General features: G+C 70.5%; 58 protein-coding genes (2 of these 58 running past the window's edge). 29 read left to right on the top strand and 29 right to left on the bottom strand.

Annotation, left to right across the window (positions count from 1 at the left end; translation table 11 throughout):
• The 5 genes from ORI60_RS18215 to ORI60_RS18195 form a co-directional block, all read right to left on the bottom strand.
• Positions 1-387 carry the 5' portion of a hypothetical protein gene (locus ORI60_RS18215; protein WP_266038653.1) on the bottom strand. Its footprint begins 312 nt before the window's first position, so 387 of the gene's 699 nt are visible here — the first part of the coding sequence; it begins with the start codon at positions 385-387; its stop codon lies beyond the left edge, outside the window.
• Between the two features lie 66 nt (positions 388-453).
• Positions 454-963: a general stress protein gene (locus tag ORI60_RS18210; protein ID WP_266038651.1), complete on the bottom strand. Its 510-nt coding sequence runs from the start codon at positions 961-963 to the stop codon at positions 454-456.
• A gap of 148 nt (positions 964-1111) precedes the next feature.
• On the bottom strand, positions 1112-1594 hold the full coding sequence (locus ORI60_RS18205) for a GNAT family N-acetyltransferase (protein WP_266038649.1): 483 nt from the start codon (positions 1592-1594) through the stop codon (positions 1112-1114).
• Positions 1595-1634: 40 nt separating this feature from the next.
• Entirely contained in the window at positions 1635-2891 is a 1257-nt protein-coding gene (locus ORI60_RS18200; protein WP_266038647.1) for a hypothetical protein, read from the bottom strand.
• Positions 2888-3466: an RNA polymerase sigma factor gene (locus tag ORI60_RS18195; RefSeq protein ID WP_266038645.1), complete on the bottom strand. Its 579-nt coding sequence runs from the start codon at positions 3464-3466 to the stop codon at positions 2888-2890. Before ORI60_RS18195 ends, ORI60_RS18200 begins: the two co-directional genes overlap by 4 nt.
• 85 nt (positions 3467-3551) lie before the next feature.
• Here ORI60_RS18195 and ORI60_RS18190 point away from each other — a divergent pair, with 85 nt between their 5' ends.
• Together ORI60_RS18190 and ORI60_RS18185 are read left to right on the top strand one after the other, a co-directional pair.
• On the top strand, positions 3552-3839 hold the full coding sequence (locus ORI60_RS18190) for a hypothetical protein (protein WP_266038643.1): 288 nt from the start codon (positions 3552-3554) through the stop codon (positions 3837-3839).
• Positions 3840-4164: 325 nt separating this feature from the next.
• The gene (locus ORI60_RS18185; protein WP_323055922.1) at positions 4165-4725 is read left to right on the top strand and encodes an SDR family NAD(P)-dependent oxidoreductase; all 561 of its coding nucleotides are present in this window, start codon (positions 4165-4167) and stop codon (positions 4723-4725) included.
• A 205-nt stretch (positions 4726-4930) separates the two neighbouring features.
• Here ORI60_RS18185 and ORI60_RS18180 read toward each other — a convergent pair whose 3' ends face one another.
• Positions 4931-5434, bottom strand: coding sequence for a DUF2087 domain-containing protein (locus ORI60_RS18180; RefSeq protein ID WP_266038639.1), 504 nt, complete (start codon positions 5432-5434; stop codon positions 4931-4933).
• A gap of 65 nt (positions 5435-5499) precedes the next feature.
• On the bottom strand, positions 5500-5976 hold the full coding sequence (locus tag ORI60_RS18175; RefSeq protein ID WP_266038637.1) for a hypothetical protein: 477 nt from the start codon (positions 5974-5976) through the stop codon (positions 5500-5502).
• 49 nt (positions 5977-6025) lie between these two features.
• Between ORI60_RS18175 and ORI60_RS18170 the strand changes: the two genes are divergently transcribed.
• A complete protein-coding gene (locus tag ORI60_RS18170; RefSeq protein WP_266038636.1) occupies positions 6026-6991 on the top strand; it encodes a helix-turn-helix transcriptional regulator in 966 nt (321 codons plus the stop codon).
• A gap of 8 nt (positions 6992-6999) precedes the next feature.
• Here the strand turns inward: ORI60_RS18170 and ORI60_RS18165 are convergent, their stop codons facing one another.
• On the bottom strand, positions 7000-8292 hold the full coding sequence (locus ORI60_RS18165) for an FAD-dependent oxidoreductase (RefSeq protein WP_266038635.1): 1293 nt from the start codon (positions 8290-8292) through the stop codon (positions 7000-7002).
• A gap of 101 nt (positions 8293-8393) precedes the next feature.
• Here ORI60_RS18165 and ORI60_RS18160 point away from each other — a divergent pair, with 101 nt between their 5' ends.
• Entirely contained in the window at positions 8394-9392 is a 999-nt protein-coding gene (locus ORI60_RS18160) for a helix-turn-helix transcriptional regulator (protein ID WP_266038634.1), read from the top strand.
• Here the strand turns inward: ORI60_RS18160 and ORI60_RS18155 are convergent.
• From ORI60_RS18155 to ORI60_RS18135, 5 genes are read right to left on the bottom strand one after another with little or no spacing between them, the layout of a single operon-like run.
• The gene (locus ORI60_RS18155) at positions 9370-10146 is read right to left on the bottom strand and encodes a DUF3626 domain-containing protein (protein WP_266038633.1); all 777 of its coding nucleotides are present in this window, start codon (positions 10144-10146) and stop codon (positions 9370-9372) included. The two genes, ORI60_RS18160 and ORI60_RS18155, sit on opposite strands and share 23 nt — an antisense overlap.
• Positions 10139-10756, bottom strand: coding sequence for a DUF2238 domain-containing protein (locus ORI60_RS18150; protein ID WP_266038631.1), 618 nt, complete (start codon positions 10754-10756; stop codon positions 10139-10141). The genes ORI60_RS18155 and ORI60_RS18150 overlap by 8 nt, the downstream gene beginning before the upstream one ends.
• Positions 10746-11285 carry a sugar O-acetyltransferase gene (locus tag ORI60_RS18145; RefSeq protein WP_266038630.1) on the bottom strand — a complete coding sequence of 180 codons (540 nt, stop codon included), beginning with the start codon at positions 11283-11285 and terminating at the stop codon, positions 10746-10748. Before ORI60_RS18145 ends, ORI60_RS18150 begins: the two co-directional genes overlap by 11 nt.
• The gene (locus ORI60_RS18140) at positions 11282-12040 is read right to left on the bottom strand and encodes an SWIM zinc finger family protein (RefSeq protein WP_266038628.1); all 759 of its coding nucleotides are present in this window, start codon (positions 12038-12040) and stop codon (positions 11282-11284) included. Before ORI60_RS18140 ends, ORI60_RS18145 begins: the two co-directional genes overlap by 4 nt.
• Positions 12037-14358, bottom strand: coding sequence for a DEAD/DEAH box helicase (locus tag ORI60_RS18135; protein ID WP_266038626.1), 2322 nt, complete (start codon positions 14356-14358; stop codon positions 12037-12039). The genes ORI60_RS18140 and ORI60_RS18135 overlap by 4 nt, the downstream gene beginning before the upstream one ends.
• A gap of 41 nt (positions 14359-14399) precedes the next feature.
• On the opposite strand from ORI60_RS18135, the gene ORI60_RS18130 reads away from it, so the two are divergent.
• The 6 genes from ORI60_RS18130 to ORI60_RS18105 all read left to right on the top strand — a co-directional run bounded on the left by ORI60_RS18130 (position 14400) and on the right by ORI60_RS18105 (position 21427).
• Positions 14400-15155 (top strand): TetR/AcrR family transcriptional regulator, encoded by a 756-nt coding sequence (locus tag ORI60_RS18130; RefSeq protein WP_266038625.1) that lies wholly within the window; start codon positions 14400-14402, stop codon positions 15153-15155.
• 106 nt (positions 15156-15261) lie between these two features.
• A complete protein-coding gene (locus ORI60_RS18125; RefSeq protein ID WP_266038624.1) occupies positions 15262-16503 on the top strand; it encodes a hypothetical protein in 1242 nt (413 codons plus the stop codon).
• A complete protein-coding gene (locus ORI60_RS18120) occupies positions 16500-17456 on the top strand; it encodes a glutamate ABC transporter substrate-binding protein (protein WP_266038623.1) in 957 nt (318 codons plus the stop codon). Before ORI60_RS18125 ends, ORI60_RS18120 begins: the two co-directional genes overlap by 4 nt.
• 13 nt (positions 17457-17469) lie before the next feature.
• Positions 17470-19602 carry a serine/threonine-protein kinase gene (locus ORI60_RS18115; protein WP_266038622.1) on the top strand — a complete coding sequence of 711 codons (2133 nt, stop codon included), beginning with the start codon at positions 17470-17472 and terminating at the stop codon, positions 19600-19602.
• Positions 19602-20570 carry a PP2C family serine/threonine-protein phosphatase gene (locus ORI60_RS18110; protein ID WP_266038621.1) on the top strand — a complete coding sequence of 323 codons (969 nt, stop codon included), beginning with the start codon at positions 19602-19604 and terminating at the stop codon, positions 20568-20570. The genes ORI60_RS18115 and ORI60_RS18110 overlap by 1 nt, the downstream gene beginning before the upstream one ends.
• A gap of 89 nt (positions 20571-20659) precedes the next feature.
• Positions 20660-21427, top strand: coding sequence for an alpha/beta hydrolase (locus tag ORI60_RS18105; protein ID WP_266038620.1), 768 nt, complete (start codon positions 20660-20662; stop codon positions 21425-21427).
• On the opposite strand, the gene ORI60_RS18100 is transcribed toward ORI60_RS18105, so the two are convergent.
• Positions 21420-22451, bottom strand: coding sequence for a LacI family DNA-binding transcriptional regulator (locus ORI60_RS18100; RefSeq protein ID WP_266038619.1), 1032 nt, complete (start codon positions 22449-22451; stop codon positions 21420-21422). The genes ORI60_RS18105 and ORI60_RS18100 overlap by 8 nt on opposite strands.
• Before the next feature lie 145 nt (positions 22452-22596).
• Here ORI60_RS18100 and ORI60_RS18095 point away from each other — a divergent pair, with 145 nt between their 5' ends.
• The 3 genes from ORI60_RS18095 to ORI60_RS18085 are packed head-to-tail and all read left to right on the top strand — an operon-like array spanning position 22597 to position 25379.
• Positions 22597-23613 carry a substrate-binding domain-containing protein gene (locus tag ORI60_RS18095; protein WP_266038618.1) on the top strand — a complete coding sequence of 339 codons (1017 nt, stop codon included), beginning with the start codon at positions 22597-22599 and terminating at the stop codon, positions 23611-23613.
• A 3-nt stretch (positions 23614-23616) separates the two neighbouring features.
• Entirely contained in the window at positions 23617-24618 is a 1002-nt protein-coding gene (locus tag ORI60_RS18090; RefSeq protein WP_266038616.1) for an ABC transporter permease, read from the top strand.
• Positions 24615-25379, top strand: coding sequence for an ATP-binding cassette domain-containing protein (locus tag ORI60_RS18085; protein WP_266038615.1), 765 nt, complete (start codon positions 24615-24617; stop codon positions 25377-25379). The genes ORI60_RS18090 and ORI60_RS18085 overlap by 4 nt, the downstream gene beginning before the upstream one ends.
• Here the strand turns inward: ORI60_RS18085 and ORI60_RS18080 are convergent.
• Positions 25348-25713, bottom strand: a complete 366-nt coding sequence (locus ORI60_RS18080) for a YybH family protein (protein ID WP_266038613.1) — start codon at positions 25711-25713, stop codon at positions 25348-25350. The genes ORI60_RS18085 and ORI60_RS18080 overlap by 32 nt on opposite strands.
• Positions 25714-25716: 3 nt before the next feature.
• Between ORI60_RS18080 and ORI60_RS18075 the strand changes: the two genes are divergently transcribed.
• The gene (locus ORI60_RS18075; RefSeq protein ID WP_266038611.1) at positions 25717-26085 is read left to right on the top strand and encodes a winged helix-turn-helix transcriptional regulator; all 369 of its coding nucleotides are present in this window, start codon (positions 25717-25719) and stop codon (positions 26083-26085) included.
• On the opposite strand, the gene ORI60_RS18070 is transcribed toward ORI60_RS18075, so the two are convergent.
• Both ORI60_RS18070 and hrpA read right to left on the bottom strand, forming a co-directional pair.
• The gene (locus ORI60_RS18070) at positions 26059-26349 is read right to left on the bottom strand and encodes a hypothetical protein (protein ID WP_266038609.1); all 291 of its coding nucleotides are present in this window, start codon (positions 26347-26349) and stop codon (positions 26059-26061) included. The two genes, ORI60_RS18075 and ORI60_RS18070, sit on opposite strands and share 27 nt — an antisense overlap.
• 38 nt (positions 26350-26387) lie before the next feature.
• A complete protein-coding gene (gene hrpA, locus ORI60_RS18065; RefSeq protein WP_266038607.1) occupies positions 26388-30254 on the bottom strand; it encodes an ATP-dependent RNA helicase HrpA in 3867 nt (1288 codons plus the stop codon).
• Positions 30255-30330: 76 nt separating this feature from the next.
• Between hrpA and ORI60_RS18060 the strand changes: the two genes are divergently transcribed.
• The 3 genes from ORI60_RS18060 to ORI60_RS18050 all read left to right on the top strand — a co-directional run bounded on the left by ORI60_RS18060 (position 30331) and on the right by ORI60_RS18050 (position 31299).
• Complete coding sequence (locus ORI60_RS18060) at positions 30331-30570, top strand: hypothetical protein (RefSeq protein WP_266038605.1); 240 nt, start codon at positions 30331-30333, stop codon at positions 30568-30570.
• A 160-nt stretch (positions 30571-30730) separates the two neighbouring features.
• A complete protein-coding gene (locus ORI60_RS18055) occupies positions 30731-30937 on the top strand; it encodes a hypothetical protein (RefSeq protein WP_266038603.1) in 207 nt (68 codons plus the stop codon).
• The gene (locus ORI60_RS18050; RefSeq protein WP_266038602.1) at positions 30937-31299 is read left to right on the top strand and encodes a hypothetical protein; all 363 of its coding nucleotides are present in this window, start codon (positions 30937-30939) and stop codon (positions 31297-31299) included. The genes ORI60_RS18055 and ORI60_RS18050 overlap by 1 nt, the downstream gene beginning before the upstream one ends.
• Here ORI60_RS18050 and add read toward each other — a convergent pair.
• Positions 31215-32243, bottom strand: a complete 1029-nt coding sequence (gene add, locus ORI60_RS18045) for an adenosine deaminase (protein WP_266038600.1) — start codon at positions 32241-32243, stop codon at positions 31215-31217. The genes ORI60_RS18050 and add overlap by 85 nt on opposite strands.
• Positions 32244-32540: 297 nt before the next feature.
• On the opposite strand from add, the gene ORI60_RS18040 reads away from it, so the two are divergent.
• The 4 genes from ORI60_RS18040 to ORI60_RS18025 all read left to right on the top strand — a co-directional run bounded on the left by ORI60_RS18040 (position 32541) and on the right by ORI60_RS18025 (position 37008).
• Entirely contained in the window at positions 32541-32912 is a 372-nt protein-coding gene (locus ORI60_RS18040; RefSeq protein WP_266038598.1) for a DUF4180 domain-containing protein, read from the top strand.
• A gap of 52 nt (positions 32913-32964) precedes the next feature.
• Positions 32965-34011 (top strand): threonine aldolase family protein, encoded by a 1047-nt coding sequence (locus tag ORI60_RS18035; protein ID WP_266038596.1) that lies wholly within the window; start codon positions 32965-32967, stop codon positions 34009-34011.
• Entirely contained in the window at positions 34008-35126 is a 1119-nt protein-coding gene (locus ORI60_RS18030) for a site-specific integrase (protein ID WP_266038594.1), read from the top strand. The genes ORI60_RS18035 and ORI60_RS18030 overlap by 4 nt, the downstream gene beginning before the upstream one ends.
• Positions 35127-35490: 364 nt before the next feature.
• Positions 35491-37008 (top strand): M4 family metallopeptidase, encoded by a 1518-nt coding sequence (locus ORI60_RS18025; RefSeq protein ID WP_266038591.1) that lies wholly within the window; start codon positions 35491-35493, stop codon positions 37006-37008.
• A gap of 77 nt (positions 37009-37085) precedes the next feature.
• Here ORI60_RS18025 and ORI60_RS18020 read toward each other — a convergent pair whose 3' ends face one another.
• Positions 37086-37535: a YybH family protein gene (locus ORI60_RS18020; RefSeq protein ID WP_266038589.1), complete on the bottom strand. Its 450-nt coding sequence runs from the start codon at positions 37533-37535 to the stop codon at positions 37086-37088.
• 110 nt (positions 37536-37645) lie between these two features.
• On the opposite strand from ORI60_RS18020, the gene ORI60_RS18015 reads away from it, so the two are divergent.
• Entirely contained in the window at positions 37646-38020 is a 375-nt protein-coding gene (locus ORI60_RS18015; protein ID WP_266038587.1) for a YciI family protein, read from the top strand.
• Positions 38017-39195 carry an RNA polymerase sigma factor gene (locus ORI60_RS18010; protein ID WP_266038585.1) on the top strand — a complete coding sequence of 393 codons (1179 nt, stop codon included), beginning with the start codon at positions 38017-38019 and terminating at the stop codon, positions 39193-39195. Before ORI60_RS18015 ends, ORI60_RS18010 begins: the two co-directional genes overlap by 4 nt.
• Here ORI60_RS18010 and ORI60_RS18005 read toward each other — a convergent pair.
• The 3 genes from ORI60_RS18005 to ORI60_RS17995 are packed head-to-tail and all read right to left on the bottom strand — an operon-like array spanning position 39167 to position 41742.
• A complete protein-coding gene (locus ORI60_RS18005; RefSeq protein ID WP_266038583.1) occupies positions 39167-39859 on the bottom strand; it encodes a histidine phosphatase family protein in 693 nt (230 codons plus the stop codon). The two genes, ORI60_RS18010 and ORI60_RS18005, sit on opposite strands and share 29 nt — an antisense overlap.
• Positions 39860-39868: 9 nt before the next feature.
• On the bottom strand, positions 39869-40696 hold the full coding sequence (locus ORI60_RS18000; protein WP_266038582.1) for an undecaprenyl-diphosphate phosphatase: 828 nt from the start codon (positions 40694-40696) through the stop codon (positions 39869-39871).
• Positions 40693-41742, bottom strand: a complete 1050-nt coding sequence (locus ORI60_RS17995; RefSeq protein WP_266038580.1) for an LLM class F420-dependent oxidoreductase — start codon at positions 41740-41742, stop codon at positions 40693-40695. The genes ORI60_RS18000 and ORI60_RS17995 overlap by 4 nt, the downstream gene beginning before the upstream one ends.
• A gap of 72 nt (positions 41743-41814) precedes the next feature.
• Between ORI60_RS17995 and ORI60_RS17990 the strand changes: the two genes are divergently transcribed.
• The 3 genes from ORI60_RS17990 to ORI60_RS17980 all read left to right on the top strand — a co-directional run bounded on the left by ORI60_RS17990 (position 41815) and on the right by ORI60_RS17980 (position 43845).
• Positions 41815-42780, top strand: a complete 966-nt coding sequence (locus ORI60_RS17990; RefSeq protein ID WP_266038579.1) for an aldo/keto reductase — start codon at positions 41815-41817, stop codon at positions 42778-42780.
• Between the two features lie 223 nt (positions 42781-43003).
• The gene (locus ORI60_RS17985; RefSeq protein WP_266038578.1) at positions 43004-43636 is read left to right on the top strand and encodes a YncE family protein; all 633 of its coding nucleotides are present in this window, start codon (positions 43004-43006) and stop codon (positions 43634-43636) included.
• Entirely contained in the window at positions 43633-43845 is a 213-nt protein-coding gene (locus tag ORI60_RS17980; RefSeq protein ID WP_166053823.1) for a DUF5703 family protein, read from the top strand. Before ORI60_RS17985 ends, ORI60_RS17980 begins: the two co-directional genes overlap by 4 nt.
• On the opposite strand, the gene ORI60_RS17975 is transcribed toward ORI60_RS17980, so the two are convergent.
• Positions 43838-44770, bottom strand: a complete 933-nt coding sequence (locus ORI60_RS17975) for an aldo/keto reductase (RefSeq protein ID WP_266038575.1) — start codon at positions 44768-44770, stop codon at positions 43838-43840. The two genes, ORI60_RS17980 and ORI60_RS17975, sit on opposite strands and share 8 nt — an antisense overlap.
• 69 nt (positions 44771-44839) lie before the next feature.
• On the opposite strand from ORI60_RS17975, the gene ORI60_RS17970 reads away from it, so the two are divergent.
• The 3 genes from ORI60_RS17970 to ORI60_RS17960 all read left to right on the top strand — a co-directional run bounded on the left by ORI60_RS17970 (position 44840) and on the right by ORI60_RS17960 (position 49881).
• Positions 44840-45562: a helix-turn-helix domain-containing protein gene (locus ORI60_RS17970; RefSeq protein WP_266038574.1), complete on the top strand. Its 723-nt coding sequence runs from the start codon at positions 44840-44842 to the stop codon at positions 45560-45562.
• Between the two features lie 46 nt (positions 45563-45608).
• Positions 45609-49250, top strand: coding sequence for a helix-turn-helix domain-containing protein (locus tag ORI60_RS17965; RefSeq protein WP_266038573.1), 3642 nt, complete (start codon positions 45609-45611; stop codon positions 49248-49250).
• A gap of 187 nt (positions 49251-49437) precedes the next feature.
• A complete protein-coding gene (locus ORI60_RS17960) occupies positions 49438-49881 on the top strand; it encodes a hypothetical protein (protein WP_266038572.1) in 444 nt (147 codons plus the stop codon).
• Between the two features lie 118 nt (positions 49882-49999).
• Here ORI60_RS17960 and ORI60_RS17955 read toward each other — a convergent pair whose 3' ends face one another.
• The 6 genes from ORI60_RS17955 to ORI60_RS17930 all read right to left on the bottom strand — a co-directional run.
• On the bottom strand, positions 50000-51091 hold the full coding sequence (locus ORI60_RS17955) for a hypothetical protein (RefSeq protein WP_266038571.1): 1092 nt from the start codon (positions 51089-51091) through the stop codon (positions 50000-50002).
• Between the two features lie 11 nt (positions 51092-51102).
• Positions 51103-51936 (bottom strand): alpha/beta fold hydrolase, encoded by an 834-nt coding sequence (locus tag ORI60_RS17950; RefSeq protein WP_266038570.1) that lies wholly within the window; start codon positions 51934-51936, stop codon positions 51103-51105.
• A 64-nt stretch (positions 51937-52000) separates the two neighbouring features.
• On the bottom strand, positions 52001-52786 hold the full coding sequence (locus tag ORI60_RS17945) for an SDR family oxidoreductase (RefSeq protein WP_266038569.1): 786 nt from the start codon (positions 52784-52786) through the stop codon (positions 52001-52003).
• Between the two features lie 9 nt (positions 52787-52795).
• Positions 52796-54121 carry a M20/M25/M40 family metallo-hydrolase gene (locus ORI60_RS17940; RefSeq protein ID WP_266038568.1) on the bottom strand — a complete coding sequence of 442 codons (1326 nt, stop codon included), beginning with the start codon at positions 54119-54121 and terminating at the stop codon, positions 52796-52798.
• A gap of 19 nt (positions 54122-54140) precedes the next feature.
• Entirely contained in the window at positions 54141-55031 is an 891-nt protein-coding gene (locus tag ORI60_RS17935) for a glutaminase (RefSeq protein ID WP_266038567.1), read from the bottom strand.
• Positions 55032-55057: 26 nt separating this feature from the next.
• A protein-coding gene (locus ORI60_RS17930; RefSeq protein WP_266038565.1) for a DUF6801 domain-containing protein crosses the window boundary here: on the bottom strand, positions 55058-55176 show its end. Its footprint extends 475 nt past the window's final position; the window shows 119 of its 594 coding nt (coding positions 476-594); the start codon falls outside the window, past its right edge; it ends in the stop codon at positions 55058-55060.

Below are 55176 nucleotides of genomic sequence, written 5' to 3'. Positions count from 1 at the left end.
CGCTTCGATGTCCAGGAACACGGCGATCGCCATCCCTGCAACGATCATGGCGGGCAGCCAGAGGACGCCGATGAGCAGGCGCCGTTCGACGAGCAGACCGACGGCGATCACGATCGCCGCGATCATCGGGTGAAGCCAGTAGAGCTCCAACGCCGAGGGCACCCACCGGCCGGGCAGTTCCATCGCACGCGGCAGCACGAACCACGCCAACAGGGTCACCAGGAGCAGGCCGACCACGAGCCCAGTCCGCCACGAACAGGCGACAATGATCCACAGGACGATCGGCACCAGTCCGAACAGGCCGGTGTCCACGGACAGCACGTTCACGATGAATCCTGCCGCCAGCAGCACGGCGCGCCACCAGAGCGACTCCCCCAAGTTCTCCACGCGACCAGTAAAGCGGAAACGCCGCCCCGAAGATCGGGACGGCGTTTCCTCGTGGTGGGAGCTGGTTCAGGAGCGCCAGGCGAGCGCGGTCAGCATCTCCTTGCCGCGTTCGGCGTTGCGCGGGTGGCTGAGCACGTCGTAGCGGCCGGCCACGAGCTGGGTGACCGAGGCGAAGTCGCGGCGGCCGCGCGTGGCGGCGTACCGGGTGGCGGCGCTGGCCAGGCCGAAGACCGTACCGACGACGAGGCCCGTGACGATCGGGGCGAGCGCGCCGCCGGTCGAGAACAGGCCCAGCAGCAGACCGACGAACAGACCGAACCATGCACCGGACGCGGCTCCCGCGCCGAGGACGCGGCCCCAGGTCAGACGACCCGTGACGCGTTCGACGATCATCGGCTCGACGCCCACAATGGTGACGTCCGCGACCGGGAAGTCGTTGTCGGCCAGGTGGTCCACGGCCCGCTGGGCCTCTTCGTAGGTCCCGTAGGAACCGATGGGCCAGCCGGTGGGCGGAGTGGGCAGTGCGTTGACGCCCGTGGAATTCGTTCCCGTGGCGAACGGAGTCGCTGTGGTCATTTCCAACACCTCCGAATTGCGATCCCTACACCTGGTATTACGAACGTGGCACCGCCTTTGTTCCCGGAGTTGAGCTGGTGTGACTCAGCTCCCTCCTGGTAAGCGTGATGACCTGCGATTCCCCGTTTCCTGAGAATTCTCAGGTTTCTCATCGGCGCGTCCGCTGCCATTCCTCCTTTGTCAGCGCGTACTCGACCTCGCCGTGTTCCGCGCCGGGCAGCGGATCGGGGAAGTCGACGTGGAAGGTGCGGACGTGCCGCAGCCCGCACTTCTCCATCACACGCCGCGATCCGCCGTTGACGAACATCGTCGTGGCGACGACCCGCTGGACACCGCCCGCGGTGAAGCCTCGCTCGATCAGCGCCCTCCCGCCCTCGGTGGCGTAGCCGAGGCCCCAGAACGCGCGGTGCAGCCGGTAGCCGAGCTCGGCCTCGGTCGTGCCCTGGAACTCGAACCAGCCGATGAACCGGCCGGTCGCCTTCTCGACGGCCGCGTGGAAGCCGTCGCCGAGGTAGTTCTCGACCGGTGCAGGGTCGAGGTACCGCATGACCTCGGGGTCGGCGTGCAGCGCGCGCACTGCGTCCACGTCGGATCGGCCGAGGGGTCGCAACGTCAGGCGTTCGGTGTCCACAAGGAGATCCTGACGCGGCCGTCCACCGCTTTCGACCTGTCTACGAGGGGGTCTGCGGCGTGATCGTCTCCAGGACGTTCCCGGCGGCGTCCCGCACGACGACGCGGGCGTCGGGGTGCCGGTCGAGCAGGCGTGCCGCCAGCACGAACGTGCCGTTGCCCATCGTCGCGGGCACGTCCGCGGCACCGGGGCTGGTGTAGGTGATCGACGCCGCGCGCGGGTCGAGGATCAAGCCGACCGCCGCGGCGCTGGTGCTGCCGCCGTCGTAGTACTCGCCCTGCTCGTTGACCTTGTACGGCTTGAAGTCGTAGAACGCCGACATCGCCGCGACGGTCCTGCCGCGGATCTCCGTCAGGTCGTCGAGGTCGAACACCGTGCCGGGCGTCGGGTCGTGGTCCGCCTCGCGGCAGTAGAGCAGCAGGTCGCCGAAGCGGCCGGTGATGATCGTGTCGGTGGCGCTGACCTTCGCGGTGAGGCCGTGAGCGAACTGGTCGGGGTCCGGGACGGCCCGGTTCTTCAGGCAGGCGCCGAACCGCGCGGCTTCCGGCGTGTCCCGGGCGGCGGGCGGCTGCGGCCGGTCGACGACGGACGCGGTGGGCTTCGGCACGCCCCGCACGGCCGACTCCTCGCCGTTGACCAGTGCTTTCGTGCCGTTTTCCGCCTTGGGGAACCCGCTGGGCTCCAGGAACAGGCCGTCCACCAGCGCGGGCATCGCGCTGCTCTGGCCGGCGTCGGCGATCTGGGACAGGCTCAGGAACCTGACGTCCGGCGAGACCAGGCCCGCCATCGTGCCGCTCGGCGTGGTGAACAGGATCTCCACCTGACGCCGGCCCTCGACCACGGCCGGGTTCGGCACGGAGATCGTCGTGGTGGTGGCGGTGTTCGCGCAGAAGAACACGCCGGCCGGAACGCGGAACGCGGTGAGGACCGTGCCGTTCTTGGCGCTGGTCGCCATCGGCTGCCACTGCTCTGCGGGCGGGTGTTCCTTCGCGGCGGCGGCGCAACGGGCCAGCGCGTCCGGGGCGACCTTGCCGGTCTCGACGTGGTTGACGAGCTTGCGGTCCTTGCCGACGAACTCGCCGTTGTACTGCATCGGCGGGGCCGCCGGATCGGCCGAACCGCCGAGGAGGGCCTGGCTCGCGAAGACCGCTCCGGCGGCGAGCACGCCGACGCCGGCGGCGATCAGGACCGGCCTGCCGGTGCGGGCGGCCGGACTCATGCCCTCCGACAGCCTCCGGCGGGCCCGCAGGCGGACGTCGTCGGGCATGGGGCGGTGTTCGGGCAGCTGGTCGATCATCCGTTGTCCTCGGGGGTCAGGTCGCGCAGCCGGGCGCGGGTGCGGGAGACGCGGGCGCGCACGCTCGACTCGGCGATGCCGAGGAGCGCGGCGGCGTCGGCGGTGGACACGTCGCCGAGCAGGCAGAGCTGGGCGATCTCGCGTTCGGAGGCGGGCAGCTTCGCGATGGCGGCCACCACCTGGACCAGCCGGCGCTGGGCGTCGGTGCGGGCGGCGACCTCGTCGGCGTGGTCGCGTTCGTCCTGCGGGGTCAGCTTCGTGACCAGCCGCAGGGCTCTGCGCGAGGCCCGCCATTCGGTGCGGGCGCGGTTCGCGGTCACCGCGTAGAGCCACGGCAGCGCCGAGTCGCGCACCAGCTGGGCGTCGCCGCGCTTGCGCCACGCCGTCAGGAACGTCGCGGAGAGCAGGTCCTCGGCCTGTGACCAGGACGCGGTCAGGCGGTAGGCGTAGTTCCAGACCGCTTCGGCGTGGCGTTCGAACAGCTCGGTGAACGCGGCGTGGTCGCCTTTCGCGATCTGTTCCCAGAGCCGCGTGTCGGGCGGCCCGACGTTCGCGCGCTCGGTCGTCTCAGTCATCACACTCCGCCTGGGGCCGTCACAGGGCAGTGTGCTGCGTGACGCGCGTCACCCGGCCGGGAGGGAGCCGCCCCTCATTCGAGGCGTGAATGGCGCCGATGGCAAGATCTTCGCCGTGCCGATCGAGCAGAAGCAGCCCGGCAATGTCGAGGCGGAGACCCAGGTGTTCGCGAAGATCACGATCCCGGAGCAGGACGCGGCGACGATTCCGGGGGTGTCCCCGGTGACGCCCGCACCCGCGGTGGCCACTCCACCAGCACCTGCTCCGGCGGCTGCGCCCGCGGCCACTCCCGCGGCGGCGGCCAAGCCCAAGTCGCTGACCCGGCGGTTGGCCCGCCGGATCCTCGGCCCGACCTTGATGACGAAGAAATAGGCCCTGCGACAGCTATCGGTCCGGAACCTGCCCCAGGCCTCCGCAGACCCGGCAGGCGGACCGGTCCTCGTTGAGCCCGGAACCAAGGCAACGGCTGCACTCCTTCACAGAAGAACAGTGTCCGCTTCTACTCCAAGTGGCCGCATCCGCCAAGCAGGGACCCTCCTGGCAATAATGGGTGATCCCCATCGTTCACGCTCGGTGATCAGGCCTGGGAGGGCGGTCCGGCCGGAATCTCGTTGGCGCGTGCGACATTGCCTGCGACGATGCCTCTGCTTTCCCCGTGCGGGAGCTTCCACCAGCCGGAGCACCCGCGCGGGCACGGATGCGACATCTCGTGCAGCACAAGGCCTTGCGGACCGGGAACGGGTTGCTGCCACGACATGGTTCCGGACCCCGCGCACAGCAGGCAGGTGTCCTCTTCGCACTCCACACCTGTAGGTACTCCACACGGGACACTTCAGGCAATCGCTGGATCGAGGGGAGATCACCGATGGCAGTCGCGGTCGTGACGGGAGCGGGTTCCGGGGTGGGGCGCGCGGCGGCGCGAACCCTGCTGGCGGCGGGGTTCCAGGTGGCGCTGGCGGGCCGGCGCGAGGACGCGCGGCCCGCCCCCGCAGCGGGAGTCCCGGACTGGGCGCTCGGGGGGCCGGCCGATGTGTCGCGTGAGGACTCGGTCGTCGCGCGACACATCGGCCGTGTCGACGTGTTGTTCAACAACGCCGGGTTGACCTCTCTCCCAGCTCAAGCGGGAAGATTCTTCCCTCGCGGGTCGAGTTTTCTGCTTCGCAGCCCGATGCCGCCTGGATTACCAGCAAGGGACGGTGCACCGCCCACGGTCCTACACGAGCTCCACAGACCTGACATCCCACCAGCCCGGCGGTAGGCCCGGCCAACTTGACTGTCGCCGACCAGACGCGACAACTCTACAAGCCGCTCCACCAACTGCCCAACCTGGGAATCAGACGACGGTCTTTCGCCCTGGAGGCGAAACCGTCCTCGTCCTGCTCCGCAGGGTCCGTTGCTCCCCGGCCTGGAGGCCGGGGTATCCACAGAGGAATCCCGATGACCGTGATGGCGACGGCGATGCCTTACATCGGCAGGGGTTGAGCCTGGTACAGGCCGCCGCCTCGCTCGAGCAGGCCGAGGTCGACGAGGTAACGGCGGATGGTGACGTGGTCGACCTCTCCCCCGTCGCACCACGCCGCGAGCCGCTCGTTGATCTCCTTCTCCTCGTAGTAGGTGCGCGCGGTGAAGGCGTGCGCGGCGACGTGTTCGAGGATCTTGCGGCGGCGTTCGTGGGCGACCGGCAGCGAGATGAGCTTGTCGCTGCGGACGAACGGGGCGAGCCCGTCGGCGGGCATCGCCTCGGTGAGCGTCGCCGCGAGCGGTTTGAGGTCGGCGGGCCGGGCCGGTTCACCTTCGACCAGCCCGGCCTCGCGGAGCTTGCGCAGCGCGGTGCCGGCGTCCTTGACCTTCAGCCCGGAGGCGGCGGCGACGTCGGCCAGGGTGCCCGCGCCGAGGACGACGGCGGCGAACGCCCGCAGTCTCGTGGGTTCGGCCAGCGCGCGCACGACGGATTCCGGAGTGGTCATGCCTGCGAACCTAACGCCGCCGTCCACCTGTTTTCAGCGGGAAGCAGCCCCCTGCCACTCCTCGCTCATCGGCCCACGAGCCCTTCGGCCATGACGTCGCCGAGGTAGCCCTCGAAGTCCGGCGTGTCCGGTTCCAGCACGTGTCGCACCCATGCCGTGCGTTCGTGGGCCAGCGGCGGGAGCTCCCAGACGCAGCCGATGAGGTCCTTCGGGATGACGGTGAAGTGCGTGAGGTCGGGGTCGGTCGAGCCGAGGAACGGCTGGTCGCCGGACACGGCGGTGCGGCAGTGCAGGACGTTGTCCCAGACCCAGTTGTAGGCGTTGAGGTACATGCCGGCCGCGCTGCGGTGCAGGACCGTGACGGTGGCGGGCGGGGTCGGGTCCTCGAAGTCCGGGTAGATCCGCGGCAGGAACGCGTAGGCGGCGTCGCGGATGTCGTCGTTGATCTCCAAGCCCGGGGTGACCACCTCGTAGCGCTTGACGTGTCTGCCGGCGACGACCAGCGGTTCCCTGACCGCCAGCTGCTTCTCGTAGAAAGCCATGGGTCGAACGTATGAGCTAACCCTGACAGGGTGTGTCAGTGTGTGCCGCGTGCGCGCGAGTCGATTGGTGTCGTTGCTGCTCCTGCTGCAGAGCAAGGGGCGCATGACGGCGCAGGCGCTGGCCGACGAGCTGGAGGTGTCGGTCCGCACGATCTACCGGGACGTGGAGTCGCTGCACGCGGCCGGGGTGCCGCTGTACGGCGACGCGGGCCCGTCCGGGGGCTACCAGCTGCTCGACGGCTACCGCACCCGGCTGACCGGCCTGACCGAGCAGGAAGCGGAGTCGCTGTTCCTGGCCGGGCTGCCGGGGCCGGCGGCGGAGCTGGGCCTCGGGGACGCCGTCGCGGCGACGCAGCTCAAGCTGATGGCGGCGTTGCCGTCGCCGATGCGCGACCGGGCCTCGCGGATGGCCACGCGGTTCCACCTCGACGCGCCCGCCTGGTACTACGACGCGGAGCGCTCGCCGTTCCTGGGGGTCGTGGCCGACGCGGTGTGGCGGGAGCGGCTGCTGGAGGTCAGCTACCGGCGGTGGCGCGCGCCCGAGGACGTGACGCGTGTGCTGCGTCCGTTGGGCCTCGTGCTGAAGGCGGGGCGCTGGTACCTGGTCGCGCAGGGCTCGACGCGGATCTCCACGTACCGGGTCTCGCAGATCCAGGCGGCCTCCGTGTCGGAGGAGTCGTTCGTGCGGCCGGAGGGGTTCGACCTCGCGGCTCACTGGGCGGCGTCGCTGGAGGACTTCCAGGCACGGCAGTACACGGGGTCGGCGGTGATCAGGCTGTCGCCCGCCGGCTGGGAGGCGTTCGCGTCGCACGTGCTGCCGGTCGTGGCGCGGGCGGCGGAGGAGTCCGTCGTGCAGGACGACGGCTGCTTCGTGGTGACGATCCCGATCGAGTCGATCGCGCACGCGACCGGGATGTTGCTGCGGCTGGGCGGTGAGGTCGAGGTGCTGGAGCCCGGGGAGCTGCGGGAGCAGGTGACGGCGGCGGTGCGCCGGTTGGCGTCGATCTACCTCTGAACTGAGGTTCACGGGGTTGCGTCCGGTCCGCTGACGGACATCGCGCGGACAGGACGAGAGGGTGGGCGTCGAAGCCGGGTGGCCGCGGCCACGACCGGGCAGAGCGCGGCGGTGGCCAGGGCGCCGAGGGGGGTGTTGGTGGCCAGGATCAGCCGGACGGTGCTCATTGCGGCGGAGAGGACCTCCCCGCCGCGCCGGCGCATCTGCGCTTCGTAGCGGCCGATCGCGTCGGTGACGGTGGCGCCGCCGTCGGGGACGGTGTCGAGCTGGGCGAGCAGGTCGGCGGCGTCCTGGATGGCCGCGCCGGCGCCCATGCCCGCGGTGGGTGGCGTGGCGTGCACGGCGTCGCCGAGCGCGGTGATGCGGCCCGCGGCCCAGGGTGCGAGGTCGGCGGCTCGGGTCGACGCGGCGTTGAACCGGAACGCGGCGACGCTGCCGGGATCGGTGCGCGCGATGACCTCCAGGGTGTGGCCGGCCCACCTGTGGTCCCGGAACCGGTCGAGCAGCGCGGTTCGCAGCGCGGTGCCGTGCAGGTCCCGCAGGAAGTCGGTCCGGGCGGACTCGGGGAACATCGCTCCCCAGATGTAGGTCGGGCCGGTGGTGATGGACGCGCTCAGCTCGGGGGCGTCGAGCGCGGCGTTGCCGACCGGGTCGAGGAACCCGACGTACAGGGCGGCGCCCCGCGGGCCGATCGCCATGGACGAGCGTGTTCCCAGCCGGTGCTGCTCGGCGGCGGTGAGGTCGGCCCGCGAGGTGCGGCCGGAGAAGCCGATGATGCCGGCCGGGCGGTTGGTCGGGCCTGCCGCCAGGTGGCGCGCCACGACCGAGTGGGTTCCGTCGGCGCCGACCACCAGGTCTGCGGTGACCGGCGGGGCGTCGGCGAACAGGACCCGCGGCATGCCGCGGTCGTCGACGCCGACGCCCGACACGGCCCGTCCGAGGTGGAGGTCCGCGCCGACGGCCTCCGCCAGCAGCGTGCGCAGCGTGATGCGGTCGACGTCGATGCTCGCGCTGCCGGACAGGTCCAGGCCGTGTCCGAGCACGCGGCCGCGGTAGTCCCAGAACAGGTCGCGGTCCCGCAGGCGCAGCGCCGAGCCCGAAGCCAGCAACCGGCGCACGACCTCCGGAGCCACCAACCGCCGCAGCGCCGACTGTGCCCGCTCGTCGAGGGTGATGTGGTAGCCGCCGGTCGCGGCGACGTCGGTGTCCCGGTCGAACACCACCACCTCGTGACCACTGCGGCGCAGCCCCGCCCCCAGAGCGAGTCCACCGATCCCTCCTCCTACCACGACAACGCGCATGCTCAACTGCCTTCCGCCGTTCAACGACCCTTGACTGCCGACGCGGACGGTGCCAGCAGTGGTGGACACCGGATGGCCAGTACTGCTGGGACGATGACGAGATGGCAAGCACGTCACACCGGGCACTGCAAGTGCTGTCCCTGCTCGGCTCGCGCCGGACGTGGCGGCTGCGGGATCTCTCCGCCCGCCTCGCGGTCAGCGAACGCACCGTGCGCCGTGACCTGGACACCTTGCGCGACCTCGGATACCCGGTCGTGACCGTCCGCGGCCCGGACGGCGGTTACCGGCTCGGCACCGGTCACGCCCTGCCGCCCCTGCTGTTCGACCACGACCAGGCACTCGCGATCGCCATCGCGCTGCAGACCGCGCCCAGCTCCGTGTTCGGCCTGCAGGACGACACCGCCAGAGCCCTGGCCACCCTGCAGCAGGCCATGCCCGACACGCTCCGCGCCGCCATGGAGTCCCTGCGCCTGACCAGTCTGCGCAACTACTGGGAGTTCCCCGCACCGCCGATCGACACCGCCACGCTCACCACCGTCGGCCACAGCGTGCGTCTGCGCCGCGTTCTCGTCACCGAGGTCCTGCGCCCCGACGGGACGCGCGCCGCCCCCGGCGAAGCGGACTTCGCGGCGGCTCGCCGGCTCGAGCCGCACCATCTCGTGGTGTGGGCGGGACGGTGGTACCTCGTCGCCTACGACCTCGACGACCAGCACTGGCGGGTACATCGGGTGGACCGGCTGCACCCGCGGCACACCACCCGCGCCTTCGCGCCCCGCCGGCTCCCTGGTGAGGACGTCGCGCACTTCGTCATGAGCAGCCACGACCGCGGCGACACCCCCGCGGCCTGGCAGTGCACCGGCAGCGCCCGCCTCGACCTGCCCGCGCACGTCGTGGCCCGCTGGGCGCCCGGCGGCTCCGTCGTCGAACACCTGGACGCCGGCCACTGCCGTCTCACCCTCGGCGCCTGGTCCTGGGCGGGCATCGCTGGAATCCTCGCCACCTTCGACACCGACCTCAGCGACCTGCACCCGCCAGAACTCGTCCAGGCCTGCCGTCGCCTCGCTCGCCGTTACGCCGTCAACGCGGTCCAGGACAGCTGATCCCGAAGCGCGCGAGGTGGTGCCACAGGTGTTTGAGCACCTGCGGTGGCGCTTCGGCGTTCTCCAGGACGTGCGGGTCGAGGTGGCCGTCCCGCGCTATCGCGAGTCCCAACGCGACCGACTCGGGTGTGCGGTAACCGGCGTGGCGCAGCAGGTCCTGTGTGGACAGCCGGAACCCGGGGTGCCGTTCGACCGCGCACGGCAGGTCGACGTCGGGGAAGCTCGGGTCCAGGACGACGGCCTCGACGTCGTCGAGCGTGACGGGACCGTGGACGTGGGCCTCGACGTAGTTGTCGAGGGGGTCGCGGGAGTCGGCGTCGGCGAGCTCGATCAGGGCGAAGTGCCGCGCGGTGCCGAAGTCGACGGGGTCGAAGACGCTGTCGGGGTAGCAGAACGTCGTGCGGTCGAGCACCGCTTCGGTGAGGCGCAGGTGTGCGGAGCCGAACCTGGGCGCGCCGCCGTGCGGGAGCCTGCGGTGGTTGAGCGCCCCGTACTTCGGACGGTCGGCGGGATCCGCGTGGTCGTAGGCCCCGCCGAACAGGCGGCTCTCCCACTCCCAGCGTGCACCGCCCGGATGGGCGGTGAGGCCGCCGTTGCTGGTGCCGGTCTCGAACTGGGAGCGGTAGACGCCGTCGCGGACGAGGGCATCGAGGACGCCGCGGCCGGGGTGGAAGTTGAGCGTGACGCGCAGGTCCCGCGGCAGGGGTCCACCGGTCGACAGGGCGTCGACGTGAGCGATGGCCTTTTCAGACACCGCGCGCGAGCTCCCGGTCGTGCACCCGCCCCAGCGCCAGCTGTGCGGCCAGCGCCCCGAGCAGCGCCATGAACATGTCCCACTGGGTGTCCCAGACGTCGCCCTGGGTGCCGAGGAACTCGTCCGCGCCGGAGCCCGCGACCACGGCCGCCAGCCACTCGCCCAGTTCGTAGGTCGCGCTGAAGGCCAGGCAGACGCAGACGACGAGGAAGAACAGCCACCCGCCCGGCCGCAGCGGGGTCCGGCGCAGCAGGATCTCGCGGGCGAGCACGGCCGGCACGAACCCCTGCACGAAGTGGGCGAAGCGGTCGTAGTGGTTGCGCGCGAGGTCGAACCAGTCCTGCACCCAGAACCCCGCCGGCACGCGCGCGTAGGTGTAGTGGCCGCCCAGGACCAGCACCAGCGCGTGCAGGAAGATCAGCCGGTACAGCAGCGGGGTGAGGCGGAACCGCCGGTAGGTGGCCACCAGCAGCACCCCGCCGATGACGACGGGGGCCACTTCGAGGTACCAGGTGGCGCGGTCGTGCGGGCCGATGCCCGACGCGACCAGGGCCACGACCGTCAGTCCCAGCAGGACCAGCGGTTCCAGAAGACGTTCGTCACAGCTCACGGATCACCTTGCAGGGATTGCCGACGGCCAGAACGCGCGGCGGGATGTCGCGCGTGACGACGCTACCGGCTCCGATGACCGCGTTGTCGCCGATGGTGACGCCGGCGCAGACGATGACGCCGCCGCCGAGCCACACGTTGTTCCCGATGGTGATGGGCGCGGCGGACTCGAAGCGCTGACGGCGGGCCTCGTGGTCCTCGATCGGGTGCAGAGCGGTGAGCAGCTGGGCCCGCGGACCGATGGAGACGTCGTCGCCGATGGTGATGGTGGCGCAGTCCATGAGGATGGCGTCGTAGTTGAGGAAGCTGTTGGAGCCCATGTGGATCTGGTAGCCGTAGTCGCACTGGAACCGCGGCATGACCCAGGAGCCCTCGCCGAGGGAGCCGAAGAGCTTCTTGACGACCTCGCTGGAGCGGGTGGCGTTGAACTCGTCCACGAGCCGCTGGGCGGCCTGGCGTTCCGCGACGAGCTCGGGGTCGGAGTCCTTGTAGAGCTCGCCGGTCATCATCTTCTGCTTCTCGGTGATCATTGTTCGAGAGTGCCCGAACGCAGCAGTGCGCGTGCGCGGGTTGCGGCGATCTCCATCAGTGCCACGATGTCCGCGGCCTCGAAACCGGGTGGCGGTTCGACCGCGAGCACCACAGGTGTGGTGGTCGGCAGTGCGGGCCGAGGGGGCATCTGACCTGCTGGTTCGGCGGAAACCACCACAGGTGTTCTGGTTCCGACGGGCCCGGCGACGCGCTGGCGCAGGGCGTCGAGGAGTTCCTGTTCCGGTTTTCCCCTGAGCAGCAGCAGGACGAACGGGTCGGCGTCGAGCAGCCAGCCGACCTGCAGGGCGAGGGCGGCGGCGTGGCGGCACGGCAGTTCCCAGCCGTCGCAGTCGCAGTCGGGTTCGAGGTCGCCGATGCCGGGCAGCAGGTCCACTCCGGACTCTTCGGCGGCGAGGACGAGGTCGCGCGGCATGTCGTTGTCCAGCAGGGCGGCGATGTGGCCCGCGTGTTCGGCGACGCGGTCGAGGAACCGTCCCCATTGGACCTCGGAGAGCACCGGCAGGCTGACGGTGGTGCTGTGGACGGTGTCGTCGTCGTGGACCTGGGCGTGCAGGCGGCCGGGGCTAACGGTGATCGGGCCGACGACGCCGGCGTGGGCGTAGCGGCGGCCCAGGCGGACCAGGCCGGTGTCGAGAGCGGTGTCCGACAACGCCTTCACCCAGGCCTTGCCCCACCAGGTGCCGGCGACGCGGCGCGTCACCTTGGGGAACGCGGCGAATCCGCGTGCGGTCACTGTTCGCTCCTCAGCTGGACGAGTTCGGCCAGTTCGGCGTCGGTGAGTTCGGTGAACGCGGCCGCTCCCCCGTGCAGGACGGCGTCGGCGAGGTCGCGCTTGTCCTGCAGGAGCGCGGCGATGCGTTCCTCGACGGTGCCCTCGGTGACGAGCTTGTGCACCTGGACGGGCCTGGTCTGGCCGATGCGGTAGGCGCGGTCGGTGGCCTGGTCCTCGACGGCGGGGTTCCACCAGCGGTCGAAGTGGATGACGTGGTCGGCGCGGGTGAGGTTGAGGCCGGTGCCGGCGGCTTTGAGCGAGAGCAGGAACACGGGTGCGCGGCCGTTCTGGAAGTCCTCGACCATCCGCTCGCGCTGCGGCACCGGGGTTCCTCCGTGCAGGAACCGCGTGGGCTGCGTGATGTGCTGTTCGAGCAGCCGGGCCATGCCGACGTACTGGGTGAAGATCAGCGCCGAGCCGTCCTCGGCGACGATCGTCGCGAGCAGTTCGTCGAGCAGGTCGAGCTTGCCGGACGTGCCCTGCAGCGTCGGGTGGCCGAGGTAGTGCGACGGGTGGTTGCAGATCTGCTTGAGCCCGGTCAGCAGCTTGAGCACGAGGCCGCGCCGGGCCATGCCGTCGCTGGACGCGATCTGCTCGAGGGTCTCCCTGGTGAGCGCCTCGTACAACGCCGCCTGCTCGACGCTGAGCGAGACGTAGCGGTCGGTCTCGGTCTTGGCGGGCAGTTCGGGGGCGACGCCGGGGTCGGACTTGCGGCGGCGCAGCAGGAACGGCCGCACGACCTTGGCGAGCGTGTCGTCGGGTGCGGGCCAGCGGGTGCGGAACGCGCGGTGCGTGCCGAGCAGGCCGGGTGTCGTCCAGTCCAGGATGGACCACAGCTCCGACAGCGAGTTCTCGACCGGTGTGCCCGACAGCGCGACGCGGGCGGCGGCGGGGATCGAGCGCAACGCCTTGGCGGTGCCGGAGTGCGGGTTCTTGACGTGCTGGGCCTCGTCGGCGACGACCATGCCCCACGGGTGTGCGCGCAGCGCCTCGGCGTCCAGGCGCATGGTGCCGTAGGTGGTGAGCACGACGCCTTCGGAGGCGAGGGTCCGGTGTGGACCGTGGTAGCGGGTGACGGGTGTGCCGGGTGCGAAGCGGTGGATCTCGCGTTCCCAGTTGCCCAGCAGCGAGGCCGGGCAGACGACGAGCGTGGGCTGGTCGTGGCGGCGGTGCAGGTGCAGGGCGATGAGCGTGATGGTCTTGCCCAGGCCCATGTCGTCGGCGAGGCAGGCGCCGAGTCCGAGGCCGGTCATGTGGGCGAGCCAGCGCAGTCCGTGCAGCTGGTAGTCGCGCAGTCGTGCCCGCAACGCGGCGGGCTGCGGGAACTGCGGGACGGTCGTGATGGCGGTGGCGAGGCTGTGCGGTGCGACCTCGACGTGCTCGCCGCCGATGACCGCCACGCCGGTGAGGGCGGCGGTGACGGCCTGGGCCGCGGTGATGGGTTCGAGTCGCTGCCGGGCCTTGCGGCGCAGCTTCGGGTCGATCAGCACCCACTGGTCGCGCAGCTTCACGATCGGCCGGGAGGCCTCGGCGACGAGGTCCATCTCGGCGTCGGTGAGCTCGGAGTCGCCGAGCGCGATGCGCCAGTCGAACGAGAGCAGGTCGCCCGCGTGCAGCGGCCCGCTGGGTTCGCCGATGACGGCCTTCGCGGACAGGTTCGTGGCGAACTGGCGCGGCCAGTGGACCTCGATGCCGGTGCCGAGCAGTTCGCCGACCTCGTCGTCGGTGAGGTCGGCCTGGTCGAGCAGGCGTTGCAGCGGCGGCCAGTCGATGCGGGCCATCGCCCGGATGGCGTCGAGCTCACGGCCGGAGCCGCGCACGTCGCGCGGGTAGGGGTCGGTGACGGCGCGGACCTGCACGACGGCCCGGAACCGCATGTCGTCGGTGGTCTCGATGCGCAGGGAGAGGGTGATCTGCTCGTCGGCCCACGTCTTGAGCGCGGAGACGTCGCAGGCGTCGGTGCCGGCGAACGGTCCGGTGCCGGTGCGGGGCAGCGTGTCGGCGACGGCGTCGAGGAACTGGCGGAGCAGGTCGTAGTCGCCGTGGGCGGCGAGCTGGCGCAGGTGCAGCTCGTCGGCGTGGTCGAGCGGTCCGGCGCGCCAGGTGTCGTGGCCGCCGTCCGTCACGCCGGGCACGATCCGGCCGCGGGCGACGAGGGTGAGCGCGGTCGCGGCGGCCACCGACCAGTAACCGTCGCCACGCAGCACCTCGGGTAGGGCTTCGAGCAGGGGCTTTCCGTGGAGCTGGCCGAATCTGGGCGGGTCGGCAGGCACGAACATACTATGTACCGTACACCATACGGTACGGTAGTGTCGGGCTCGTGATCGAACACACGGGCAGCGGTGACCCGGCGCGGACGCTGGCGTTGCTGTGGCGCACCCAGGAGCGCGTGTCGCGCAAGGGCAAGCCGGACCTGAGCGTGGACCGCATCGTGCAGGCGGGCATCGCGCTGGCCGACGCCGACGGGCTCAAGGCGCTGTCGATGCGGCGGGTGGCCGAGTCGCTGGGCGTGGGGACGATGTCGCTCTACACCTACGTGCCGGGCAAGGGCGAGCTGATCGACGTCATGGTCGACACGGTGCAGGCCGCGACGGGGCGGGAGCCGGCCGCGGGCTGGCGCGCGCACCTCATCTACGTGGCGCGGGAGAACCTGGCGCTGTACCGGCGGCATCCGTGGTTGCTGCAGGTGGCGCCGTCGCGCACGGTGCTGGGCCCGCAGGTGGCGGCGAAGTACGACTTCGAGCTGAGCGGGCTGGACGGCATCGGCCTGTCGGACGTCGAGATGGACTCGGTGCTCGAGCTGGTGCTCGGGCACGTGCAGAACTCGGCGCGGGGGCTGACGGCGGCCGCGGTCACCGAGAAGGAGACCGGGCTGACCGACCAGCAGTGGTGGGACGCGGCCGCACCGGTCCTGATGACCGTGTTCGACCCGGCCCGCTACCCGGTGGCGGCACGGGTGGGCGGCGCCGTCGGGGAGGCGCACCAGAGCGCGTTCAGCCCGGAGCACTCGTTCGAGTTCGGGCTGGAGATGATCCTGGACGGGGTCGAGCGGCTGATCGGGTCGCGCGCGCTGTAACTCCTGAGTGACACCTGCCGGGATGCGTCGTTAATTCCCACGCGGTGCCATCGAGGTGCCTACAGTTACGCCACGCCGATCAACTTCACCGCTGGGAGGCCCGCTCGTGGTGATCGACTCGCAGCCCCGGCAGGCGCTGGTGCGCCGGTTCACCGGCCTGGCGCGGTCGACCCCTGGGCGGCTGAGCCTGATCGTGGTGGTGCTGGTCGTGGCGAGCCTGGCGAGCGGCTGGCTGGCGACGTGGAGCGTGAACCGCCAGGAGCGGGCACTGGAGGACCTGGCGACGCGCTCGGAGCCCCTGGCGCACGCGGCGCAGGAGGTCTACCGGGCGTTGCAGGACGCGGACGCGACAGCGGCCAGCGCGTTCCTGTCCGGCGGCCTGGAGCCCGTCCAGCTGCGTGAACGCTACGAGGCGGACATCGCGCAGGCGCAGGCGGCGCTGTCGGTCGCGACGGCCTCCTCCCCCGATCTCACCGCGACGCTCGCGGCGCAGCTGCCGGTCTACACGGGGCTGATCGAGACGGCGCGCTCGAACAACCGGCAGGGCTTCCCGGTGGGCGCGGCGTACCTGCGTGAGGCGTCGGGGCTGATGCGCACGCAGCTGCTGCCGGCGGCGCAGGAGCTGTACCGGGCGGAGACCGACCGGGTGGCCCGCGCGCAGGACGAGGCGAACTTCCCGGTCGTGCCGGTGCTGGTGGCGCTGGCGTTCGTGATCGGGCTGGTGCTGATCCAGCGGTACCTGACCCGCAAGACGAACCGGCTGCTCAACGTCGGCCTGCTGGTGGCGACCGGCGCCGCCACCCTGTCGTTGCTGTGGGTGACGACGGTGTCGGTGCTGGTCATGAACGACGTGGCGGACTCGCGCACCGCCTCGGAGAAGGTCGACGTGCTGGCGCAGGCGCGGATCGCGACGCTGACCGCCCGCGGCGAGGAGACGCTGACGCTGGTCGCGCGCGGCGCGGGCCAGTCCTACGAGAAGAACTTCGTCGAGGTCTCCAAACGCCTCGAAGGTCTGCTGGACCGCGCCAAGGCGCTGGGGAACACCGAGGCCGTCGATCAGGCGGGCCGGCAGTTCCAGCAGTGGCAGCAGGTCCACCAGCGCATCCGCGAGGCCGACGACGCGGGGCAGTACAACGACGCGGTGGCGTTGATCGGCAACCCGTTCTTCGACTCGCTGGACCAGTCGCTGGTGCGGGCGATCGGCGAGGCGCGGCAGGAGTTCAGCGACGAGGTGGCGGTGGCGCGGGCGTCACTGGCGGGCACGGTGGCCGGGGTGCTGGTGCTCGCGCTGGTCAGTGCGGCGGGATCGACGGCGGGGCTGTGGCAGCGCCTGAAGGAGTACCGATGAGGCGACTGGCGCTGGCGGCGGTGATGCTGCTCGGTGCGTGTTCGGCGGGACCGGCTCCGAGCCAGGTGGTGCCGCGTTCCGCGCCGGCTCCGCAACCGGCGAACGCGAGCACGGTGTCCGCGGCGCCGAGCAGCTCGGCGGGGGCGCCGCCGTCGTGCGACGCGACGGCGAGCCTGCGTCCGGGGCCGTTGCCGCAGGCGGGTCAGATGCCCGAGGGCTCGACGATGGCGAAGATCGCGCAGCGCGGCCGGTTGATCGCCGGGGTGGACCAGAACTCGTTCCTGATGGGGTTCCGCAACTCCTTCACCGGCGAGATCGAGGGCTTCGACGTCGACGTGGCGCGCCAGATCGCGAAGGCCGTGTTCGGTGACGAGAAGAAGGTGCAGTTCAAGGTCGTGACGGCGGCCGAGCGCATCCCGATGCTGCAGAGCGGCGCGGTCGACGTCGTGGTCCGCACCATGACCATCACGTGCGACCGGCTCAAGGACGTGGACTTCTCGCAGGTCTACTACCAGGCCGGGCAGCGGGTGCTGGTGCGCCGCAACTCCGGGATCACCGGCGTGGAGGGGCTCGCGGACAAGCGCGTGTGCGTGGCGTCGGGGTCGACGTCGCTGGGCAACGTGGTGAACCGGGCGAAGACGACCGTGAGCGTGCCGAACTGGACGGACTGCCTGGTGATGCTGCAGCAGGGCCAGACCGACGCGATCTCGACCGACGACACGATCCTGGCGGGGCTGGCGGCGCAGGACCCCTACACCGACGTCGTGGGGGCGCGGTTCACCGACGAGTCCTACGGCGTCGGTGTGCCCAAGGGTCAGGAGGACCTGGTCCGGTTCGTCAACGGCGTGCTGGAGCGGATGCGCACCGACGGCACGTGGCGCGCGATCTACGGGCGGTGGCTGACACCGCTGGGCCCGGCACCCGCGCCGCCTGTCGCGCGTTATCGGGACTAGGAGGGGTCCGCCGATGAGTGAAGAGCTCGATCTGCCCGAGACCGGGCCGTCGACGGCGCCGGGAACGGCACCCTGGTCGGCGTCGCAGGAGGCGTCGCGGTCGAACTCGGGGCGTGCGCGCCGCGGCAGTGCCCGGTCGATGAGCCGAGGCCGGTTGGGTGCCGGGCTGGTCGAGGTGCCGCGGGTGCCGTACCGGGATCCGAAGACCGCGGTGCTGGAGAACCCGGAGGTTCCGGAGGCGAAGCGGTTCTGCTCGAAGTGCGGCAAGAAGGTCGGCCGGCGCAAGGACGGCAAGCCGGGCCGGGTGGAGGGCTTCTGCCCGCAGTGCGGGCACGCGTACTCGTTCACGCCGAAGCTGGCGCCGGGCGAGGTGCTGCACGACCAGTACGAGGTGCTGGGCTGCCTGGCGCACGGCGGCCTGGGCTGGTTGTACCTGGCGCTCGACCACGCGGTGAGCGACCGGTGGGTGGTGCTCAAGGGCCTGCTGGACTCCGGTGACGCCGACGCGATGGCGGCGGCGCTCGCGGAACGCCGGTTCCTGGCCGAGGTCGAGCACCCGAACATCGTGAAGATCCACAACTTCATCCGCCACGAGAGCCGCGAGAGCGGCAAGCTCGTCGAGTACATCGTGATGGAGTACGTCGGCGGCGAGTCGATCAAGGACATGATCACGCGCCGGCGCCGCGACGGCCGCGGCGACGAGGCGTTGCCGCTGGCGCAGGCCATCGCGTACGTGCTGGAGATCCTGCCCGCGGTCGGCTACCTGCACGGCGTGGGGCTGTTGTACTGCGATTTCAAGCCGGACAACATGATCCACACCGAGGAGCAGCTCAAGCTGATCGACCTGGGCGCGGTGCGGCGCATCGACGACCACCACTCCCCCATCTACGGCACGATCGGCTACCAGGCGCCGGAGATCGGCACGATCGGGCCGTCGGTGTTCTCCGACATCTACACGGTCGGGCGCGCGCTGGCGGTGATGAGCTTCCCGTTCGACTTCCGCGGCCGCGGCAAGGACCGGCTGCCGACAGTGGAGGAGGAGCCGCTGCTGGGCCGGTTCTCCTCGTTCCACCGGCTGCTGCTGCGCGCCACGAACCCGAACCCGGAGCTGCGGTTCTGCTCGGCGGAGGACATGGCCGAGCAGCTCACCGGGGTGCTGCGCGAGGTGCTGGCGATCGAGGACGGCGTGCCGCGGCCGGGCCCGTCGCGGCAGTTCACGCCGGAACGCCGCCGCTTCGGCGTGGAGGGCGCGCTCGATCTGGCGGAGGTGGCGCTGGCGCTGCCGGCGCCGACGGTGAACACCTCGGACGCGGCGGCGTCGTGGCTGGCGACGGCGACGGCGTCGGATCCGGCGGGGCTGCGCAAGGCGCCCGAGGTCACGGTGGAGGTGCGGCTGCGGATCGTGCGCGTGCTGATCGAGTCCGGGGACACCGAGGCGGCGATGCGCGAGCTGGAGTCGCTGACGGCGCCGTCGATGTTCGACGAGCCGGAGCTGGACCCGGCGGAGGACTGGCGCCCGGACTGGTACCGGGGCCTGGCGGCGCTGGCCGACAGGCGGCCGCAGGACGCGCTGGGGTCGTTCGACGCGGTGTGCTCGGCGGTGCCGGGCGAGGCTGCCCCGAAGCTGGCGCTGGGCGTGTGCGCGGAGGCCGTCGGGGATCTGCAGGCCGCGGCGGGCTGGTACGAGCTGGTGTGGCGCACGGATCACTCGTACGTGTCGGCGGCGTTCGGGCTGGCGCGGGTGCTGCTCGCGTGCGGTGACCGGGCGCGGGCCGTCGAGGTGCTGCTGTCGGTTCCGGACACGTCTTCACAACATTTGGCGGCGCAGATCGCGGCGGTGCGCGCGCAGCTCGGCGACTGCGGCGCGGAGGACCTCGTCGCGGCCGGGGAACGGTTGCACGCCTTGGACATCGACGTTCATTCGCAGACGCAGCTGGCGGCGGAGGTGCTGGAGGCCGCGTACGACTACGTGACCCGCAATCAAGCGGCCGAGGGCAGGGTGCTGGACTGTGCACTCTCCGAACACGAGCTTCGGCTGGGTCTCGAGCGGCGCTACCGCACGCTGGCCCGGTTCGCTGCCACGCCGGAGGAACGGATCGCATTGGTGGACCGCGCGAACGCGGTAAGGCCTAGGACGTTGGTTTGATGGACACCCTGAAGTGCCCGGAGTGCTTCGCGCCCGTCGCGGCGGAGGACCGGTTCTGCGAGGCGTGCGGACGCAACCTGCTGGTCCGCCGCACGCCGCTGGGCGGACCGACCGGTCCCGCGCAGGCCTCGTGCATCCTGTGCGGATCGCCCGACATCGACGACGAGGACTACTGCACGCAGTGCGGCCGGCACCAGCCCTCGGCGCGGGACAGGGTCGAGTACGCGCTGGGCGCGGTGTCGGGCGTGTCGGACCGCGGCAAGCGGCGGGCGCGCAACGAGGACTCGATGGCGTTCGGTCACGTCGCGGGCAAGGGTGTCGCCGCCGTGGTCTGCGACGGTGTGGCCTCCTCCGAACGCGCGGAGCAGGCCTCGCAGGCCGCCGCCGACGCCGCGGTGGACGTGCTGCTCAACGCGCTGATCGACACCGCGGACGCCGAGCAGGCGATGGTCGACGCGGTCGCCGCGTCGTGCTCCGCGGTGGAGCAGCTGGTGGAGAACGAACCCATGGAGCCGGGTGCTCGGGGTGTCGCGCCGTCGTGCACGTTCGTGTCCGCGCTGGTCACGGGTTCGTCGGTGACGATCGGCTGGGTCGGCGACTCGCGGGCCTACTGGCTGTCGGACGAGGGCTCCAAGCAGCTCACGACGGACGACACGTGGGCGGCGCAGCTGGTCGCGGAGGGTGTGCTGACCGAGGAGCAGGCGCGCACGGACCGCCGCGCGCACGTGCTGTCGCGGTGGATCGGCGCGGACGCCGGACGGGTCGAGCCGCAGGTCGTGACGCTGAAGCCGACCTCGCCGGGGGTGTTCCTGCTGTGTTCGGACGGGCTGCACAACTACCGGCCGGAGCCCGAGGACCTGCAGCCACTGCTGCCGTGCGGGCCGGAGGAGTTCGTGAAGGTCGCGCTGGACGCGGGCGGGCACGACAACATCACCGTGGTGCTGGTGCCGTTCGCACCGGAGCCGTAGAGGTTCACTCCTTGCGGTGATCAGCCGCTCTCGTCGTGGTGGCCGGGTCGCCGGTCGCCACGACGGGCGAACGCTGCTGAGATGAGCTGATGCGGAGGGCGGTGTTGATCGCGTTGGCGGTGGTTGTCACCATCGTCGCCGTGGTCTTCACCTTCCAGCGCAAGCTCGTGTACTTCCCCTCCCCCGGTCCGCTGCCGAGCGCGGACGAGGTGCTGCCCGGCGGGCGTGACGTCCGGCTGGTCACGGCGGACGGCCTGCTGCTCGACGGCTGGCACTTCGAGCTGCCCGACGCGCCCGTGACGGTGGTGGTGTTCCCGGGCAACGGCGGCAACCGCGAGGGCCGGGTGTCGCTGGCGCGGGCGCTCACGTCGCGCGGGGTGTCGGTGCTGCTGTTCGACTACCGCGGCTACGGCGGCAACCCCGGCACGCCGTCGGAGGAGGGCCTGACCTTCGACGCGCGGGCGGCGCTGGACCTGATCGACGGGCCGGTCGTCTACTTCGGCGAGTCGCTGGGCGCGGCCGTGGCCGCGGAGCTCGCGACCTACCGCGCCCCCAAGGGCATGGTGCTGCGGTCGCCGTTCACGTCGCTGGCGGCGGCCGGGTCGCACCACTACCCGTGGCTGCCGGTGAAGATGCTGTTGCGGGACAAGTACCCGGTGGTGGAGAGGGTGTCTGCGGTGGACGTCCCGACGGTGGTGCTGCTGGGGACGAGGGACTCGGTGGTGCCGCCCGCGCAGAGCCGCGAGGTGGCGACGGCGGCGCGGGCCAGGCTCGTGGAGATCGACGGCGCGGACCACAACGACGAGGTGTTGCTGTCGGGGCCGCAGGTCGTCGACGCGGTGCTGTCGGTCAGCTGAGCGCGGCGATCTCGCCGGAGCCGCGGGGCACGAGCGAGGCGGGGACGACGGCGTGCACGGGCGGTGAGGTGTCGCCGTCGATGCGGGCGAGGATGAGCTCGGCGGCCTTGCGGCCGATGCCGGGGACGTCCTGGCGCACGACGGTGACGGCGGGGTCGAGCAGGTCGGCGAGCGGGAAGTCGTCGAAGCCGATGACGGCGACGCGCCGGTGCAGGTCGCGGTCGCGCAGCACGCGCATGGCGCCGACGGTGACGAGGTTCTGCGCGGTGAACAGCGCCGTGGGCGGCCGGTCGAGGTCGAACAGCTCGGCGGTGGCGGTCTCGGCGACGGCGACGCCGTGCAGGTCGGTGCGCACGAGCTGCTCGCGCAGGGTGAGCCCGGCCTGGGCGAGGCCTTCGAGGTAGCCGGTGTAGCGCTCCTGGCTGGTCCACAGGGTGCGGCGGTCGCCGAGGAACGCGATGTCGCGGTGGCCCAGGGCGGCGAGCTTGAGCACGGCGGCGCGGGAGCTGTCGCGGTTGGTGGTGGTGACGCAGTCGGTGCCGCCGAAGGTGGGCGGCCGGTCGACGAGCACCATCGGCGTGCCGCGTTCGCGTTCGTGCTGCAGCGCGTCCTGGTGGCCGCCGGCGGCCATGACGACGACGCCGTCGACGCGGCGCGCGGACAGCGACACGAGCAGTTCGCGTTGCAGGGTGTGGTCGTCCTCGGTGCTGCCGGCGAGCACGAGGACGCCGCTGCGCCGGGCGTGGTCCTCGACGGCGCGCAGCAGGGCGGCGTCGAAGGGGTTGGAGAGGTCTTCGAACAGCACGCCGATGGTGGCGCTGCGGCGGTCGGCGCGGCGCAGGCTGCTGGCGGTGAGGTTGGGCCGGTAGCCGAGGGTGCGGGCGGCGGCGCGGACGCGGTCGGTGACCTCCGCGCCGGCGCCGGGCAGGCCGTTGATGACGCGGGAGACGGTCTTGATGCTGACCCCGGCCAGCGCCGCGACGTCGCGCATCGTGGGTTCGCGTCTCTCGCCGGCCTGGTCCATGTTCCGCTCCGCTCACGTCCTACGACCCTTGCGTCAACGATGACGCGAGGGTATACCCGATTCACATCAAAACGTAGCCGCTTCACCGTCGCTCGCGGTGGGTCAGCGGAGGGCCGGTTACGTCAACGTTGACGTAGGAGTTGTCATGCGCAGAACGGTCGGGGTTGTCGGCGCAGCGGCGTTGCTCGTGTTCGCCACCGCGTGCGGGGGTGGTGGGTCCTCCGGCGGCGGGTCGACGCTGGTGGGCCTGGTGACGAAGACGGACACGAACCCGTTCTTCGTGAAGATGAAGGAGGGCGCGCAGCAGGCGGCGTCCTCGGCCGGGGCGACGGTGCAGTCGTTCGCGGGCAAGCAGGACGGCGACAACCAGTCGCAGGTCGACGCGATCGAGAACCTCATCGCGTCGGGTGCGAAGGGCATCCTGATCACGCCGAGCGACTCGAAGGCGATCGTGCCGTCGGTGGACAAGGCCCGTGCGGCGGGTCTGCTGGTGATCGCGCTGGACACGCAGCTGGAACCGGCGGACGCCGCCGACGCGACGTTCGCGACCGACAACTACAAGGCCGGTCTGCTGATCGGGCAGTGGGCGAAGGCGAAGTTCGCCAAGGACGGCAAGCAGGCCAAGATCGCGCTGCTGGACCTCAACCCGAACCAGGTGTCGGTGGACGTGCAGCGCGACCAGGGGTTCCTGGAGGGCTTCGGCGTCGACGTGAAGGACAAGACCCGCATCGGTGACGAGTCCGATCCGCGGATCGTGGGCCACGACGTGACCGACGGCGCACCGGAGGGCGGCCGCACGGCGATGGAGAACCTGCTGCAGAAGGACCCCGGGATCAACCTGGTCTACACGATCAACGAGCCCGCGGCGGCGGGCGCCTACGAGGCGCTCAAGGCGGCGGGCAAGGAGAAGGACGTCGTGATCGTCTCGGTCGACGGCGGCTGCCCCGGTGTGGACAACGTCAAGGCGGGCGTGATCGGCGCGACCTCGCAGCAGTACCCGCTCAAGATGGCGCAGCTGGGCGTGGAGGCGGTCGCGAAGTTCGCGAAGGACGGCTCCAAGCCGCAGAACACCGACACCGGCGTCACGCTCATCACCGACCAGCCGGCCGAGGGCGTGGAGTCGAAGGACTCGGCGTTCGGCCTGCAGAACTGCTGGGGCTGAGCCATGACGGCGGTGGTGGAGCAGCGGGACCGTTCGCTGCTGACGCGCGTGCAGCACGTGTTGCACGCGCAGGCGACGATCGGGCCGGCGGTGGTGCTGCTGGTGTCGGTCGTGGTGTTCGCGTTGCTGTCGGAGCGGTTCCTGACGCCGGGCAACATCTCGCTGATCCTGCAGCAGGTCGCGGTGGTGGGCACGCTCGCGGTGGGGCAGACGATCGTGATCCTGACGGCGGGCATCGACCTGTCGTGCGGGGCGATCATGGTGCTGACCTCGATCGTGATGGCGAAGGTCGCGTCGGAGACCGGCCTGCCGGGACTGCCCGCGCTGCTGCTGGGGTTCCTGGTGGGCACGGTGTGCGGCCTGCTCAACGGGCTGCTGGTGACGCGGCTGAAGCTGCCGCCGTTCATCGTCACGCTGGGCACGCTGAACGTGTTCTTCGCGTTGAACCTCTGGTACTCGGGCAGTGCCACAATCCGCGGCTCGGACATGCCGTCGCTGCTGCTGTGGACGGGTCAGACGTTCACCGTCGGCGGCACCCGCATCACCTACGGCTCGATCCTGCTGGTGCTGCTGGTGGCGGCGATGGCGTTCGTGCTGAAGAACACCGCGTGGGGCCGGCACGTCTACTCCACCGGTGACGACCTGGAGGCCTCGCGCCTGTCGGGCATCCGCACGGCCAGGGTGCTGCTGAGCGTGTACGCGACGGCGGGGCTGATCTACGCGGTGGCGGCGTGGACGCTGATCGGCCGGATCGCCTCGGCGAGCCCGCAGGCGGGGCAGACCGACAACCTGGACTCCATCACGGCGGTGGTGATCGGCGGGACGTCGCTGTTCGGCGGCCGTGGCGCGGTGGTGGGGTCGCTGATCGGCGCGTTGATCGTCGGCGTGTTCCGCAACGGCCTCGCGCTGGCCGGCGTGGACGTGCTGTGGCAGACGATGGCGGTCGGTGTGCTGATCATCGTGGCGGTGTCGCTGGACCAGTGGATCAGGAAGGTGAAGGCATGACCACCCCGATCCTGCAGGCGACGGGCCTGGTCAAGCGGTACGGGAAGGTGACGGCGCTGGCGGGCTCGGACCTGGAGCTGATGCCGGGCGAGATCCTCGCGGTGATCGGCGACAACGGCGCGGGCAAGTCGTCGCTGATCAAGGCCCTGTCGGGCGCGGTGGTGCCGGACGAGGGCGAGGTCCTGCTCGACGGCGAGCCGGTGTCGTTCTCCACGCCCCTGGACGCGCGCAAGGCGGGGATCGAGACGGTGCACCAGTCGCTGGCGGTGTCGCCGTCGCTCGACATCGCCGCGAACCTGTTCCTGGGCCGGGAGCTGCGCCGCAAGGGCGTGCTCGGCTCGGTGTTCCGGATGCTCGACCGCGCCGGCATGCGGGAGGAGGCGCGCCGCCAGCTCGACGCGCTGGGGATCATGACGATCCAGAACCCCGGCCAGGCGGTGGAGACCCTCTCGGGCGGCCAGCGCCAGGCCGTGGCGGTCGCGCGGGCGGCGGCGTTCGGCAGCCGTGTCGTGATCATGGACGAGCCGACGGCGGCCCTGGGCGTGCGGGAGTCCCGCGCGGTGCTGGACCTGATCCTGCAGGTCCGCGACCGAGGCCTTCCGGTGATCCTGATCAGCCACAACATGCCGCACGTGTTCGAGGTCGCCGACCGCATCCACATCCAGCGCCTGGGCCGCCGCAAGGCGGTGGTGGACCCGAAGTCGGTGTCGATGTCGGACGCGGTGGCGATCATGACCGGTGCGATGGAACCGCCTGACTGACGCCGAAGGGGTTGTCGATCACGTACCGCCACCGGCCGTCCGCGCCTTCGCGTGCGACGTCGGTGGCGGTGCCGTGCACGTCGCCGATGGTCCAGTCGACGATGAGCAACGCGATGCCGTCGTGCGCGTAGACGTGCCGCGGCCGCACGTCGATGGGCAGCCCGAGACCGAGGAACCGCTGGTTGGCCGCCTGCCGCGCGGCGCCGGTGACGGTGGTGCCGGGTTCGGGGACGAACAGGCCGCCGGGCTCGTAGACGGCGTCGACGGCCTGCGCGTCGCGGGAGTTGAACGCGGCGGCGAACTCGTGGGCCACACTGGCGGGGTGGATGGTCATGCTGTGAGCGTCGCGTTCGCCGGCGTGGGTCACCAAACGGTGACCTGGGACCGGCCGTCGGCCCAGTGCCCGGTGGAGGTGGCGCTGGCGGCGATCAGCGGCCGGTGGGCGACCCTGGTGCTGCGGGATCTGATGCACGGACCGAGGTCGTTCTCGGCGTTGCGGGCGGGCCTGCCGTCGCTGAGCGCGAAGGTGCTGACCGAGCGGCTGGAGTCGCTGGTGGCGCAGGGCCTGGTGTCGTGCTCGCGCTCCCCCGGTTTCCCGGTGCGGACGTCGTACGAGCTGACGTCCGCGGGGTTGTTGCTGCGGCCGTTGCTGGTGGAGCTGTACCGCACGGGCGAGGCGCTACTGGGCGAGCTGCCGGATGACTGACTCCAAGGGCGCGATGAGGTTGCGGGAGCGCAGGAGGCCTTCGGAGACCTCCACGACGTCGGGCTTCAGCCGCTTCCACCGCTGATCCTCGCCGGGGATCTGGACCAGGCTGAGCGCGAACACCGGCGTGCGGCCCAGCTCCTGTTCCAGGTCGGCGAGGACCTCCCGCAGCGAGTCGTCGAATCTGGCTCGGGTGTCGTCGTGCGCGTTCGGCGCGTCGCCGCTGAGGTGGACGACCCACGGGGAATTCCCGGAAGTGTTCATGCTCCACAGTAAGGGCAGTGCCCTTGCTGTGGAACGACTTACAACGGCACGGCGTCGAGTGCCTTGTAGATGCGCTTGTCGCTGATCGTGTACCGCGTCTTGATGGTCTGGGCGAAGTAGGACAGGCGCAGTTCCTCGATCATCCAGCGGATCTCGTCGAGTTCGGGGGCGGGTTCGTCGGGCGGGGTCTGCGCGCGCAGCTCCCGGTACTCGGCGTGGACCTGGTGGACCTGGTTGGTCCAGTCGAGGTCGCGGCGCGGGTTCTCGGGCAGCTTCTCGATGCGCCGCGCGATGCCCTTGAGGTAGCGCACGAGGTCCGGCAGCCGGTCGTAGCCGGTGTGGGTGACGAAACCCTTGTACACCAGCGAGTTCAGGTGTGCGCGGATGTCGTTGGCCGAGTCCGGGGCGCCCTTGAGGCCGCTGAGCGCCAGTTCGGCGTCGTGGGCGGCTTCGAGGACCTTGCGGACCTCCTGCACGACGACCCAGGTGGTGTCGTTCAGCGCGGCCTGGACCTTCTTGAGCTGGGCGGCGTAGGCCTTGGCGTCCCAGGCCGGGTCGCCCATGAGCCGGTCGACGGCGGCCATGATGCAGTCCGACAGCAGCGCGGCGACGCCGCCGTGGGGGTTGCGGGTGAGCGCGAGCTTGGCGGCGTTGTCGAGGTGGCGCTGCAGGTGCTTGACCGGCGAGTTGATGCCGAGCAGCAGAAGCCTGCGCACGCCGCGGCGGTGGGCGTAGGCCTGCCGTCCCGGCGTGTCGAGGACCTTGATCGCGACGCTGTCGCCCCTGTCGACGAGCGAGGGGTAGGCGGTGACGGTGATGCCGGACTGCCGTTGCTCGATGGTCTTCGGCAACGCGTCGAAGTCCCAGGTCGTGATCCCGGTGCGTTCGAGGTGGCCGGCGGCCTGGCTGAGCGACTCGCGGACCTCGTCGCGCAGCTTCTCCTTGAGCACCGCGATGTCCTTGCCCTCGGCGAGGGTGCGGTTGTGCTCGTCGACGACCTGGAAGGTGAGCTTGAGGTGGTCGGGGACGGCGTCGAACTGCCAGTCCTCGCGGTGCACGGTCACACCGGTGAGTGCCTTGAGCTCGCGTTCGACGCCGGTGAGCAGGCTGGACTCGCTGGGCTTGATGCGCGCGAGGACGGCGGTGGCGACGTCGGGGACGGGCACGAAGTTGCGGCGGATCTGCTTGGGCAGCGAGCGGATGAGCGCGACGACGAGGTCGTGCCGCAGACCGGGGATCTGCCAGGAGAACGCGTCGTCGTCGAGCGTGGTGAGCGCGGGCAGCGGGAGCTGCACGGTGACGCCGTCGTTCTTCGTGCCGGGCTCGAAGTGGTAGCTCAGCGGCAGCGTGAGCTCGCCCTGGCGCCACTGGTCGGGGTAGGCGTCGGGGGTGACGTCGGCGCGGTCGTTGACCAGCATCTCCTTGGTGAAGGTGAGCTGGTTCTTGTCCTTCTGCTTCTTCCACCACGAGTCGAAGTGCCGTGCGGACACGACCTCGGCGCCGACGCGCTTGTCGTAGAAGTCGAACAGCGTCTCCTCGTCGACGACGATGTCGCGCCGCCGTGCCCGGTTCTCCAGCTCGCCGACCTCGTCGAGCAACGCCCGGTTGGTGTGGAAGAACCGGTGGTGCGTGGTCCACTCCCCCTGCACGAGCGCGTGCCGGATGAACAGCTCACGGGACAGCTCGGGGTCGATGCGGCCGTAGTTGACCTTGCGGCCGGCGACGATCGGCACCCCGTACAGGGTGACCTTCTCCAGCGCGACGACGCTGCCGCGTTTGGTCTCCCAGTGCGGTTCGCTGTACTGGCGTTTGACGACGTGCTCGCCGAGGCGTTCGGCCCATTCGGGTTCGATCTTGGCGACGATGCGGCCCCACAGGCGGCTGGTCTCGACCAGCTCGGCGGCCATCACCCACTGCGGCGGTTTCTTGGCGAGCGCGGAGCCGGGGAAGATCGCGAACTTGGCGTTGCGGGCGCCGAGGAACTCGGTGAGGGGCCGGCGTTTCTCGTTGGGCGCCTGCTTCTTGAGGACGTCCTTGACGCCGATGTGGCTGAGCAGCCCGGACAGCAGGGCGATGTGGATGTTGCGCGGGTCGCCGGGCTGGTCGTTGGGGTGCAGGCCCATCTGCTTGGCGACCTGCCGCAGCTGCAGGTAGATGTCCTGCCATTCGCGCACGCGCAGGTAGTTGAGGAACTCGGCCTTGCAGCGCTTGCGGAACTGGTTGCCGCTCAGTTCCTTCTGCTGCTCCTTGAGGTACTGCCAGAGGTTGAGGAACGTGACGAAGTCCGATTCCTTGTCCACGAACCTGGCGTGTTGCTGGGTCGCGGCCTCCTGCTGGTCGGCCGGCCGTTCGCGGGGGTCCTGGATGGACAGTGCCGCGGCGATGATCATGACCTCTTTGAGGCAGCCGGTGGTGTCGGCCTCGAGCACCATGCGGCCCAGCCGCGGGTCGACCGGCAGCGCGGCGAGCTTGCGGCCGGTCGGGGTGAGCTTCTTCTCGGCGGCGTTGATCGCGCCGAGCTCCTGCAGCAGGCCGATGCCGTCGTTGATGTTGCGGGAGTCCGGCGGGTCGATGAACGGGAACTTCGCGACGTCGCCCAGGCCGATGTTGGTCATCTGCAGGATGACGCTGGCGAGGTTGGTGCGCAGGATCTCCGCGTCGGTGAACTCCGGGCGGGCCTCGAAGTCCTCCTCGGAGTACAGGCGGATGCAGATGCCTTCGCTGACGCGGCCGCAGCGGCCCTTGCGCTGGTTGGCCGACGCCTGGCTGATGGGTTCGATCGGCAGCCGCTGGACCTTGAGGCGGTGGCTGTAGCGGGAGATGCGGGCGTTGCCGGGGTCCACGACGTACTTGATGCCCGGCACGGTGAGGCTGGTCTCGGCGACGTTGGTGGCGAGCACGACGCGCCGGCCGGTGTGCCGCTGGAACACCCGGTGCTGCTCACCGACGCTCAGCCGCGCGTAGAGCGGCAGGATCTCGGTGTTGCGGAGGTCCTCCTGCTTGAGCGCGTCGGCGGTGTCGCGGATCTCGCGTTCACCGGACAGGAACACGAGCACGTCACCGGGGCCTTCGGCCTGCAGTTCGCGGACGGCGTTGATGATGCCCTGGGTCTGGTCGTCGTCCTCCTCCAGCGGCCGGTAGCGGGTCTCGACGGGGTAGGTGCGGCCGGAGACCTCGATGACCGGGGCGCCGCCGAAGTGCTGGCTGAAGCGCTGCGGGTCGATCGTGGCGGAGGTGATGACGATCTTGAGGTCGGGGCGGCGCGGCAGGAGCTGCTTGAGGTAGCCGAGCAGGAAGTCGACGTTGAGGCTGCGTTCGTGGGCCTCGTCGATGATGATCGTGTCGTAGCGCGACAGCGTGGGGTCGGTCTGGATCTCGGCGAGCAGGATGCCGTCGGTCATGAGCTTGACCAGCGTCTCGTCACCGGACTGGTCGGTGAACCGGACCTTGTAGCCGATCGTGTCACCGAGCTTGGTGCCCAGCTCCTCCGCGACGCGTTCGGCGACGGTGCGCGCGGCGATGCGGCGGGGCTGGGTGTGGCCGATCTGGCCGGTGATGCCGCGGCCGAGCTCCAGGCAGATCTTGGGCAGCTGCGTGGTCTTGCCGGACCCGGTCTCACCGGCGACGATCACGACCTGGTTGTGCTCGATCAGGTCCTTGATGTCGTCCTTGCGCTGGCTGACCGGCAGCTCGGCCGGATAGCTGATCTTGGGAACGGACTCCCTGCGCAGCGCGACCTTGAGCGCGGCCTCGTCGATCTGTGCGGCGATCTCCTCGGTGATCTTCTTGCGCGCCAGCGGGTCCTTGACCTTGCGTGCGCCGTCGAGGCGCCTGGCGAGCCTGCGTTGATCACGCGGCATGAGCTCGGGCAGGCGTTTGTGCAGTTCAGCGTGCGGGGTGTCCATTTGGGTTCAAGGATAGTCAGGGCGTGCGGGTTCGCTCGCGTCAATAACCGTCAGACCCCGCGGTTGGCGTGACGGCGTGGACGCGCGGGGCCTCTGGAGGCTGGTCTACCGCGCGGCGTGCTCCGCGCCTGACCTGGAAAAACGCCTGGAGTGGCTGACGGGGTGGCTCGCGCTGTCGTCGGCGGGTGAGATCGCCGACTTGGCGGTGCGCCTCGACGAGCAGCGCGGACACGTGGGCGTACTGGCAGGCGGCGACGCTGGTCTGCTTCGTGCTGTGCGGCTGTCCCGGACGCGCTGGCGCCGCAAGGGTGCTTGACGTCGCGGGTGTGGACCTCGACCTCGCACTGGCATGCGGCTTACCCGTCAGGTCGTCCCACGTAGGCGTGAGGCCGTCCGGCGTCCCTCCGCGTGGTCTCTGAGCTGGCCTGATGTCGAGGCTTCAAAAATTGTCAGACCCTCTCGCTAGCGTTCTCGGCATGGACTCGAACGCGTTGCGGGGCCCGGCGGACTCGCCCGGTGTGGGGGCTTCCGGCCGGGATCGCCGGGTGGAGCTGCTTGCCGGTGCGGCCGGCGTGCGCGGGGCGTGTCCGGGTCCGGTGGGTGAGGCGTGGGAGTCCGGTGGCCTGGCGGAGGTCACCGTGCGGGTTCCGCGGTCCGGCGTGTTGTTCGGGAAGGTGGCGTGATGGCCGTGCCAGTCGATGTGCCGGGCGGTGTGCCCGTGGATGTTCCGGTCGACGTGGTGGTGTGGCGGGCTCCCGGTCCGGCGTCGTTCGCGGAGGCGGCGGCGCGCTACGCGGAGCTGCGGTCCTCGCCGCTGGGCGCGTTCGAGCCCGCGGTCGCGGCGTTCGTGCGGGAGTTACGGCGCACCTCGCCTGATCCGTCCTCGCCGGTGTCGTGGGACGAGGCGCTGACGGTGGGGGTCGACGCGGTGATCGTGCACGTGGTGTGGCCGGGTCGGCGTCAGGTGCTGGACCTGGTGGCGTTGCTGGCGTCGCGGCACGGGCTGGTGTGCTTCGAGCCGGCCCGCCAGGCCGCGATGTCCTGACGCAGCGAGGCTTTCGCGTCCTGCGGCGCGAAGGACGCGTCGACGGCGTTGGTGGCGATGCGGGCGAGGGCGTCGTCGTCGAAGCCGAGGTGGTCGCGCAGCAGGCGGTACTCGCCGGTGAGCGTGGTGCCGGTGGAGGCGGGGATGTCGGTGCTGAGCGTGACGGTCAGGCCGGCGTCGACGAGCAGTGGCAGCGGATGAGAGGAGAGGTTTTCGACCAGTCCCAGCGCGACGTTCGACGACGGGCAGGCTTCGAGCGGTATGGCGCGGTCCCGCAGCAGCGCGACGACCTCCGGATCGTCGAGCGCCCGGAACCCGTGCCCGATCCGGTCGGCGAGCCCGACGGTCACGGCTTCGGCGACGCTCGGCGCTCCGCAGCACTCCCCGGCGTGGTGCACGAGGCCGACCCCGGCGTCCTTCGCGGCGCGGAACACGTCCGCGAACGGGGTGAGCGGGTGGTCTTCCGCTCCGGCCGCCCCGATGGCCACGACCTGGGGGTGCGCTGTCGCGAGGCGCAGTGAGTCCCGCAGTCGCGCTACCGATCGCTTCCTGGGGTGGTCCACGATCACACGGCATTCGATGCCGTGGGCGGCCTGCCCTGCGGCGAGCCCGGACAACACCGCCTCGAGCGGCATGTCCGGATCACCGAGTCGTTCTCCGTGCGCTGCCGCGGTGAACGTGACCTCGGCGTACCGGGTCCCCTGCGCTGCTTCCTCGGCGCAGAACTCGTACGCGATCCGGTGGAAGTCCTCGGCTCGCCGCAGGCAGTCCCGCACCGCCCCGTTGTGGGCGGCGAACTGAGCGAACCCGTCGAACGCCCCGGCCTGCACGGCGGGGACGTCGACGCCGTGGTGCTCGGCGAGTTCCGCGAGGGTGTCCGTGCGCACGGTGCTTTCGAGGTGCACGTGCAGGTGGGCCTTGGGCAACGCCGCGAGGTCGCGCATGGGCCGCGACGCTACCCAAGGCCCGTCGGCGGGCGCCCGGCATTTCGCGCGCGTCATCCGGTGGGAAACGCGCCGGCGGGTTCGTGTTCGGGGACGTCGCTGTGTCGGCCGGAGGAGATGCGTCCCGCCAGCGACCGCCCCGGGTTCTGGGGTGCGTCCCCTGGGCGGTGTCATCGGCACTCCGCTCGTCGCCGCCGTGTCCGTGCGCCGTGCCCGGACTGGCCGGCGCCATCGAGCCGCTGACGCGCGGGTATTCGGCGCGACATCGGGTGTGTGCCGCAGCTAGGTTCCGGTGCCATGCCTGATGTTGTGCAGACGCGCCACGGCGCGACGGTGCTGATGTGCGCCGAGGACGGTCCCTTGATCACCGACGAGCAGTCCGCTGTGGACCTGATCGGCACGTTGTGGGGTCAGGACGTGGGGTGGCTGGTGTTGCCGGTGGCGCGGTTGTCGGAGGACTTCCTGGTGTTGCGCACGCGGGTGGCGGGTGCGGTGGTGCAGAAGTTCCAGCAGTACGGGTTCGCGGTCGCGGTGGTCGGGGACATCTCGGAGCAGGTGGCGGCGAGCACGGCGTTGCGGGACTTCGTGTACGAGTCGAACCGGGGCCGGCAGCTGTGGTTCGTGGCGGATGAGGCCGAGTTGGACGCGCGGCTGAGCGCGGCGGCCTGACCAGTCCGAACAGCCCTATTGCACATCGCTTGCAATAGGTAGTGTCACGGGCATGGACATCCGCCGTTCGCTCTCCCAGCACAGTGGCCCGCGCCGCTCGCCGCACGAGGTCCTCCGCCGTCTCGCCGAGTGGGTGACGCCGGGGACGCGGCCGGAGGACCCGGTGCGAGAGCTGGAGGAACGGGTCGCGGCGCTGCTGGGCAAGCCCGCGGCGTTGTTCTTCCCGTCGGGGACGATGGCGCAGCAGGTGGCGTTGCGGGTGCACGCCGACAGGACGGGCCGCCGGTCGTTCGCGGGGCATCCGCAGACGCACCTGCAGGTGTGGGAGAACCAGGGCTACAACGCGCTGCACGGCCTGCGGTTTCATCCCGTGGGCGACCGCAACGAGCTGTTCGGACTGGACGATCTGCAGGCGGTGCACGAGCCGCTCGCGGCGGTGGTGTTCGAGCTGCCGCAACGCGACATCGGTGGCGTGCTGCCCGAGTTCGGGGACCTGGCGGCGCAGGCGGCGTGGGCGAGGCGGTCGGGTGCGGCCGCGCACTGCGACGGCGCGCGGCTGTGGGAGGCGCAGACCGGGTACGACGCGACGTTCGCGGAGATCTGCGCGTTGTTCGACACGGTGTACGTGTCGCTCTACAAGGGACTCGAGGGTGTGCGGGGCGCGGTGCTGGCCGGGGACGCGGACACGATCGGGCAGGCGTCGGTGTGGCGGCGGCGGATGGGCGGGGCGATCGCCGACGCGTGGCCGCTGGCCGCGATCGCGTTGATGGGCATGGAGGTGAACCTGCCGCGGATGGCCGAGTTCCGCGACCACGCCCAGGCCCTCGCTCAGGCGATCAACGCCGACGGGTTCGCGCACACGACACCGCAGGTGCCGGCCACTCCCCTGTTCCACGTCCACCTGCCGCTGTCGCGCCACGACGCGCAGCGGGCCGCGCAGCACCTGCTGGAGGAGACGGGGATCAGGTTGTTCCTGTACGCGCGGTCGAATCCGGATCCGCACCGGTGCAGCTTCGAGGTGAGCGTGGGGCTCAGCGGGCTGGAGTTCACGCCGCGCGAGGTGGTGGAGTTGATCAGAGGACTACCATCGCGGGTGTGAGCCTGCCCGAACCCGTCCAGCACGCGCTGGTCAGGGTCTCGCACTCGGTGCTGATCGACGTCGACGCGCTCGCGGGGGTGCGCGAGAGGTTCGACGACGAGCAGGCGGCGTCGCTGGCCGGGTATCTGCGCAGCGCGCAGTCGCCGAACACGGTGCGGGCGTACCGGTCGGACTGGATCGCGTGGGCCGGGTGGTGTCAGGCGGAGGGCCGTCAGGCGTTGCCGGCCGATCCGCTGGACGTGGCGGTGTACCTGGCGGTCGCGGCGGACACGGTGAAGCCGGACGGGTCGCCGGCGTTCGGGGCCTCGACGCTGGAACGCAAGTCGGCGGCGATCTCGGCGGTGCACGCGGCGAACGGGCTGCCGAGCCCGACGCGCAGCGACGTGGTGCGCCTGACGTTGCGCGGTGTGCGGCGCACCCGCAAGTCGCAGCCCCGCCGCAAGCGGCCGGTGCTGCTCGACACCCTCGAGGCGCTGCTGAACGAACGGCCGCCCGCGGGTCCGGCGCGGGCGAGGGACGCGTTGCTGCTGCTGGTGGGGTTCGCGGGGGCGTTGCGGCGCAGCGAGCTGGCGGGCATCGAGTTCTCCGACGTCACGGTGGACGTGGATCCGCGCACGCACGAGCCGTTGCTGCTGATCCGGCTGGGCACGACGAAGACCGACCAGACGGGCAAGCACCAGCAGTCGGTGGTGCTGCCGCGCGGGAGCAGGCGGCCGACGTGCCCAGTGTGCGCGTTCGCGGACTGGGCCGACGTGCTCGACGGCAAGGAGCTCTCCGAGACGGGCCTGCACCGCTGTCACGGCTTCGAGGCGGGTGCCCGGCAGGGGCCGCTGTTCCCGGTGGTGAACCGGCACGGCGGCATCGGGGCCAAGGCGATGTCGGGGCGCGCGGTCGCGGAGCTGGTGAAGCGGTACGCGGTGCGGGCGGGACTGGACCCGGCGCTGTTCGGCGGGCATTCGCTGCGGGCGGGGTTCGCGACGCAGGCGGCGCTGGGCGGGGCGAGCGACCGGGAGATCATGCGGCAGGGCCGGTGGACCAATCCGCGCACCGTGCACCGCTACATCCGCACGGCCAACCCGCTCGAGGACAACGCCGTGACCCGCCTGGGCCTCTGAATCTGTGACTCAGCTCTCACTCTGCGTAGTTAACTGTAAACAAGATCCCCTCCGGTAGGGCTGCACCACCCGGCCTAGCGCACTGGGCCGGAAGAACGCGCGCACCGGGAAGTTTCCGCCGTGTTTCCACGCCGTTTGAGCTGCTCTTTTGTTCCACGTTGTGGACGAAACCCGGTGTCCTGACCAGCGACTCAGTCCAAATCATGAAGCGATCTCGCATTCTGGGAGCGGCTGGTCGTATGCACTGAGAGCAATACGATCACCACGCCTGGTCATCGACGATGGTCGGGCTGTTCCACGGTGTTCGCCCCGGCACCCCTGTAACGCCGGAGCGATCACTCCCTGCACCGGAACAGGAGCGTTCATGAAGCGCAAAACCCTGGGCATCACCACCGCCCTGGTGGCCGGGGCGGCTCTGGCCGCCACGGGCACGGTGGGAGCCAACGCCGCACCACAGCCGAGGAACCTCACACAGCAGGAAGCCCTGCACGCCGCGGCCGGGCAGGCGGGGACGATCTCCTCCGCCCTCGGCCTGTCCGGCGGCGAACAGCTCGTCCCCCGCGACGTGGTGCGCGACGCCGACGGCACCCACCACCTCCGCTTCGACCGCACCCTCAACGGCCTCAAGGTCATCGGCGGCGACCTCGTCGTCGCCCAGAAGGCAGGCCGGGTCACCGGCGTGACCAAGGCGTCCGAGGCCTCCCTCGCCGGCCTCGACACCACCACGCCCACCACCGCCTCGAACGGCACGCTCGTCGTCTTCGCCCTCGACCACGCGCCCGTGCTCGCCTGGGAGACGGTCACCCACAGCGTCAAGGACGACCAGACCCCGAGCGAACTGCACACCTTCACCGACGCGCACACCGGCCGGACCCTGCTGACCTACGACGGCGTCCACGTCGCCGAAGGCACCGGCCAGTCCACCTACTCCGGCACCGTCGGCCTCAGCACCACCCAGTCCGGCTCGACGTTCCAGCTCAAGGACCCCGCCCGCGGCAACCAGGCCGTGCACAACCTCAACAACGGCACGGGCACCGGAACCCTGTTCACCGACGCCGACAACAAGTGGGGCAACGGCACCTACACCGACAAGGCCACCGCGGGCGTCGACGCCGCGTTCGGCGCCGCCAAGACCTGGGACTACTACAAGCTCGTCCACGGCCGCAGCGGCATCAAGAACAACGGCCAGGGCGCCCTGAGCAAGGTCCACTACGGCACCAACTACAGCAACGCCTTCTGGTCCGACTCGTGCTTCTGCATGACCTACGGCGACGGCGCCCAGAACCGCAACCCGCTGACCAGCATCGACGTCGCCGCGCACGAGATGTCGCACGGCGTCACCTCCGCCACCGCGGGCCTGGTCTACTCCGGTGAGTCCGGCGGCCTCAACGAGGCCACCAGCGACATCTTCGGCTCCACCACGGAGTTCCACGCCGCCAACACCACCGACACCGGCGACTACCTCATCGGCGAGAAGATCAACATCCGCGGCGACGGCAAGCCCCTGCGCTACATGGACAAGCCCTCCAAGGACGGCAAGTCGCTCGACTACTGGTCCGCCAGCGCCGGCAGCGTCGACGTGCACTACTCCTCCGGCATCGCCAACCACTTCTTCTACCTGCTCTCCGAGGGCAGCGGCCAGAAGACCATCAATGGCGTCGCCTACGACTCCCCCACCGTGGACGGCCAGCCCGTCACCGGCATCGGCCGCGACAAGGCCGAGAAGATCTGGTACCGCGCCCTGACCACGAAGTTCACCTCCAGCACCAAGTACGCAGCCGCCCGCACCGGCACCCTCGCCGCCACCGCCGAGCTCTACGGCGCCTCGTCGCCCGAGCACGCGGCGGTCAACCGGGCCTGGGCCGCGGTCAACGTCAAGTAGACCCGCCCCGGAAAGCGCCGAGGCCCGGACCGACCCCCTGCACGGTCCGGGCCTCGGCATGATCACCTCCCCGCGGCTCAGGGCTCCAGATCGGTCGCCGCCAGAAAAGACCCGTCCATGTGGAACGGCACCGAGTCGTGCGAATGCGTCACCAGCCACCGCCCGTCACGCCGCTGCAACCCCACAGTCGTGCGCATCCACATCGAGAACCCCTCGGGATAACCGACCGGCACCGCCGCCAGCCGCGCCAGCCCGTGCGCGAACGCCACGTCCCCGGACACGACGACCGTCAGGTCCCGGTGCTCCAGCGTGATCGGCCCCTCGAACCCGGCCATCCACCCCGCCAGCGACTCCACGTCCCGCGCGTCCGGCCCCGAGTTGCGCAACGGAGGCGCCAACGTGCACGTGACCACCTCCTCGGCGTACCGAGCGACGATCCGCGCCGGGTCACGCAGCCGCATGCCCTCCTCGTGCTCGGTGAACACCGCGCGGATGGCGACCTCGTCCTGCACCAGCGTGTGAGTCATCTCGGAACCTCCGTCGAAATCGGCTGACACACCGGTGTCGAGACGACGCCCGCGGTCTCGACATGGCGGTGAGAAGATTTTTCCGCCAGCCAGGAGCCGGGAGGCCGCACGTGAAGTACCTGATCCTGATCTACAGCAACCCCAAGTCGCGGGCCGCGTGGGACAAGCTCACCGAAGAGCAGCAGATGCAGTTCGGCAAGGACCACTACGACCTGTCCGACAAGCTCCGCGCCTCCGGCGAGCTCATCGTCAGCGAAGGCCTTCCCGGCCCCGAGACCGGCAAAGGCGTGAGCATCCGCAACGGCGAGGTCGTCGTCACCGACGGGCCCTTCGCGGAAGCCAAGGAGTACCTCGCCGGATTCTACCTCGTCGAAGCCGACTCGATCGACCAGGTCATCGCCCACGCCGCGACCCTGCCCGACGCCCACAACGACGGCATCGAGGTCAGGCCGGTCTGGGACATGTCCATGCTGGACGGCACGTGAACCCAGAAGTGGAGGGCCTGCTGCGCACACTCGCGCCGCAGGTCCTCGGCGTGCTCGTGCGCCGCCACGGCCAGTTCGACGTCTGCGAGGACGCCGTGCAGGAAGCCCTGCTCGGCGCCGCCCAGCAGTGGCCGGCCGACGGCATCCCGGACAACCCCAAGGGCTGGCTCATCACCGCCGCCTCACGACGGTGGATCGAGCAGTACCGCTCCGACACCGCCCGCCGCCAGCGCGAGGACAAGGTCGTCGCCCTCACCCCGACACCACCCGACCCCGTACCCGCCCAGGACGACACCCTCACCCTCCTCGCCCTGTGCTGCCACGAGTCACTCACCACCGCCTCGCAGATCGCCCTCACGCTCCGCGCCGTCGGCGGACTCACCACCGCCGAGATCGCACGAGCGTTCCTCGTCCCCGAAGCCACCGTCGCCCAGCGCATCAGCCGCGCCAAGCAGAAGATCAAGCAGTCCGGCGCGAAGTTCCGGCCCCCACAGGACCTCACCGCCGTCCTGCACGTCCTCTACCTGATCTTCACCGAAGGCTCCACCGCGAGCTCCGGCGACGACCTCGTCCGCGTCGACCTCACCGCCGAAGCCATCCGCCTCACCCGCCAGCTGCACAAACGCAGACCAGCCGACGGCGAGATCACCGGCCTGCTCGCACTCATGCTGCTCACCGACGCACGCCGCCCCGCCCGCACCGACCCCCACGGCGCACTGATCCCGCTCGCCGACCAGGACCGCGGCCGCTGGGACACCACGGCGATCGCCGAAGGCACCACCCTCATCAGCACCGCGCTCAAGACCGCGCAGATCGGCCCCTACCAGCTGCAAGCCGCCATCGCCGCCGTCCACGCCGACGCCAAGAAGGCCGAGGACACCGACTGGCACGAGATCCTCGGCCTCTACGACCTGCTCACCGTCACCGCACCAGGCCCGATGGTCTCACTCAACCGCATCGTCGCCGTCGCCATGGTCCACGGCCCCCGCCGAGCACTCGACGAACTGTCCACACTGGACCTGAACCACCACCGCGTCCACGCCGTCCGAGCACACCTGCTCGACCTGCAAGGAGAGCACGACCAAGCACGCCAGGAATACGACAAAGCCGCGAAACTCACCCTCAGCGCCCCAGAACAGCGCTACCTCAGGTCCCGGTCGCGCCACCCACGGTAGCGTCCGACGACGGAGCCTCCTGCGGCGGCGCCACCGGCACCACACCCGACAGATCCCCGCCGTTGTCGTTGGTGCGCAACACAAAAGGCCGCGTCTGCGTGTACTGCACCACCGAGATCGAACACGGATCCACCACGATCCGCTGGAACCCGTCCAGATGCACACCCAGCGCATCCGCCAGCACAGCCTTGATCACATCACCGTGCGAGCACAACACCCACACCGCACCAGGACCGTGCTCCTCGGAAATCCGCGCATCATGCGCACGTACCGCCGCCACCGCACGAGCCTGAACGTGCGCCAGCCCCTCACCATCCGGAAAAACCGCGGCGGAAGGATGCTGCTGCACGACCGCCCACAACGGCTCGTCGTACAGGTCCTTCAACGCCTTACCGGTCCACGCGCCGTAATCCACTTCGGACAGATCCGGCTCCGCCACCGCCTCCAAAGACCGATCGGCCAGCAACGGCGCCAACGTCTCCTCACACCGCTGCAGAGGAGACGACACCACCGCGCTGACCGGAACGTCCTTCAACCGCGACACCAGAGCCGCCGCCTGCGCCTGCCCCCGCTCGTCCAAACCCACACCCAGCGAACGCCCGGCGAGCACACCGGAACCGTTGGCGGTCGAACGCGCATGCCGAAGCAGGATCACCGTAGCCACGGACCCACCTTAGATCGGCTGCAGCAACCCCATCGACAGCAGCCCCATGAGCACCAGACCCAGCATCAACCGGTACCACACGAACGCCGAGTACGAATGCTTCGACACGTACTTCAACAACCACGCGATCGTCGCGTACCCCACCACGAACGAGATCAGCGTCGCCACGACCATCTGCGGAATCGACGCCTGCACACCCGTACCCGACCGCTCCAGCACGTCCGGAATGGAGAACAACCCCGCCCCGAACACCGCCGGAATCGCCAGCAGGAACGAATACCGCGCCGCCGCCTCACGCGTCAGCCCCAGGAACAGACCCGCCGTCAACGTCCCACCCGAACGCGACACGCCCGGGATGAGCGCCAGCGCCTGCGCCAGCCCCATCCCGATCGCGTCCTTCATCCGCAACTCGTCACGCTGCTGCTTCGCGAGGTGGTCCGCCAGACCCAGCAGCAGACCGAACACCACCAGCATCGTCGCCGTGATCCACAGGTTCCGCGCCGACGTCCGGATCTCGTCCTTCAGCAGATAACCGAGAACCGAGATCGGCACAGAACCGATGATCACGTACCAGGCGAGCTTGTAGTCCTTCTCCTTGCGGGCCTCCGCGCTGAAAAGACCGCGGAACCAGGCGCTGATGAAGCGCCCGATGTCCTTGGCGAAGTAGATCAGCACCGCCACCTCGGTACCCAGCTGGATGACCGCGGTGAACGAAGCGCCCGCGTCGTTGCCGAAGAACAGCGTCGACGTGATGCGCAGGTGCGCACTGCTGGAAATCGGCAGGAATTCCGTCAGTCCTTGGACCAGTCCGAGGACCAGAGCCTGCAACCAGCTCAACTACCCACTCCTGCCAGATCCAAAGCCTCGGCCGCGGTCCGAAGACCCGCGATCCCCTGCTCCAGATCTTGCAGCATCGGCGAAACGGACAACGTGGTGACCCCCGCCGCGGCGAGCGCCTTCATCCGGTCTGCTATGCGCTCCTTCGGACCCAGCAACGACGTCGCGTCCAGGAACTCCAGCGGAATCGCCGCCATCGCACCGGCGTAGTCACGAGCCAGGTACTTCTCCTGGATCTCCTCGGCCTGATCCGGGAAACCCATGCGCACCATCAGGTTGTTGTAGAAGTTCTGCTTGCGCGAACCCATACCGCCCACGTACAGCGCCGTGTACGCCCTGACCGGATCCGCACACGCCTTCCAGTCCTCACCGACGACCAACGGCACCGTCGGCACCACGTCGAACCCGTCCATCGTCAGCCCGGCCTTCTCCCGACCGGCCCTCACCGACGCCAGCGACTCCGCCGAGTACTCCGGCGAGAAGAAGATCGCCAGCCACCCGTCCGCGATCTCACCCGTCAGCTCCAGGTTCTTCGGACCCACCGCCGCCAGGTAGATCGGAATCCGCTCCCGCACGGGGTGGACCGTCAGCTGCAACGCCTTACCAGGACCATCCGGAAGCGGCAGCGTGTAGTGCTCACCCTCGTAACGCAACTTCTCCCGGGTCAGCGCCTTCTTCACGATCTCCACGTACTCACGCGTGCGCGCCAGAGGCTTGTCGAACCGCACACCGTGCCAGCCCTCCGACACCTGCGGACCCGACACACCCAGACCCATCCGGAACCGGCCACCCGACAGGGTGTCCAAAGTGGCCCCGGTCATCGCGGCCATCGCCGGCGTCCGCGCCGGGATCTGGAAGATCGCGCTACCGACGTCGATGCGTTCGGTCTGCGCGGCCACCCACGCGAGCACCGTCGGCGCGTCGGAGCCGTAGGCCTCCGCGGCCCACACCACCGAAAAACCGAGTCGGTCGGCCTCTTTGGCCAGCTCAAGGTTCGCGGCGTCGTTGCCGGCGCCCCAGTATCCGAGGTTCAGTCCGAGCTTCACACGGCGAGACCCTACCGGTCAGTAACACCGATTGCCAGGCTCAGCCGATGATCACCCCTTAGCATCGCGCACGTGGAACAGCGATACCTCGGCCGCAGCGGCCTCCGCGTGTCCAGAACGGCACTGGGCACGATGACATGGGGCCGCGACACCGACGCGGACGAGGCCGCCACCCAGCTCATGGCCTTCGCCGACGCCGGCGGCACCCTCGTCGACACCGCCGACGTCTACTCCGAAGGCGAAGCCGAACGCATCCTCGGCACCCTCCTCGGCGAAGTCGTCCCCCGCGACGAACTCGTCCTCGCCACCAAAGCCGTCGCCCGCCGCACCGAAGGCCCCTTCGGCGGAGGCGCCTCCCGCGGCGCACTGCTGTCCGCCCTCGACGGCTCCCTGCGCCGCATCGGCGTCGACCACATCGACCTCTGGCAACTCCACGCCTGGGACGCCGGCGTCCCCGTCGAGGAATCACTGTCCGCCCTCGACCACGCCATCTCCGCCGGCAAAGTCAGGTACGCGGGCATCTCCAACTACAGCGGCTGGCAACTCGCCACCGCCGCCCTGACCCCCACCACCTACCCGCTCATCTCCACCCAGGTCGAGTACTCCCTGCTCGAACGCGGCATCGAACGCGAAGTCGCCCCCGCCGCCCTGCACCACGGCCTCGGACTGCTGCCCTGGGCACCCCTCGGCCGCGGCGTCCTCACCGGCAAGTACCGCAACGGCACACCACCGGACTCCCGCGGCGCGTCCACCCACTTCGCCGGCTACGTCGAACAGCACCGCAACGACCGGGCCAGCCGCATCGTCCAGGCCGTCTCCACCGCCGCCGAAGGCCTCGGCACCTCGGCGCTGTGCGTCGCCCTGGCCTGGGTCAGGGACCGCCCCGGAGTCGTCTCACCCGTGGTCGGCGCCCGCGACACCAACCAGCTCCTCGCCTCGCTGGAAGCCGAGGAGCTGACGTTGCCGCCGGCGATCAGGGCCGCTCTGGACGACGTCAGCGCCATCGAACTGGGCTACCCCGAACGCCCCATGCCCTGACCCCTCGCTTCCTGGTCATTCTTGTACCTGCACATCGGGGGTGCTGGACCACCGACAGGTGTTGAATTTAGTCAACACTGAAGTTATAGAGATAATTGCTTCCGAGCAGCCGAACGGGGTTTCACCCCACCCCTTGCGTGACCTCCGACCGAACGTCGTGGATGCTGGAAGACCACGACGTTGTACGGAGGAACCGATCTTGCGCCGGCTCGCTGCTCTGATCTTGACCACCGCCGCTCTGACAGCGTGCGGCCAGAGCGAGGGGTCGCAGGATCCGCTGCAGGTCGCCGAAGTCCTCGAGGCGGCCAAGCCCGCCCGCTCCCCCGCCCAGACCGGCACACCGCCCGGCACCATCACCCCCGGCGGCACGTTCCAGGAGGGCGACACCACGCTGAAGTTCCAGGTCAACGGCCGCAACGTCGAGCTCGACCGGCTGCGCAGCGCGGTCTTCGAGATGACCACCGACGACAAGGGCGCGCAGACCAGGGGCCCCGGCCTGCGCGCGGGCGACGGCGCCACCAACGGCGTCCCCGACCGCTTCGGACGCCTGCTCGTCGTCGACACCCGCGGCGGGGAGTTCATCGCGTTCTCGATCAACCCGCTGATCATGCGCCAGCGCTACCCGATGCCCGGCACGCCCTACGGCATCGCCTACGACGCCAAACGCGACATCGCGTGGATCACGCTCACCGAGCGCAACGAGGTCGTGGGACTCAACGTCGCCGCTGGAGAACCGGCCGAGAAGTACCGGTTCCCCACCGTGCGCCAGCCCAACACAGTCAGCGTCGACCAGGAATCCGGGCGCGTCACCGTCACGTCCGGCGACAACGGAGGGATACAGGTGATCTCACCATGAACGAAGGGGTGATCGACGGGGACTGGGAATACCGGCCGCTGCGTCTGCCGCCCGGCATCTCCCGCCGCACCGCGACCACGCAGCTGGCCATCCACGCCGAGTTCGCGGGCTGGGAACTCTCCCGCACGCTGCTCTACGGCGACGGCTCCCGCAAGATCTGGCTCCGCCGCAAGCGCCAGCCCGACCTGGTGCCAGGCCTCATCACCTGACCACCAGCCCGTCACCGAACGCGACCGGCTCGCACTCGGCGATGAAGTCCGCCGGAAAGCCCCGCTCGAACGGGGCCGCCGCCTCCAGGCGCGCGACCGCTTCCGGCGGCAGCACGACCTCGCCCAGGCAGTCGAGCACCTGCTCCGGCGTACGCGCACCCACCAGCGGCAACGCCCCGGACGCGCGCACCCACGCCAACGCCACCTGGGCCGGCGTCGCCCCCAGCTCCTGCGCGACCGCCCGCACGGCCCGCGCCACGCCCTCCTCCCGCTCGGACAACGGGCCGGACCGCTGCGTGCCACCGGAGAGCTTGCCCGCGGCCAACGGCGCCCACGCCGCCACGGTCATCCCCAGCGCCGACGCCATCGGCAGCAACTCCCGCTCCACATCACGGTTGAGCAGGTTGTACGGCACCTGCAGCCCCGAGAACGCCGTCCAGTCCCGCCACTCCGCGAGCGTGTTCGCCCGCGCCACGAACCACGCCGGCGCGTCCGACACCCCGACGTAGAGCACCTTCCCCGCCCGCACCACGTCGTCCAGCGCCCGCATCGTCTCCTCGGCCGGCGTGTGCCGGTCCCACAGATGCACCCACAGCACGTCCACGTAGTCCGTCCGCAACCGCCGCAACGACTGCTCCAGCGACAGCACCAGGTTCTTGCGGTGGTTCCCGCCCGCGTTCGGATCCCCCGCGTCCCGCGACAACGCGTACTTCGTCGCCACCACGAACCGGTCCCGCCGCGTCAGGACCGCGCCCAGGACCTCCTCGCTCTCGCCGTAGGCCGAAGCGGTGTCGAGGAAGTTCCCACCGGCGTCGGCGTAGGCGTCGACCACCCGCCGCGCGAGGTCCTCGGAACGCAGCGTCATCGTGCCCAGCAACAACTCCGAGACGCGCAGGCCGGTCCGGCCGAACAGTCGGTATCTCATGATCCACAGCATCACCGCGACCGGCGAACCGAGGGAGACCGGCTCAGGGCCCCTCTAAACTCGCCGATCATGGCCGACAACGCACTGGGCCGCTTCCTGCGCGCCCGCCGTGAAGCCACCACTCCCCCGGCCACCGGGCGCCGCCGCACCCCCGGCCTGCGCCGCGGCGAGCTCGCCGACCGCGCCGGCATCAGCGTCGAGTACCTGACCCGCCTCGAACGCGGCACCGACCGCTCCCCCTCCGGCCAGGTCCTGTCCGCCCTCGCGGACGCCCTGGCCATGACAGCCGACGAACGCGTCCACCTGTACCGCCTGATCAAGGCCGGCACGACCTGCTCCCCTCCCCCGCCTCCGCAGCTGCGGCCCACCGTGAAGGCGATGTTGGCCACTCTCGAAGCCGCCGCGGCCGCCGTGCTCTCCCCCTCCGGCGACGTCCTCGCGAGCACCGCGCGGTTCCACGAGATCTCCGGTCTGGAGGACGAACGCAACCTCGTCCGCTTCGCCTTCAGCCCGCGCGCGAAGGCCCACTACCCCGACTGGGACCAGGTCGCGAACGACCGCGCCGCCACCCTCCGCGCGGCCGCTGACCTGGGCGATCACTCCGCCGCGGCGCTAGCTTTCGAACTCTCCGTCACCGCCGGCGCCGCGTTCTCGGACCGCTACGACACCGTGGCGTCCCTGCCTCCAGCCTTCGGCACCGAGCGCTGGGGTCCGCACCTCTTGGCGTACGAGACGTTGTGGTTCGCGGGTGAAGGCGAGCACCGGTTGGTGGCTTACTTCAGTCAACACTGAAGCTATAGAGTCTGACGAGACACGAACGGATGAAAGAATCCCCGTCATGCCTCGCCCGGAAAAACCGCTCGACCCGTTCGCCGGGCCTGTTGAACAGTTCGCGTTCGACCTGCGCAAACTCCGCGAGAAGGCCGGCTCCCCCGGCTACCGCGAACTCGGCAGGCTCAGCCACTACTCCGCCAGCACCCTCGCCGACGCAGCCCGCGGCCAGCGGCTGCCCAGCCTCGCCGTGTCACTCGCGTTCGTCCGCGCCTGCGGCGGCGACGAAGAGGTGTGGGAACAACGCTGGCGCGAGATCAGCGAGGCCGAACCGCGGCACCCCGAGGGCGACTCCCCCTACGTCGGCCTCAAGGCGTTCACCGAGCACGACGCCGACCGCTTCTTCGGACGGGAACGGCTCGTCGGCAAGCTGCTGGGCAAGCTGGAGCACCACGACACCGTGCTCGTCGTCGGCGCATCCGGTTCGGGCAAGTCGTCGCTGCTCAGGGCCGGTCTGCTGGCACGCGTGCAGGGTGAGCTGATCACCCCGGGCACCCACGAGACGGTCCCCGCCACCGACGGCCTGCTGGTGGTCGACCAGTTCGAGGAGATCTTCGCGCTCCCCCACCGCGACGAGTTCATCGCCGCCCTCACCCGCCGCGACGGCCAGACCGTGATCGGCATGCGCGCCGACTTCTACGGCCACTGCGCCCGCTACCCCGGCCTCGCCGGGGCGGTCGAGGACGCCCAGGTCCTGGTCGGCCCGATGAGCACCGACGAGCTGCGCAAGGCCATCACCCAGCCCGCCGTCGAGGTCGGCTGCGCCCTGGAGACCGGTCTCGTCGCCCGCCTCATCGCCGACGCCACCGGCGAACCCGGCGTCCTCCCCCACGTCAGCCACGCGCTGCTCGAGACCTGGCGGCGCAAGCGCGGCAACACCCTCACGCTCTCCAGCTACCACGAGAGCGGCGGCATCGCCCGCGCCATCGCCAACACCGCCGAGCACGCGTTCACCGGCCTCGACGAACACCAACAGGCCCAGGCGCGCCAGGTGTTCCTGCGCCTCGTGAACCCCGGCGACGGCACCGAGGACACCAAACGCCGCGTCACGCGGTCCGAGCTCGCGGCCGACGACGTCGTCGAACACCTCGCCGGCGCACGCATCCTCACCGTCGACGACGACAGCGTCGAGATCAGCCACGAAGCGGTCATCCGCAGCTGGCCGCGCCTCAGGGACTGGCTCGCCGAGACGCGCGACGACCTGCGCGTGCACCGCAGGCTCACCGCTGCCGCCGCCGACTGGGAGGCGCACGGCCGCGACCCGGGCTCGCTGTACCGGGGCGTGCCGTTCACCCAGGCCACCGAGTGGGCCGAACGCGAACCCGATGCCCTGAACGCCGGGGAGAAGGCGTTCCTCGACGCCAGCAGGACCGCGGTCGAGCACGACCTGGCCACCGGCAGGCGCCGCACCAACAATCTTCGCCGCGTGGTCGCGTTGCTCGCCGCACTGCTGCTGGTCGCCACCACCGCGACGGTGTTCGCCATACGGGCGCAACGCCAGACCACCGAGCAGCGCACCATCGCACTCGCCCAGAAGGCGATCTCCGACGCCAACGGCCTGCAGGAGCGCGATCCCGGCCTGGCCAACCAGCTCCGGCTGGCCGCCTACCGCCTCAGCGGCCTGCCCGCCGCCCGCGACAGCCTGCTCAGCACGTTCTCGTCACCTCAGGTCACCGTCGTCAGCGGCCACGACGAACCGGCTTCGTACGCCGTCTTCAGCCCCGACGCCAAGCTCCTCGCCACCTCCGGTGACGACCGGATGCTGATCATGTGGGACTTCACCGACTCCTACCACCCCACGGAGCTGGGCCGCGTCCGCGCGGGCGACCACGCCACCCACGGGATGTCGTTCAGCCCGGACGGCAGGACCGTCGCCACGGCCGGCTGGGACGGCTTCATCCGCCTGTTCGACGTCTCCGACGCGCGCAAGCCCTTCGAGAGGGCGCGCATCGCCGGTCACACCGGCCAGGTGCAGGCCGTGCAGTTCACCCCTGACGGCCGCTCGCTGGTCAGCAGCGGCGAGGACAAGACGATCAAGGTCTGGGACGTCTCCGGCCCCGCCACCGCGATCCGCACCATCCAGGCCCACGACGACAACGCGCACGGCATCTCGCTCAGCCCCGACGGCTCCACGATCGCGTCCGCCTCCTGGGACGGCACCGTCAAGCTCTGGGAGCTCGCGACCGGCGCACCTCTCGCCACCATCGACCCCGTGCCCGGTGACGTCGCGGTGGACGGCGTGGCCTTCTCCCCCGACGGCCGCACCATCGCCACGGGCGCGGACAACGGCGACGTGCGGCTGTGGGACGTCAGCGACGTGCGCAAACCCGCACTGCTCAGCGTCGCCGCTGGACACACGTTCTCCGTCCACACCGTGGCCTTCTCCCCCGACGGGAGGTTCCTCGCCAGCGCCGGCGGCGACAAGGGCACACGCCTGTGGGACGTGAGCGACCCGCGCAACGTCGCACTCGCCTCCGTGATCGGCGGGCACGGCGACGCTCTCACCTCGGTGACCTTCAGCTCCGACTCGCGCCACATGGTCGCGGCCACCAACGACACGGAGTTCCGCGTGCTCGACGTGGACAACCTCACCTACCCGCGGCACGAGCAGACCGCGTGGAAGCTCGACTACGACAAGCGCGGACGCTACTTCGCGACCGTGTCCTCCGACGGCGCCATCAAGCTGTGGCGGCCGGAGGACCGGCACGCCGAGGAGATCTCGACCCTCCCGGCGTTCGCACCGGACGACGAGGGGCAGACCATCGACGTCAGCCCAGTGGGCGACGTCCTGTTCGGCTCGACCACGGCCGGCGCCGCCCTGTGGGACGTCAGCGACCCCGCCGCACCGCGGGAACTGACCAGGGCGATCACGTTCGACGCCCCGATCGTCTCCGCCACCTTCAGCCACGACGGCAGGATGCTCGTCGCCGCCGACGAGGACGGCGGCGTGGGGCTGTGGAACGTCACCGACCCGCGCAACCCGGTCAAGGCCGGCGGTTTCGCCGTTCCCAGGACGAACACCGTCTGGCAGGTCGAGCTGTCGGAGGACGACCGCACGCTGGCCATCGCGAACGGCAGCCGCGAGCTCCACCTGTGGGACGTCAGCGACCCCGCCCGGCCACGGGCCCACCCGGCGCTGAAGACCGACGACAACCCGAGTCCCATCCGCCGCGGAGGGCAGGCGGGCCGGGACGAGGTCTACACCGTCGTGATCCACGGCACCGTGATGGCCATCGCGAACCAGGGCGGCAGCGGCGCGCTGTACGACATCAGTGATCCCGCACAGCCGCGCAAGCTCAGCTCCCTGCAGAACGACGGCGGGCCGCTGCAGCGCCTCGCGTTCTCCCCCGATGGCACCACCGTCGCGGCCGGGACGACCGACGACGTGATCCGCGTGTGGGACGTGAGCGATCCCCGAAACCCCCAGGTCCGGGCAGTGCTGCACGGTCACACGGAACGGGTGTGGGGTGTGGGCTTCGCGCCCGACAACCGCACCCTGGCCACCACCGGCGCGGACCGCACCGTCCGCGTGTGGGACATCGACGTCGAGGCGACCGCAGCGCGCGTGTGCGCCACTACGACGGCGCACCTGTCCAGTCGTCATTGGGACCAGTACTTCCCCGGCGTCGAACCGAGGCCTCTCTGCTGAACAACACCCTTCACCTTTCCTCTCACCGCATTTGTAGTGCGAAAACGTTGTGCGGTGTCGATGTCCGGGCGCCGTACAACAACGTCCGTGCAACGTGAGGCGCCTACCGGTCGAAGGTGACTCTTCAGTCAACACTGAAGTAATAAAATTTACCGAACTGGTTGTCGATATGATCAGATTCTGAGTCATGGAGCTCGTGCCGCACGAAGTCGGGGTCGCTCACAGCGCACTGCCGCACGACGAAACATCCGCCCGTGCCCTGCTCGCGCAAGCCGCGGCCCAGGGCCTGCACACAGTCGTCGTCACCGCCGAGGAAGGTGACGAGCGCGCGATCGCCGTGCTGCGCGAACTGCGCGCGGAATGGCAGACGGAGGACGGCCGCATCACCGCCCAGCTCGACACGGACGCAGAGGGCCAGTTGCAGCACCTCTGGGGACTCACGGCGGACGAGCGGGCCGCGTGGCTCACCGCGTTCCCCCGCCACGACGACCCGAACTGGTGGATGCACCGCCTGCTGGTCCTCAACCACCACCCGGAGTGGTCACCGCTCAAGGACTGGCTCGTCGACGAGCACGTGCGGCTCTTCGGCCGGCCGCCGGGACGGCGCCGCCCCAGCGCGGCAGGCCGCTGAAGTCGGGCCGGCACCACCGCTGGATCCAGGGGATCGGGACCTCCTTCGGGGTGTCCCGATCCGGCTGGACCGCGGCGAACGTCAGCACCGGCACGCCCACGAGCGTGACCAGCGCCAGCTAGTGCGGCAGCGCGCTGTAGTCGCGCGGGCTGATCCTTCTCCACCACGACATCGGATCGCTCGTCCGGTCCACCCGATCCGCGTCCACGACGGCGAACATCAGCTGAACCGTCCCAGGCACTCCCACGACGAGGATGCCGCGATGCGTGCCCGCGACCCACATGGCACCGGTGCCGGCGATGTTCGCGACGACGTCGTACGACGGTGCCGGGAACCGCACCAGCGCACGGCCCTCCGGCAGGTCCGCGATCCCGGCGACGTGATGCCCGCGCCGCCACGGGAACAGCCTGACCGGCACTGCGGTCCAGGTTTCCGCGGTCTCCACGGCTCGGGCCACGTCCCGTTGCCGGCGCGCTATCTCGACCGCGAGGGGAACGTCGAGCAGCACCGGCGCCAGCAGAGCGGCCGCGACCAGGCCCGTCGGTGCGAACGGCGAGATGCTCACCGCGACCAGCACGCCCGCGCACACCAGTGCCACCGCCGGGAAGACCCAGAACCAGCGCACCAGTGCTCGGGACATGAGCAGGCCGTCCCGGACCTCCTCGTCGTCGCCAGGACGGCCGAGCACCCGCTCCTCGCGTTCCCTGGCCTGGAAGTCGCCCTCGTCGACCACGGCCTTGTACATCGACGTCGATCCAGCGGCCCTGACCATCGCGCGGCCGTCGGCGTCGGGGCCGCACACGAAGACGTCTCCCCGGTCGAGCACCACCGGGATCAGGTCGTGGAACCACCCCTTGAGGACCAGCCCGCTCAGCAGCAGGCGGTTCACGGGGTCGTTCTCGTGCTCCTGCGCCACCGCCGCCGCCTCGCGTCGCCACGGTTCGTCCAGCAGGCCGCTACGCAGCGCACGACGCACGGACCGGTTCGGCAGCAACGCCAGCAACGACACCACCACCATCACGCCGAGCACGATCCGCGCCACCGTGTTCCCCGGTGTCTCCGGCACCAGGAAGGTGACGACGAGCGCGACGGCCGCGAAGAGCGACTCCACGCGCTGGCGCACGCCGATGCGGACATCGGCGAGCGCGAGACGGGTCGACCAGTCGTCCTTCGCGGGCACGTCCGTCCGCGGCTCCAGGTGGTGCAGCACCAGCCCCCCAGCTATGCCTTGGCGGCGACCTCCCGGATCAGGTTCGCGAGTTCGGCCGGCCGCTCCAGGGGGAGCATATGTCCGGCATCGGGCAGGACCACCGATGTTCCGCCGAACCTCACAGCGTCCGTCTCGGAGACGAGACGATCTTCGTCCCCCACCACGGCGACGACGGCCTTCTCCTTGGCCACCATCAGCCCGGCCTCGCGGTCGTAGCGGTCGACGGCGGGCCGGAACAGCGCGACGGTCTCCGGCCAGTGCCCCCACACCATGTCCGCCGTCAGGTCGACGTCCTCGTCCGACGGCTCGTCACCGAACAGCCACCAGCGCAGCCCGGCGGTCTTGGTCGGCTCGATCTTCTCCCGCACCGCGCGCACGATCGGCCCGAACGCCCGTTCCAGCTCCCGCACGAGCTTCCCGACGGCCTTGGGCCACGCGAGCGACGTCTCGGACAGGCCGCTCGCCGCCGTGGACACGAAGACGTTGCCCAGCACCCGTTGCCGGAACAGCCGCGGCCTGCGCTCGGCCATCGCGAGCGCCGCCATGCCGCCCATCGAGTGCCCGGCGATCACGACCTGGCCCTGCGGCACCGCACGTTCGATGAGTTCGCCCAGGTCCTCGCCGAGCTGGTCGATCGTGGCCGTCTCCTTGGAGGCGCCGTCCGACTTGCCGTGGCCGCGGTGGTCGTAGGCGATGACCTGGAACTCGGGGCTCAGCTGCTCGACGACCTTGTGCCAGGTGCGGTGGTCGAGGGCGTAGCCGTGGGCGAGCACGACCGTCACCGGTGACTCGGGGTCGCCCGCGCGCAGCACGTTGAGCTCGGTTCCGTCTTCCAGCCGCACCATGCGGAGTTCCTTTCGCCGTGTCGTCTGTTCGTCCTAACGAGACGACACGGCGAAAGGACACGCCCTAAACGCGGCCGAGCACCACAGGAGGTGGCAGCTGCCCGCCACCGACGCCCGGCACACCGCGGAAGTCGTAGGCCGTCGCCTTGCCACCGGGCTGGATGATCCACGCCTCCCCCGGCCCGCCCTCGGCCAGCACCGACTGCACGGCCTCCGCGACGTCCGCGGGCGTCAGCAACGGGAACGAGGCCGCGGCGAACTCCTCCTTCGCCGCGCCCAGCAGCAACGTGTCGACGAACCCGGGGCACAGCGCGGAGACCGTGATGTTGTCGCCCGCCAGCGCCTTGCCCGCCGCCCGCGCGTACCCGACAACCGCGTGCTTGGTCAGCGTGTACAGCGGATCGGACGGCATCGGGGTGATCCCCGCCAGCGACGCCGTGATCACGACCTTGCCGCCGCCCTGCCGCCGCAACGCCGGCACGGCCGCGCAGAGCCCGTACACGACGTGGTCGACGTTGACGCCGACCAGTTTGCGGTAGCGGGCGACGTCCAGCGCGTCCACACCGCTCTGCCCGCCGCCGATCCCGGCGTTGAGGTGCACGACGTCGAGGCGGCCGAGCTCCTCCTCCACCTGTGCCACGGCGGCGGGCATGGTCGCCGGATCGCTGACGTCACCGGTGATGGCGATGCCGCCCACCGCGGACGCGACCTGGTGCGCGCCGGCGGCGTCGAGGTCGAGCACCGCGACCCGCGCCCCGAGCTTCGCGAGCCGGCGCGCCACGGCGGCGCCGATGCCTCCCGCGCCGCCGGTGACCAGCGCGACCCGGCCGGTCAGGTCCACAGTGGACATGGCGTCTCCTCAGCTGTTGCGCAGGAATCGGTCGAGGACCCGGACGCCGAACTTCAGGGCGTCCACCGGAACGCGCTCGTCCACGCCGTGGAAGAGCCCGGAGAAGTCGAGGTCGGCGGGCAGCTTCAGGGGCGCGAAGCCGAAGTTGCGGATGCCGAGCGTCTGGAACGACTTGGCGTCCGTGCCGCCGGAGAGCATGTAGGGCAGCACGCGGGCGCCGGGGTCCTCGGCGATGATCGACGCCGTCATGGCGTCGACCAAGGCGCCGTCGAACGTCGTCTCGACCGGCGGGAGGCCGATCCACTCGCGTTCGACGTCCGGGCCGAGGAGCTCGGCGAGCTCGCGGTCGAACGCCTCCTCGCGGCCCGGCAGGATCCGGCAGTCCACAGTGGCCTCGGCGGTCGACGGGATGACGTTCGCCTTGTACCCGGCGGAGAGCATCGTCGGGTTCGCCGTGTCGCGCAGCGTCGCGCCGATCATCCGCGACAGCGCGCCGAGCTTGCCGATCGACCCCTCGATGTCGTCGTCGGGGAAGTCGAGGCCGGTGATCTCGGTGACGCCGTCGAGGAACTCGCGCACGGACGGCCGGATGATCAACGGCCACTGGTGCTGGTCGAGCTTGGTGACGGCGGCGGCGAGCTTCGCCACGGCGTTGTCGCGGTGGATCATGCTGCCGTGCCCGGCGGTGCCCTTGACGCGCAGCTTGAGCCAGCGGATGCCCTTCTCCGCGGTCTCGACGAGGTAGGCGCGGACGTCGTCCTTGAGCGTGATCGAGAAGCCGCCGACCTCGCTGATCGCCTCGGTGACGCCCTCGAACAGCTCGGGCCGGTTCTCCACCAGCCACTTCGCGCCGTACAGGCCGCCCGCCTCCTCGTCGGCGAGGAACGCGAACACGATGTCGCGCGGCGGCACGACGTTCTCGCGCTTGAAGTGCCGGGCCAGGGCCAGCGTCATGCCGACCATGTCCTTCATGTCGACCGCGCCGCGGCCCCACACGTACCCGTCCTGCACGGCGCCGGAGAACGGGTGCACCGACCACTCCGAGGCGTCGGCGGGCACCACGTCGAGGTGGCCGTGCACGAGCAGCGCGCCGCGGCTGGGATCGGATCCCTGAAGGCGCGCGACGACGTTGCCGCGGCCTTTGGCGCCCGACTCCACGTAGGTCGTCTCGTAACCGACCTCGGACAGCTTCTCGGCCACCCACTCGGCGGCCGCGCGCTCCCCCACGACCGTCGCGGGGTCACCCGTGTTCGTCGTGTCGATCCTGATCAGCTCGCTGACGAGGGTGACGACCTCGTCCTCCGCCAGTGCCAGTGCGTTCCCCGTTGTGCTCACCCCGTCTTCCTACCATCAGTCAGAACACCGACCAGCCCGTGAGAGTGGTGAAGCGGTCCAGCGCGTCGACGCCCGCGACGGAGTTGCCGCGTGCGTCCAATGCTGGACTCCAGACGCAGATCGCGCACTTCCCGGGGACGACGGCGATGATCCCGCCGCCGACGCCGCTCTTGCCGGGCAGGCCGACCCGGTAGGCGAACTGGCCGGCGGCGTCGTAGGTGCCGCACGTGAGCATCACGGCGTTGACGCGCTTGGCGCCGCTGACGCCGAGCAGCCGGGTGCCGTCGTTGCGGACGCCATGGCGGGCGAGGAACAGGGTGGCGCGGGCGAGGTCGGCGCAGCTCATCGCGATCGAGCACTGCCGCACGTACTCGTGCAGCACCACGTCGACGGGGTTGCGCATGTTGCCGTAGGAGGCCATGAAGTGCGCGAGCGCGCGGTTGCGGTCGCTGTGGTCCAGTTCGGACTTGGCGACCTCGGGGTCGACGTCCAGCGCCGGGTTGCCGCTCTCCTGCCGCAGGAACTCGAGCAGCCGGTCCGCGGCGCCGAGGCCCAGGTGGTCGGTGACGACGACCGCGCCCGCGTTGATGAACGGGTTGCGCGGGATGCCCTGCTCGGTCTCCAGCTGGACCAGCGAGTTGAACGGCGACCCGGACGGCTCGCGGCCGACGCGGGTCCACACGTCGTCGTTCTCGGCGAGGGCCAGAGCCAGAGTGAACACCTTGGAGATGCTCTGGATCGAGAACGGCCTGTCGCACTGCCCCGCGCCGAAGACCTCGCCGTCCAGTGTGGCGACGGCGAGGCCGAAGGCGTGCGGGTCGATCCTGGCCAGTGCGGGGATGTAGTCGGCTACGGCACCACCTGGCGTGACCTCCGATGCGATGCGGTCCACCAACTGCTGCAGCTCCATGCGCTCATCCCATCACGGGACGAGGATCACGCCACCGTGAACTCGTAGAACTTGGTCGGCTGGCCCGCGACGACGGTGCAGGGGACGTGGACGACACCGATCCAGGTCGGCTCCCCGTTGTCGTAGCGCGGCGTCAGCGCCAGGT

The sequence above is a fragment of the Lentzea sp. NEAU-D7 genome (assembly GCF_026242055.1).
Lineage (GTDB): Bacteria > Actinomycetota > Actinomycetes > Mycobacteriales > Pseudonocardiaceae > Lentzea.
The sequence above is the reverse complement of the archived record's forward strand: the minus strand, read 5'-3'. Positions and strand labels throughout refer to the sequence as shown.

What these genes read in the sequence shown, in the direction of transcription:
- ORI60_RS18210 (WP_266038651.1), bottom strand. Translation starts at nt 963, where the DNA reads ATGACCACAGCGACTCCGTTCGCCACGGGAACGAATTCCACGGGCGTC.
- ORI60_RS18200 (WP_266038647.1), bottom strand. Translation starts at nt 2,891, where the DNA reads ATGATCGACCAGCTGCCCGAACACCGCCCCATGCCCGACGACGTCCGC.
- ORI60_RS18195 (WP_266038645.1), bottom strand. Translation starts at nt 3,466, where the DNA reads ATGACTGAGACGACCGAGCGCGCGAACGTCGGGCCGCCCGACACGCGG.
- ORI60_RS18185 (WP_323055922.1), top strand. Translation starts at nt 4,165, where the DNA reads ATGCGACATCTCGTGCAGCACAAGGCCTTGCGGACCGGGAACGGGTTG.
- ORI60_RS18180 (WP_266038639.1), bottom strand. Translation starts at nt 5,434, where the DNA reads ATGACCACTCCGGAATCCGTCGTGCGCGCGCTGGCCGAACCCACGAGA.
- ORI60_RS18175 (WP_266038637.1), bottom strand. Translation starts at nt 5,976, where the DNA reads ATGGCTTTCTACGAGAAGCAGCTGGCGGTCAGGGAACCGCTGGTCGTC.
- ORI60_RS18165 (WP_266038635.1), bottom strand. Translation starts at nt 8,292, where the DNA reads ATGCGCGTTGTCGTGGTAGGAGGAGGGATCGGTGGACTCGCTCTGGGG.
- ORI60_RS18160 (WP_266038634.1), top strand. Translation starts at nt 8,394, where the DNA reads ATGGCAAGCACGTCACACCGGGCACTGCAAGTGCTGTCCCTGCTCGGC.
- ORI60_RS18145 (WP_266038630.1), bottom strand. Translation starts at nt 11,285, where the DNA reads ATGATCACCGAGAAGCAGAAGATGATGACCGGCGAGCTCTACAAGGAC.
- ORI60_RS18135 (WP_266038626.1), bottom strand. Translation starts at nt 14,358, where the DNA reads ATGTTCGTGCCTGCCGACCCGCCCAGATTCGGCCAGCTCCACGGAAAG.
- ORI60_RS18120 (WP_266038623.1), top strand. Translation starts at nt 16,500, where the DNA reads ATGAGGCGACTGGCGCTGGCGGCGGTGATGCTGCTCGGTGCGTGTTCG.
- ORI60_RS18115 (WP_266038622.1), top strand. Translation starts at nt 17,470, where the DNA reads ATGAGTGAAGAGCTCGATCTGCCCGAGACCGGGCCGTCGACGGCGCCG.
- ORI60_RS18110 (WP_266038621.1), top strand. Translation starts at nt 19,602, where the DNA reads ATGGACACCCTGAAGTGCCCGGAGTGCTTCGCGCCCGTCGCGGCGGAG.
- ORI60_RS18105 (WP_266038620.1), top strand. Translation starts at nt 20,660, where the DNA reads ATGCGGAGGGCGGTGTTGATCGCGTTGGCGGTGGTTGTCACCATCGTC.
- ORI60_RS18100 (WP_266038619.1), bottom strand. Translation starts at nt 22,451, where the DNA reads ATGGACCAGGCCGGCGAGAGACGCGAACCCACGATGCGCGACGTCGCG.
- ORI60_RS18095 (WP_266038618.1), top strand. Translation starts at nt 22,597, where the DNA reads ATGCGCAGAACGGTCGGGGTTGTCGGCGCAGCGGCGTTGCTCGTGTTC.
- ORI60_RS18090 (WP_266038616.1), top strand. Translation starts at nt 23,617, where the DNA reads ATGACGGCGGTGGTGGAGCAGCGGGACCGTTCGCTGCTGACGCGCGTG.
- ORI60_RS18085 (WP_266038615.1), top strand. Translation starts at nt 24,615, where the DNA reads ATGACCACCCCGATCCTGCAGGCGACGGGCCTGGTCAAGCGGTACGGG.
- ORI60_RS18080 (WP_266038613.1), bottom strand. Translation starts at nt 25,713, where the DNA reads ATGACCATCCACCCCGCCAGTGTGGCCCACGAGTTCGCCGCCGCGTTC.
- ORI60_RS18070 (WP_266038609.1), bottom strand. Translation starts at nt 26,349, where the DNA reads ATGAACACTTCCGGGAATTCCCCGTGGGTCGTCCACCTCAGCGGCGAC.
- hrpA (WP_266038607.1), bottom strand. Translation starts at nt 30,254, where the DNA reads ATGGACACCCCGCACGCTGAACTGCACAAACGCCTGCCCGAGCTCATG.
- ORI60_RS18055 (WP_266038603.1), top strand. Translation starts at nt 30,731, where the DNA reads ATGGACTCGAACGCGTTGCGGGGCCCGGCGGACTCGCCCGGTGTGGGG.
- ORI60_RS18050 (WP_266038602.1), top strand. Translation starts at nt 30,937, where the DNA reads ATGGCCGTGCCAGTCGATGTGCCGGGCGGTGTGCCCGTGGATGTTCCG.
- add (WP_266038600.1), bottom strand. Translation starts at nt 32,243, where the DNA reads ATGCGCGACCTCGCGGCGTTGCCCAAGGCCCACCTGCACGTGCACCTC.
- ORI60_RS18040 (WP_266038598.1), top strand. Translation starts at nt 32,541, where the DNA reads ATGCCTGATGTTGTGCAGACGCGCCACGGCGCGACGGTGCTGATGTGC.
- ORI60_RS18035 (WP_266038596.1), top strand. Translation starts at nt 32,965, where the DNA reads ATGGACATCCGCCGTTCGCTCTCCCAGCACAGTGGCCCGCGCCGCTCG.
- ORI60_RS18025 (WP_266038591.1), top strand. Translation starts at nt 35,491, where the DNA reads ATGAAGCGCAAAACCCTGGGCATCACCACCGCCCTGGTGGCCGGGGCG.
- ORI60_RS18020 (WP_266038589.1), bottom strand. Translation starts at nt 37,535, where the DNA reads ATGACTCACACGCTGGTGCAGGACGAGGTCGCCATCCGCGCGGTGTTC.
- ORI60_RS17980 (WP_166053823.1), top strand. Translation starts at nt 43,633, where the DNA reads ATGAACGAAGGGGTGATCGACGGGGACTGGGAATACCGGCCGCTGCGT.
- ORI60_RS17975 (WP_266038575.1), bottom strand. Translation starts at nt 44,770, where the DNA reads ATGAGATACCGACTGTTCGGCCGGACCGGCCTGCGCGTCTCGGAGTTG.
- ORI60_RS17970 (WP_266038574.1), top strand. Translation starts at nt 44,840, where the DNA reads ATGGCCGACAACGCACTGGGCCGCTTCCTGCGCGCCCGCCGTGAAGCC.
- ORI60_RS17965 (WP_266038573.1), top strand. Translation starts at nt 45,609, where the DNA reads ATGCCTCGCCCGGAAAAACCGCTCGACCCGTTCGCCGGGCCTGTTGAA.
- ORI60_RS17960 (WP_266038572.1), top strand. Translation starts at nt 49,438, where the DNA reads ATGGAGCTCGTGCCGCACGAAGTCGGGGTCGCTCACAGCGCACTGCCG.
- ORI60_RS17950 (WP_266038570.1), bottom strand. Translation starts at nt 51,936, where the DNA reads ATGGTGCGGCTGGAAGACGGAACCGAGCTCAACGTGCTGCGCGCGGGC.
- ORI60_RS17945 (WP_266038569.1), bottom strand. Translation starts at nt 52,786, where the DNA reads ATGTCCACTGTGGACCTGACCGGCCGGGTCGCGCTGGTCACCGGCGGC.
- ORI60_RS17935 (WP_266038567.1), bottom strand. Translation starts at nt 55,031, where the DNA reads ATGGAGCTGCAGCAGTTGGTGGACCGCATCGCATCGGAGGTCACGCCA.